The organism is Sphingobacterium sp. E70 (genome assembly GCF_019285695.1).
GTDB lineage: Bacteria > Bacteroidota > Bacteroidia > Sphingobacteriales > Sphingobacteriaceae > Sphingobacterium > Sphingobacterium detergens.
Genome location: NZ_CP079104.1, coordinates 5,734,486 through 5,788,386, shown reverse-complemented (window position 1 = coordinate 5,788,386; position 53,901 = coordinate 5,734,486). Strand labels below are relative to the sequence as shown.

85 protein-coding genes and 3 pseudogenes (1 of these 88 only partly in view) are annotated in these 53,901 nt (G+C 38.5%); 26 read left to right on the top strand and 62 right to left on the bottom strand.

What is annotated here, in order from left to right; all coding sequences use genetic code 11:
• Positions 1-269 precede the first annotated feature (269 nt).
• Positions 270-521, top strand: coding sequence for a hypothetical protein (locus KUH03_RS41335; RefSeq protein ID WP_257090404.1), 252 nt, complete (start codon positions 270-272; stop codon positions 519-521).
• A 288-nt stretch (positions 522-809) separates the two neighbouring features.
• Complete coding sequence (locus tag KUH03_RS49985; protein ID WP_373564904.1) at positions 810-1,049, top strand: helix-turn-helix domain-containing protein; 240 nt, start codon at positions 810-812, stop codon at positions 1,047-1,049.
• Between the two features lie 65 nt (positions 1,050-1,114).
• Here KUH03_RS49985 and KUH03_RS41330 read toward each other — a convergent pair whose 3' ends face one another.
• From KUH03_RS41330 to KUH03_RS41310, 6 genes and pseudogenes are all read right to left on the bottom strand, one after another.
• The gene (locus tag KUH03_RS41330) at positions 1,115-1,303 is read right to left on the bottom strand and encodes an SDR family oxidoreductase (protein ID WP_257090402.1); all 189 of its coding nucleotides are present in this window, start codon (positions 1,301-1,303) and stop codon (positions 1,115-1,117) included.
• 120 nt (positions 1,304-1,423) lie between these two features.
• Positions 1,424-1,774 (bottom strand): transporter, encoded by a 351-nt coding sequence (locus tag KUH03_RS41325; RefSeq protein ID WP_373564903.1) that lies wholly within the window; start codon positions 1,772-1,774, stop codon positions 1,424-1,426.
• A complete protein-coding gene (locus KUH03_RS49980) occupies positions 1,765-2,187 on the bottom strand; it encodes a transporter (protein ID WP_373564583.1) in 423 nt (140 codons plus the stop codon). The genes KUH03_RS41325 and KUH03_RS49980 overlap by 10 nt, the downstream gene beginning before the upstream one ends.
• Positions 2,184-2,375, bottom strand: coding sequence for a hypothetical protein (locus KUH03_RS41320; RefSeq protein WP_257090400.1), 192 nt, complete (start codon positions 2,373-2,375; stop codon positions 2,184-2,186). The genes KUH03_RS49980 and KUH03_RS41320 overlap by 4 nt, the downstream gene beginning before the upstream one ends.
• An 8-nt stretch (positions 2,376-2,383) precedes the next feature.
• Positions 2,384-3,702 (bottom strand): annotated as a pseudogene (locus tag KUH03_RS41315) (amidohydrolase).
• Positions 3,696-4,112: an amidohydrolase family protein gene (locus KUH03_RS41310; RefSeq protein ID WP_257090398.1), complete on the bottom strand. Its 417-nt coding sequence runs from the start codon at positions 4,110-4,112 to the stop codon at positions 3,696-3,698. The pseudogene KUH03_RS41315 and the gene KUH03_RS41310 overlap by 7 nt, the downstream one beginning before the upstream one ends.
• 54 nt (positions 4,113-4,166) lie before the next feature.
• Here KUH03_RS41310 and KUH03_RS41305 point away from each other — a divergent pair, with 54 nt between their 5' ends.
• Positions 4,167-4,418, top strand: coding sequence for a hypothetical protein (locus KUH03_RS41305; protein WP_257090397.1), 252 nt, complete (start codon positions 4,167-4,169; stop codon positions 4,416-4,418).
• Positions 4,419-4,695: 277 nt separating this feature from the next.
• Here the strand turns inward: KUH03_RS41305 and KUH03_RS41300 are convergent, their stop codons facing one another.
• On the bottom strand, positions 4,696-4,848 hold the full coding sequence (locus tag KUH03_RS41300) for a helix-turn-helix domain-containing protein (RefSeq protein ID WP_257097824.1): 153 nt from the start codon (positions 4,846-4,848) through the stop codon (positions 4,696-4,698).
• A gap of 46 nt (positions 4,849-4,894) precedes the next feature.
• On the bottom strand, positions 4,895-5,059 hold the full coding sequence (locus KUH03_RS41295) for a hypothetical protein (RefSeq protein WP_257090396.1): 165 nt from the start codon (positions 5,057-5,059) through the stop codon (positions 4,895-4,897).
• Between the two features lie 126 nt (positions 5,060-5,185).
• Between KUH03_RS41295 and KUH03_RS47545 the strand changes: the two genes are divergently transcribed.
• Genes KUH03_RS47545 through KUH03_RS41285 form a run of 4 tightly spaced genes read left to right on the top strand, consistent with a single transcriptional unit; the run spans position 5,186 to position 6,314 of the window.
• A complete protein-coding gene (locus KUH03_RS47545) occupies positions 5,186-5,488 on the top strand; it encodes an SDR family NAD(P)-dependent oxidoreductase (RefSeq protein WP_306429338.1) in 303 nt (100 codons plus the stop codon).
• A gap of 38 nt (positions 5,489-5,526) precedes the next feature.
• On the top strand, positions 5,527-5,703 hold the full coding sequence (locus tag KUH03_RS47540; RefSeq protein WP_306429337.1) for a hypothetical protein: 177 nt from the start codon (positions 5,527-5,529) through the stop codon (positions 5,701-5,703).
• A complete protein-coding gene (locus KUH03_RS47535) occupies positions 5,640-5,975 on the top strand; it encodes an SDR family oxidoreductase (protein ID WP_306429336.1) in 336 nt (111 codons plus the stop codon). The genes KUH03_RS47540 and KUH03_RS47535 overlap by 64 nt, the downstream gene beginning before the upstream one ends.
• A gap of 21 nt (positions 5,976-5,996) precedes the next feature.
• Positions 5,997-6,314 (top strand): nuclear transport factor 2 family protein, encoded by a 318-nt coding sequence (locus tag KUH03_RS41285; protein ID WP_257090394.1) that lies wholly within the window; start codon positions 5,997-5,999, stop codon positions 6,312-6,314.
• A 217-nt stretch (positions 6,315-6,531) separates the two neighbouring features.
• On the opposite strand, the pseudogene KUH03_RS49975 reads toward KUH03_RS41285, so the two are convergent.
• The 5 genes and pseudogenes from KUH03_RS49975 to KUH03_RS41260 form a co-directional block, all read right to left on the bottom strand.
• Positions 6,532-7,052, bottom strand: a pseudogene (locus KUH03_RS49975) (MBL fold metallo-hydrolase).
• Positions 7,053-7,268: 216 nt separating this feature from the next.
• The gene (locus KUH03_RS41275) at positions 7,269-7,706 is read right to left on the bottom strand and encodes a Crp/Fnr family transcriptional regulator (RefSeq protein WP_257097823.1); all 438 of its coding nucleotides are present in this window, start codon (positions 7,704-7,706) and stop codon (positions 7,269-7,271) included.
• Entirely contained in the window at positions 7,649-7,855 is a 207-nt protein-coding gene (locus tag KUH03_RS41270; protein WP_257090391.1) for a hypothetical protein, read from the bottom strand. The genes KUH03_RS41275 and KUH03_RS41270 overlap by 58 nt, the downstream gene beginning before the upstream one ends.
• A gap of 122 nt (positions 7,856-7,977) precedes the next feature.
• A complete protein-coding gene (locus KUH03_RS41265) occupies positions 7,978-8,166 on the bottom strand; it encodes a hypothetical protein (RefSeq protein ID WP_257090390.1) in 189 nt (62 codons plus the stop codon).
• Positions 8,163-8,723, bottom strand: a complete 561-nt coding sequence (locus KUH03_RS41260; protein ID WP_257090389.1) for a hypothetical protein — start codon at positions 8,721-8,723, stop codon at positions 8,163-8,165. The genes KUH03_RS41265 and KUH03_RS41260 overlap by 4 nt, the downstream gene beginning before the upstream one ends.
• Before the next feature lie 331 nt (positions 8,724-9,054).
• Here KUH03_RS41260 and KUH03_RS41255 point away from each other — a divergent pair, with 331 nt between their 5' ends.
• The 4 genes from KUH03_RS41255 (at position 9,055) to KUH03_RS41240 (ending at position 10,566) form a co-directional block, all read left to right on the top strand.
• Positions 9,055-9,483 carry a hypothetical protein gene (locus tag KUH03_RS41255; RefSeq protein WP_257090388.1) on the top strand — a complete coding sequence of 143 codons (429 nt, stop codon included), beginning with the start codon at positions 9,055-9,057 and terminating at the stop codon, positions 9,481-9,483.
• Positions 9,473-10,102 carry a tRNA(His) guanylyltransferase Thg1 family protein gene (locus KUH03_RS41250; protein WP_257090387.1) on the top strand — a complete coding sequence of 210 codons (630 nt, stop codon included), beginning with the start codon at positions 9,473-9,475 and terminating at the stop codon, positions 10,100-10,102. Before KUH03_RS41255 ends, KUH03_RS41250 begins: the two co-directional genes overlap by 11 nt.
• Positions 10,099-10,242 (top strand): hypothetical protein, encoded by a 144-nt coding sequence (locus KUH03_RS41245; RefSeq protein ID WP_257090385.1) that lies wholly within the window; start codon positions 10,099-10,101, stop codon positions 10,240-10,242. Before KUH03_RS41250 ends, KUH03_RS41245 begins: the two co-directional genes overlap by 4 nt.
• 105 nt (positions 10,243-10,347) lie before the next feature.
• Positions 10,348-10,566 carry a hypothetical protein gene (locus KUH03_RS41240; protein WP_257090384.1) on the top strand — a complete coding sequence of 73 codons (219 nt, stop codon included), beginning with the start codon at positions 10,348-10,350 and terminating at the stop codon, positions 10,564-10,566.
• A gap of 2 nt (positions 10,567-10,568) precedes the next feature.
• Here KUH03_RS41240 and KUH03_RS41235 read toward each other — a convergent pair whose 3' ends face one another.
• Positions 10,569-11,036, bottom strand: coding sequence for an HAD domain-containing protein (locus tag KUH03_RS41235; RefSeq protein ID WP_257090383.1), 468 nt, complete (start codon positions 11,034-11,036; stop codon positions 10,569-10,571).
• A 124-nt stretch (positions 11,037-11,160) separates the two neighbouring features.
• Here KUH03_RS41235 and KUH03_RS41230 point away from each other — a divergent pair, with 124 nt between their 5' ends.
• On the top strand, positions 11,161-11,484 hold the full coding sequence (locus KUH03_RS41230) for a hypothetical protein (protein WP_257090382.1): 324 nt from the start codon (positions 11,161-11,163) through the stop codon (positions 11,482-11,484).
• Positions 11,485-11,805: 321 nt separating this feature from the next.
• Here the strand turns inward: KUH03_RS41230 and KUH03_RS41225 are convergent, their stop codons facing one another.
• Positions 11,806-12,303: an Rpn family recombination-promoting nuclease/putative transposase gene (locus tag KUH03_RS41225; protein ID WP_257090381.1), complete on the bottom strand. Its 498-nt coding sequence runs from the start codon at positions 12,301-12,303 to the stop codon at positions 11,806-11,808.
• Between the two features lie 152 nt (positions 12,304-12,455).
• Here KUH03_RS41225 and KUH03_RS41220 point away from each other — a divergent pair, with 152 nt between their 5' ends.
• On the top strand, positions 12,456-12,995 hold the full coding sequence (locus KUH03_RS41220) for a ClbS/DfsB family four-helix bundle protein (RefSeq protein WP_257090380.1): 540 nt from the start codon (positions 12,456-12,458) through the stop codon (positions 12,993-12,995).
• Between the two features lie 136 nt (positions 12,996-13,131).
• On the opposite strand, the gene KUH03_RS41215 is transcribed toward KUH03_RS41220, so the two are convergent.
• The 4 genes from KUH03_RS41215 to KUH03_RS41200 form a co-directional block, all read right to left on the bottom strand.
• Positions 13,132-13,713 (bottom strand): S41 family peptidase, encoded by a 582-nt coding sequence (locus KUH03_RS41215; protein ID WP_257090379.1) that lies wholly within the window; start codon positions 13,711-13,713, stop codon positions 13,132-13,134.
• Between the two features lie 38 nt (positions 13,714-13,751).
• The gene (locus KUH03_RS41210; protein ID WP_257090378.1) at positions 13,752-14,213 is read right to left on the bottom strand and encodes a hypothetical protein; all 462 of its coding nucleotides are present in this window, start codon (positions 14,211-14,213) and stop codon (positions 13,752-13,754) included.
• Positions 14,214-14,297: 84 nt separating this feature from the next.
• On the bottom strand, positions 14,298-14,669 hold the full coding sequence (locus KUH03_RS41205) for a hypothetical protein (RefSeq protein ID WP_257090377.1): 372 nt from the start codon (positions 14,667-14,669) through the stop codon (positions 14,298-14,300).
• Positions 14,663-15,346, bottom strand: a complete 684-nt coding sequence (locus tag KUH03_RS41200; protein WP_257090376.1) for a hypothetical protein — start codon at positions 15,344-15,346, stop codon at positions 14,663-14,665. The genes KUH03_RS41205 and KUH03_RS41200 overlap by 7 nt, the downstream gene beginning before the upstream one ends.
• Before the next feature lie 104 nt (positions 15,347-15,450).
• On the opposite strand from KUH03_RS41200, the gene KUH03_RS41195 reads away from it, so the two are divergent.
• The 3 genes from KUH03_RS41195 (at position 15,451) to KUH03_RS41185 (ending at position 16,575) form a co-directional block, all read left to right on the top strand.
• Positions 15,451-15,690: a DUF3885 domain-containing protein gene (locus KUH03_RS41195; protein ID WP_257090375.1), complete on the top strand. Its 240-nt coding sequence runs from the start codon at positions 15,451-15,453 to the stop codon at positions 15,688-15,690.
• A 192-nt stretch (positions 15,691-15,882) separates the two neighbouring features.
• Entirely contained in the window at positions 15,883-16,308 is a 426-nt protein-coding gene (locus KUH03_RS41190) for a hypothetical protein (protein WP_257090374.1), read from the top strand.
• Positions 16,309-16,335: 27 nt separating this feature from the next.
• Positions 16,336-16,575, top strand: a complete 240-nt coding sequence (locus tag KUH03_RS41185; RefSeq protein WP_257090373.1) for a hypothetical protein — start codon at positions 16,336-16,338, stop codon at positions 16,573-16,575.
• Positions 16,576-16,790: 215 nt separating this feature from the next.
• Here the strand turns inward: KUH03_RS41185 and KUH03_RS41180 are convergent, their stop codons facing one another.
• Positions 16,791-17,645, bottom strand: coding sequence for a hypothetical protein (locus KUH03_RS41180; RefSeq protein WP_257090372.1), 855 nt, complete (start codon positions 17,643-17,645; stop codon positions 16,791-16,793).
• 418 nt (positions 17,646-18,063) lie between these two features.
• On the opposite strand from KUH03_RS41180, the gene KUH03_RS41175 reads away from it, so the two are divergent.
• The gene (locus tag KUH03_RS41175) at positions 18,064-18,291 is read left to right on the top strand and encodes a hypothetical protein (RefSeq protein ID WP_257090371.1); all 228 of its coding nucleotides are present in this window, start codon (positions 18,064-18,066) and stop codon (positions 18,289-18,291) included.
• Between the two features lie 453 nt (positions 18,292-18,744).
• On the opposite strand, the gene KUH03_RS41170 is transcribed toward KUH03_RS41175, so the two are convergent.
• The 8 genes from KUH03_RS41170 to KUH03_RS41140 all read right to left on the bottom strand — a co-directional run bounded on the left by KUH03_RS41170 (position 18,745) and on the right by KUH03_RS41140 (position 25,574).
• Entirely contained in the window at positions 18,745-19,137 is a 393-nt protein-coding gene (locus KUH03_RS41170) for a hypothetical protein (RefSeq protein WP_257090370.1), read from the bottom strand.
• Between the two features lie 555 nt (positions 19,138-19,692).
• A complete protein-coding gene (locus KUH03_RS49970; RefSeq protein WP_373564902.1) occupies positions 19,693-19,773 on the bottom strand; it encodes a hypothetical protein in 81 nt (26 codons plus the stop codon).
• Between the two features lie 141 nt (positions 19,774-19,914).
• Positions 19,915-20,532, bottom strand: a complete 618-nt coding sequence (locus tag KUH03_RS41165) for a phytase (RefSeq protein WP_257090369.1) — start codon at positions 20,530-20,532, stop codon at positions 19,915-19,917.
• A complete protein-coding gene (locus KUH03_RS41160; RefSeq protein WP_257090368.1) occupies positions 20,430-20,981 on the bottom strand; it encodes a phytase in 552 nt (183 codons plus the stop codon). The genes KUH03_RS41165 and KUH03_RS41160 overlap by 103 nt, the downstream gene beginning before the upstream one ends.
• Before the next feature lie 258 nt (positions 20,982-21,239).
• Positions 21,240-22,724, bottom strand: coding sequence for a tetratricopeptide repeat protein (locus tag KUH03_RS41155; protein ID WP_257090367.1), 1,485 nt, complete (start codon positions 22,722-22,724; stop codon positions 21,240-21,242).
• Positions 22,725-22,756: 32 nt separating this feature from the next.
• A complete protein-coding gene (locus tag KUH03_RS41150; protein WP_257090366.1) occupies positions 22,757-23,947 on the bottom strand; it encodes a TonB-dependent receptor domain-containing protein in 1,191 nt (396 codons plus the stop codon).
• A 74-nt stretch (positions 23,948-24,021) separates the two neighbouring features.
• Entirely contained in the window at positions 24,022-25,125 is a 1,104-nt protein-coding gene (locus KUH03_RS41145) for a TonB-dependent receptor plug domain-containing protein (RefSeq protein ID WP_257097821.1), read from the bottom strand.
• A complete protein-coding gene (locus KUH03_RS41140) occupies positions 25,041-25,574 on the bottom strand; it encodes a carboxypeptidase-like regulatory domain-containing protein (protein ID WP_257090365.1) in 534 nt (177 codons plus the stop codon). Before KUH03_RS41140 ends, KUH03_RS41145 begins: the two co-directional genes overlap by 85 nt.
• A 508-nt stretch (positions 25,575-26,082) precedes the next feature.
• Here KUH03_RS41140 and KUH03_RS41135 point away from each other — a divergent pair.
• Positions 26,083-27,093, top strand: coding sequence for an AraC family transcriptional regulator (locus KUH03_RS41135; RefSeq protein ID WP_257090364.1), 1,011 nt, complete (start codon positions 26,083-26,085; stop codon positions 27,091-27,093).
• Positions 27,094-27,400: 307 nt separating this feature from the next.
• Positions 27,401-27,664 (top strand): DUF2306 domain-containing protein, encoded by a 264-nt coding sequence (locus KUH03_RS49965; RefSeq protein WP_373564901.1) that lies wholly within the window; start codon positions 27,401-27,403, stop codon positions 27,662-27,664.
• Between the two features lie 346 nt (positions 27,665-28,010).
• Here KUH03_RS49965 and KUH03_RS41130 read toward each other — a convergent pair.
• The 28 genes and pseudogenes from KUH03_RS41130 to KUH03_RS41005 all read right to left on the bottom strand — a co-directional run bounded on the left by KUH03_RS41130 (position 28,011) and on the right by KUH03_RS41005 (position 46,733).
• Positions 28,011-28,645 (bottom strand): annotated as a pseudogene (locus KUH03_RS41130) (hypothetical protein).
• A 279-nt stretch (positions 28,646-28,924) separates the two neighbouring features.
• Positions 28,925-29,776 (bottom strand): non-homologous end-joining DNA ligase, encoded by an 852-nt coding sequence (ligD, locus tag KUH03_RS41125; protein ID WP_257090362.1) that lies wholly within the window; start codon positions 29,774-29,776, stop codon positions 28,925-28,927.
• 82 nt (positions 29,777-29,858) lie between these two features.
• Positions 29,859-30,452, bottom strand: a complete 594-nt coding sequence (locus KUH03_RS41120; RefSeq protein WP_257090361.1) for a DNA polymerase ligase N-terminal domain-containing protein — start codon at positions 30,450-30,452, stop codon at positions 29,859-29,861.
• A 20-nt stretch (positions 30,453-30,472) separates the two neighbouring features.
• Positions 30,473-31,129: a Ku protein gene (locus tag KUH03_RS41115; protein WP_257097819.1), complete on the bottom strand. Its 657-nt coding sequence runs from the start codon at positions 31,127-31,129 to the stop codon at positions 30,473-30,475.
• On the bottom strand, positions 31,111-31,251 hold the full coding sequence (locus tag KUH03_RS41110) for a hypothetical protein (protein WP_257090360.1): 141 nt from the start codon (positions 31,249-31,251) through the stop codon (positions 31,111-31,113). The genes KUH03_RS41115 and KUH03_RS41110 overlap by 19 nt, the downstream gene beginning before the upstream one ends.
• A 788-nt stretch (positions 31,252-32,039) precedes the next feature.
• Positions 32,040-32,252, bottom strand: coding sequence for a hypothetical protein (locus KUH03_RS41105; RefSeq protein WP_257090359.1), 213 nt, complete (start codon positions 32,250-32,252; stop codon positions 32,040-32,042).
• Between the two features lie 26 nt (positions 32,253-32,278).
• Entirely contained in the window at positions 32,279-32,782 is a 504-nt protein-coding gene (locus KUH03_RS41100) for an alpha-L-fucosidase (RefSeq protein ID WP_257097817.1), read from the bottom strand.
• Between the two features lie 20 nt (positions 32,783-32,802).
• Entirely contained in the window at positions 32,803-33,150 is a 348-nt protein-coding gene (locus tag KUH03_RS41095; RefSeq protein ID WP_257097815.1) for an alpha-L-fucosidase, read from the bottom strand.
• Positions 33,129-33,524: a hypothetical protein gene (locus KUH03_RS41090; protein WP_257090358.1), complete on the bottom strand. Its 396-nt coding sequence runs from the start codon at positions 33,522-33,524 to the stop codon at positions 33,129-33,131. The genes KUH03_RS41095 and KUH03_RS41090 overlap by 22 nt, the downstream gene beginning before the upstream one ends.
• Positions 33,525-33,912: 388 nt before the next feature.
• Positions 33,913-34,122 (bottom strand): hypothetical protein, encoded by a 210-nt coding sequence (locus tag KUH03_RS41085; RefSeq protein WP_257090357.1) that lies wholly within the window; start codon positions 34,120-34,122, stop codon positions 33,913-33,915.
• 139 nt (positions 34,123-34,261) lie between these two features.
• The gene (locus tag KUH03_RS41080) at positions 34,262-35,320 is read right to left on the bottom strand and encodes an alpha-L-fucosidase (RefSeq protein ID WP_257090356.1); all 1,059 of its coding nucleotides are present in this window, start codon (positions 35,318-35,320) and stop codon (positions 34,262-34,264) included.
• A 387-nt stretch (positions 35,321-35,707) separates the two neighbouring features.
• Complete coding sequence (locus tag KUH03_RS41075) at positions 35,708-36,805, bottom strand: alpha-L-fucosidase (RefSeq protein WP_257090355.1); 1,098 nt, start codon at positions 36,803-36,805, stop codon at positions 35,708-35,710.
• Positions 36,784-37,362 (bottom strand): alpha-L-fucosidase, encoded by a 579-nt coding sequence (locus KUH03_RS41070; RefSeq protein WP_257090354.1) that lies wholly within the window; start codon positions 37,360-37,362, stop codon positions 36,784-36,786. Before KUH03_RS41070 ends, KUH03_RS41075 begins: the two co-directional genes overlap by 22 nt.
• Positions 37,245-37,529, bottom strand: a complete 285-nt coding sequence (locus KUH03_RS41065) for an alpha-L-fucosidase (protein ID WP_257090353.1) — start codon at positions 37,527-37,529, stop codon at positions 37,245-37,247. Before KUH03_RS41065 ends, KUH03_RS41070 begins: the two co-directional genes overlap by 118 nt.
• 127 nt (positions 37,530-37,656) lie before the next feature.
• Positions 37,657-37,863, bottom strand: coding sequence for a RagB/SusD family nutrient uptake outer membrane protein (locus KUH03_RS41060; protein ID WP_257090352.1), 207 nt, complete (start codon positions 37,861-37,863; stop codon positions 37,657-37,659).
• 61 nt (positions 37,864-37,924) lie between these two features.
• Positions 37,925-38,158 carry a RagB/SusD family nutrient uptake outer membrane protein gene (locus KUH03_RS49960; protein ID WP_373564900.1) on the bottom strand — a complete coding sequence of 78 codons (234 nt, stop codon included), beginning with the start codon at positions 38,156-38,158 and terminating at the stop codon, positions 37,925-37,927.
• Positions 38,065-38,520 (bottom strand): RagB/SusD family nutrient uptake outer membrane protein, encoded by a 456-nt coding sequence (locus tag KUH03_RS41055; RefSeq protein ID WP_257090351.1) that lies wholly within the window; start codon positions 38,518-38,520, stop codon positions 38,065-38,067. Before KUH03_RS41055 ends, KUH03_RS49960 begins: the two co-directional genes overlap by 94 nt.
• Positions 38,521-38,552: 32 nt before the next feature.
• Positions 38,553-39,311 (bottom strand): RagB/SusD family nutrient uptake outer membrane protein, encoded by a 759-nt coding sequence (locus tag KUH03_RS41050; RefSeq protein WP_257090350.1) that lies wholly within the window; start codon positions 39,309-39,311, stop codon positions 38,553-38,555.
• Positions 39,312-39,314: 3 nt separating this feature from the next.
• Positions 39,315-40,526 (bottom strand): TonB-dependent receptor domain-containing protein, encoded by a 1,212-nt coding sequence (locus KUH03_RS41045; protein WP_257090348.1) that lies wholly within the window; start codon positions 40,524-40,526, stop codon positions 39,315-39,317.
• 160 nt (positions 40,527-40,686) lie between these two features.
• A complete protein-coding gene (locus KUH03_RS41040; RefSeq protein WP_257090347.1) occupies positions 40,687-41,439 on the bottom strand; it encodes a hypothetical protein in 753 nt (250 codons plus the stop codon).
• Positions 41,394-41,921, bottom strand: coding sequence for a TonB-dependent receptor plug domain-containing protein (locus KUH03_RS41035; protein ID WP_257097814.1), 528 nt, complete (start codon positions 41,919-41,921; stop codon positions 41,394-41,396). Before KUH03_RS41035 ends, KUH03_RS41040 begins: the two co-directional genes overlap by 46 nt.
• A complete protein-coding gene (locus KUH03_RS41030; RefSeq protein ID WP_257090346.1) occupies positions 41,851-42,642 on the bottom strand; it encodes an STN domain-containing protein in 792 nt (263 codons plus the stop codon). The genes KUH03_RS41035 and KUH03_RS41030 overlap by 71 nt, the downstream gene beginning before the upstream one ends.
• Positions 42,643-42,825: 183 nt before the next feature.
• Positions 42,826-43,263: a DUF4974 domain-containing protein gene (locus tag KUH03_RS41025; protein WP_257097812.1), complete on the bottom strand. Its 438-nt coding sequence runs from the start codon at positions 43,261-43,263 to the stop codon at positions 42,826-42,828.
• Between the two features lie 35 nt (positions 43,264-43,298).
• The gene (locus tag KUH03_RS49955; protein ID WP_373564582.1) at positions 43,299-43,610 is read right to left on the bottom strand and encodes a FecR domain-containing protein; all 312 of its coding nucleotides are present in this window, start codon (positions 43,608-43,610) and stop codon (positions 43,299-43,301) included.
• Positions 43,553-43,888, bottom strand: a complete 336-nt coding sequence (locus KUH03_RS41020) for a hypothetical protein (RefSeq protein ID WP_257090345.1) — start codon at positions 43,886-43,888, stop codon at positions 43,553-43,555. Before KUH03_RS41020 ends, KUH03_RS49955 begins: the two co-directional genes overlap by 58 nt.
• Before the next feature lie 174 nt (positions 43,889-44,062).
• Positions 44,063-44,680, bottom strand: coding sequence for an RNA polymerase sigma factor (locus tag KUH03_RS41015; protein WP_257090344.1), 618 nt, complete (start codon positions 44,678-44,680; stop codon positions 44,063-44,065).
• A 528-nt stretch (positions 44,681-45,208) separates the two neighbouring features.
• Positions 45,209-45,742 (bottom strand): hypothetical protein, encoded by a 534-nt coding sequence (locus KUH03_RS41010; RefSeq protein ID WP_257090343.1) that lies wholly within the window; start codon positions 45,740-45,742, stop codon positions 45,209-45,211.
• A gap of 316 nt (positions 45,743-46,058) precedes the next feature.
• Positions 46,059-46,733, bottom strand: coding sequence for a hypothetical protein (locus tag KUH03_RS41005; protein ID WP_257090342.1), 675 nt, complete (start codon positions 46,731-46,733; stop codon positions 46,059-46,061).
• A gap of 554 nt (positions 46,734-47,287) precedes the next feature.
• On the opposite strand from KUH03_RS41005, the gene KUH03_RS41000 reads away from it, so the two are divergent.
• From KUH03_RS41000 to KUH03_RS40970, 7 genes are all read left to right on the top strand, one after another.
• A complete protein-coding gene (locus tag KUH03_RS41000; protein WP_257090340.1) occupies positions 47,288-47,686 on the top strand; it encodes a hypothetical protein in 399 nt (132 codons plus the stop codon).
• A 197-nt stretch (positions 47,687-47,883) separates the two neighbouring features.
• A complete protein-coding gene (locus KUH03_RS40995) occupies positions 47,884-48,498 on the top strand; it encodes a GNAT family N-acetyltransferase (protein ID WP_257090338.1) in 615 nt (204 codons plus the stop codon).
• A 14-nt stretch (positions 48,499-48,512) separates the two neighbouring features.
• Positions 48,513-48,647 (top strand): hypothetical protein, encoded by a 135-nt coding sequence (locus tag KUH03_RS40990; RefSeq protein ID WP_257090336.1) that lies wholly within the window; start codon positions 48,513-48,515, stop codon positions 48,645-48,647.
• A 23-nt stretch (positions 48,648-48,670) separates the two neighbouring features.
• The gene (locus tag KUH03_RS40985; RefSeq protein ID WP_257097810.1) at positions 48,671-48,934 is read left to right on the top strand and encodes a hypothetical protein; all 264 of its coding nucleotides are present in this window, start codon (positions 48,671-48,673) and stop codon (positions 48,932-48,934) included.
• Positions 48,935-49,465: 531 nt separating this feature from the next.
• On the top strand, positions 49,466-50,062 hold the full coding sequence (locus KUH03_RS40980; RefSeq protein ID WP_257090335.1) for a hypothetical protein: 597 nt from the start codon (positions 49,466-49,468) through the stop codon (positions 50,060-50,062).
• A 358-nt stretch (positions 50,063-50,420) separates the two neighbouring features.
• Complete coding sequence (locus KUH03_RS40975; protein ID WP_257090334.1) at positions 50,421-50,852, top strand: hypothetical protein; 432 nt, start codon at positions 50,421-50,423, stop codon at positions 50,850-50,852.
• Positions 50,853-51,050: 198 nt separating this feature from the next.
• Positions 51,051-51,650: a hypothetical protein gene (locus KUH03_RS40970; protein ID WP_257090333.1), complete on the top strand. Its 600-nt coding sequence runs from the start codon at positions 51,051-51,053 to the stop codon at positions 51,648-51,650.
• Positions 51,651-51,995: 345 nt separating this feature from the next.
• On the opposite strand, the gene KUH03_RS40965 is transcribed toward KUH03_RS40970, so the two are convergent.
• The 6 genes from KUH03_RS40965 to KUH03_RS40940 all read right to left on the bottom strand — a co-directional run.
• Positions 51,996-52,136 carry a redoxin domain-containing protein gene (locus KUH03_RS40965; protein ID WP_257090332.1) on the bottom strand — a complete coding sequence of 47 codons (141 nt, stop codon included), beginning with the start codon at positions 52,134-52,136 and terminating at the stop codon, positions 51,996-51,998.
• A 174-nt stretch (positions 52,137-52,310) separates the two neighbouring features.
• Positions 52,311-52,499 (bottom strand): AraC family transcriptional regulator, encoded by a 189-nt coding sequence (locus KUH03_RS40960; RefSeq protein WP_257090331.1) that lies wholly within the window; start codon positions 52,497-52,499, stop codon positions 52,311-52,313.
• Complete coding sequence (locus KUH03_RS40955; RefSeq protein WP_257090330.1) at positions 52,496-52,912, bottom strand: hypothetical protein; 417 nt, start codon at positions 52,910-52,912, stop codon at positions 52,496-52,498. Before KUH03_RS40955 ends, KUH03_RS40960 begins: the two co-directional genes overlap by 4 nt.
• Positions 52,852-53,142 carry a hypothetical protein gene (locus KUH03_RS40950; RefSeq protein WP_257090329.1) on the bottom strand — a complete coding sequence of 97 codons (291 nt, stop codon included), beginning with the start codon at positions 53,140-53,142 and terminating at the stop codon, positions 52,852-52,854. Before KUH03_RS40950 ends, KUH03_RS40955 begins: the two co-directional genes overlap by 61 nt.
• Before the next feature lie 112 nt (positions 53,143-53,254).
• Positions 53,255-53,665 (bottom strand): spondin domain-containing protein, encoded by a 411-nt coding sequence (locus KUH03_RS40945; RefSeq protein ID WP_257097807.1) that lies wholly within the window; start codon positions 53,663-53,665, stop codon positions 53,255-53,257.
• 56 nt (positions 53,666-53,721) lie between these two features.
• Positions 53,722-53,901, bottom strand: the 3' portion of a protein-coding gene (locus tag KUH03_RS40940) for a hypothetical protein (protein ID WP_257090328.1). The gene runs 162 nt beyond the window's last position; only the last 180 of its 342 coding nucleotides appear in the window; the start codon falls outside the window, past its right edge — the gene reads right to left on this strand; the stop codon is at positions 53,722-53,724.

The window sequence follows — 53,901 nt, the reverse complement described above, 5'->3', positions numbered from 1 at the left end:
TATCTCGCTTGACAAAAGTACCGCGCGATCAAAAAATGCGCTTGCAAAAATGGAGTTAAACTGGTAAATTAGGGCACAATGGGATTTGAACTGAAAAATGATAAAAAGCTTTTAAAATAGCCTTTGATGAGAATGATTTTGGTAGTCATGGTTTTAAAGAAAATACCTTTAAAACGAATATTCCCTTTGGACAATTAACTGCTAAACAATGGCTTTTCGATGGTATTAAGATCTTATATTCCGAAACTGATCTTGATAAACCGACAGAATTGGATTGGAAAGGAGATTCAGAACTGGTAACCATGCACTTTAATTTGCAAGGAAGAACTTCAATAGTACAGAACGGAATGAGCAATTGCTTTGAATTAAATGGTAATCAGCACAATTTATTCTATGGAACCAAGGCTAAAGGTACAATGAAATTTGATGGTTTGCAGATGAAATCATTTATGGTGCAATTTCAAAAGATTCTTTTTAACCATTTCAAAAGATGGAAACGAATCCTTAAAGCGGTTTGCTGATAAAATAGTTTCAGGAACTCCTGTTGCTTTCTCCAATTCTAGTCTAAATATTGATCTGCCAATACAAACCTGTATCAGTTCGATTTTGAGGTGTGATTATTCTGGTGGGTTAAAGAGATTGTTTCTTCTTTCGAAAACCATCGAGTTGCTTGTCTTGCAAGCAGAGTCTTTAAATCATCATCAAGGTTCAACCTCAAAATACATAAAACATGATTATGATAAAGAACGAATTGTATACGCCCGTGATTATCTGGTTAAGAATATCGAGTCGCCCCCAACGTTGATAGAATTGGCGAGAATAGCGGGGTTAATGAATATAAGCTAAAACGAGGGTTTAAGGAAATATTTAATCAAACTGCTTTTTCCTATTTATCTGACCTACGTTTAGATCTGGCAAAGAACGATCTATTGGAAGGCAAAAAGCAAGCCACTGAAATAGCGTTTGAACTGGGTTACTGTTCCTTACAGCACTTTAGTAAAGCATTCAAGAAAAAGTTCGGCATGGCGCCAAGTAAAGTCGGACGGTAAGGTAGTGTTCGTTTGTACTCTTATCGATTATGTAGCTCTTTTTATCCTAGGAGAGCACGACGCAATTATAAAACCATTCCGCCGTCGATAAGGATTTCCGTTCCGGTCATGAAGCTTGCCACATTGTTATCTGACAGGTAAATAACAGCTTTGGCAACATCTTCCGCAGTTCCCATTTTCTGTAAAGGGATTCCGCTAATTAACCATTCATCAAGACCTTCCAATGTTTTTTTGTCCAATCCTGGTTTGGTCATAATCTCGGAAATGATTAACTGGGGTAGAGAACATCGAAGAATAATTGTGGAGGGTAAGATTTAGTAATCAGACCATTTTACTATATACAAGGAGAACGCCCACGGGTACAAAAACTTGAGTTACTTTGCTGGTATCAGGAAATTTACGCCCGTTTGAAAGGCAACCCCACCAAATCTATTTTCCGTCGCAAAATTCTGCGTTATTCGAGCCATTATACCAATTTTATGAGGTACAAGCCAATAGGATCCGAACGCACCTATTCCCGCATTCTGGTCAGAAAGAAAACTGCCTTCCGTCCCCTTGTCATCGGACACTTGTTTGGAATAATTGCCAAATAGTCCCACTTCGTCTCCCCGGGAATTCAGTACATAGGAACCACCTAAATCAAACGTAAGATGACTTCCTTCCTTAAAATCAGTATTTTTTTGCCACTGATTGATTTCTAATGTCGGAGCAATACTTAAATTAATCTTGGAGGTTGGCTTATATTTAAGAGCACCGCGTATATTATGTGACCAATAACCATGCCCCCATTGTCTAAACTACCATGCTCATATTTGCCAGTCGGAGCCCATAGGCCATAATTTAATGCATATTGAAACTTCCCCTGCTTCCATGATAACCAGATTGGCTGCACATACATGTCGCCAAAGCCTAAACTCTTATTGGTAAAAACATATCTTCCGGGGCCTGTCTGCTGCGAATAGTAGTCCAAGGCAATATTGGCGGTAGGACTGTTTACTGTCGGGATAACCATCAGTCCCCAATTAGCGCCCAATATCTTTCCCTTTCCGCCGTATATTGCCATCAGGATAAAAGAATGAGTGATCACCTTTTGTTCGATTTGCAAAGCCGTGGGATTGCCAGGAACCGGATTAATCAATTGATCTGTCTTTTGCCCTGACCGTTGAAATAATTCATATTGGCATAACCATACCAGACTGGTATAATAAACCCTTCATGCGGAGCAAAATAATCGTTGGGATTAAACGATGAACCGTTATAATGCCCCTGACCATAAACTTCCACCCCTGACAATATAAATAGAAGCACATAAAAAATCTTTTTCATATCACGAATCATTTATCTCTTTTAAATACTGTTTTCCCCTCTTTGATGGTTTCAATGACTTTGATATCGCGCAGATTCTGAGGCGCGATTGTTAGCGGATTTTCATTTAAAATTACTAAATCGCCTAATTTTCCTTCTTTCAAAGATCCCTTTTCATTCTCTTCTTGATACTGATAGGCAGCATTGATCGTAATTGCTCTCAATGCATCCATTACATCTATCCGTTCGTCTGGCCCCAATACCATCCCCGAACGCGTTGTCCGATTGACCGCGGCATAAACTCCTGTCAATAGATCCGGTGGGGTGACCGGACTATCATGATGAATTGTAAACAAAATACCAGCTTTTTTGCCGATGCAGCAGGACTAATGAATGCTGCCCTTTGGACCAAAGACACTTTGGTAATGCCAGTCTCCCCATAAATAGACATGTGAAGAGAAATAGGATGGTATTACACCGATTTCCTTTATTTTGGCGATATGATCTGGTCTACTATTCTGGACATGAATTAACGTCGCCCTCATCTCGGGTTTATAAAGTCCTTCTTCTTTCAGTCTACCAATTACCCGAAGTGCCTGATCTATTGCCGCATCGCCATTAACATGAAGCTGCGCTGTAATATGGTTTGTAAAAACTGTTTTCAGATCGTTATATAAATTTTCGTCTGAAAAAATCGGAAAACCTCTGTAGTCTGCAGATTGTCCTTCGGGTGGGATCAGGTATGGTACTGTTAACCAAGCGGTCTTTCCTTGTGGTGAACCGTCATCTGAAAATTTGAATCCGCCGAATTTTAGCCGTTTTATGTATTTCATGTAGTTCGGTTTAAAGGATTCCCACATGGCTTTGTTAGCTTCAAAATCGGGAAAATAAACTACATCTGCCTTTAAGAGGTTCTTTTCGGCCGCTTCTTTCAACATTCCTACACTAACGCCCATTGAGCGTCCATCACAAATAGTCGTCTGACCGTAACTAAGCCACTCATCCTGCGCTTTGATAAAATCTTTCATGGATTGTGATAACTCACTGTCAACCGACTTGGGTTTGGGCATCATTTCGGTTAATTTTACTAATGCCGCAAAGGAGGCATTTTCCTCTAGTTTGCCATTCAGCCGATTATCATGCGGATCTCTGCCATAATGCCCCCTTCGGGATCTTGGACGTTTTCGGCAATACCTAATAATTCCAACATCGGGCTATTGACTACGCTGGCGTGCCCTGAGGCATGAATGACAATGATAGGGATTTTCATACTGACGGCATCCAACTCCTTACGGGTCGGGTGGCGATGCTCGCTCATAATAGCATCATCGTATCCATTTCCTAAAATGGGAACGGAAGAATCAAGCGTTTTACGCTGAATAGAAGCTTTAAGGTCTTCTGAAGGTCGGGAATGGAATTCACTGTGCCATATGGACTTGGTGAGAGATCTATAGCTTGTTCCATGCCTGCGCGCGAAGTAATATGACCATGCACATCAATAAAGCCTGGAAGCAATGTTTTTCCTTTTAAATCTACCTTCTCGGTATTTCCTCCAACATAAGCATCCGCTTTGTTTCTAGGGCCAACGAAAATGATCTTTCCACCTTTAAGTACCAAAGCCTCGACCTGTGGGAACTTATCTTCCATGGTAATGATATTGCCACCGAAATAGATGACATCACCATTATCCTTATTGCTTTTACATCCTAAAATAAAAATAGGTAAAAGAAAAAATAGATATTTTGAAATTGATTTCATTTTAAATGGTTAATATTTAATAATATAACCTTTAAAGTAGTTAATTGTTTTTACTTGATATCACAACCAGTGCTCCTCCATTTTCCATTAAGAAGCCTGATCGACGTCTATTCACTCTTGAAACCTGATGAAGCAAAATATGCAAGCCATCGTTTGACACATCTGGATTTTCTAATCTTCAACAGACTTGGCATGAGTGCCGTCCTTGCCATTGAAGTGGACAGTTACACTTATCATGCTATCGCAGGAGGACAATTTTTCCTTTGCCAGCCCAATATCCCTGAAGGTCTTTCCTTCTTTTCTTAGCTTCAGAAAAATGGCTCCCAAACAAACAAGAGATAAGGCCAAGAATTTATATTGGATTCAATGCACGAATAAGAGTCAGTTTAACACAGAGAGTAGATATCGGCCTGCCGACCCTGATCTGCAGTATATTTCTTTAATTCCGAACGGATTTGACAAAAGCAGCAATAAATATTTAAAAACAATGTTATTACGCTCGATCCTACTTACTTCTGGAGATCTCCAGAAATAAATGCAACACTATAAATATAGTATTGGCAGGCAGCTGACTGGAATATGATCAACTTTCCGACTTTAAACGATTTAAAATCAGCGAACGTAGAAGTTCCTCATGTTCATCTCCCCAGCGTCCCAATGCTGAAATAATCGGAATCAATGTCTTGCCGAAATCCGTAAGACTATATTCAACTTTTGGCGGTACAACGGGATATATTTTTTTGTAATCAATCCGTGGTCTTCCAACTCCTTTAACTGGATATTTAAAACCCTACGCGAAGCGTCCGAATCTTACGCTGCAATTCGCTTGGTCGTTTATATCCCTGTTCAATAAACCAGAGCAAACGTATTTTCCATTTACCGTAAAGAACTTCACCGATCAGATCAAGACCGCAGTTCAGATTCGGAATTATTTTTCTCTCATACATATTCCAAAATTAGGGTATGTTCCGAATTGCACAATAGGGGAAAATTTATCCCTATATGAATCGTAATTCCGTACTTGTGCCAACTGTTTTTATACCCCAATTTTGTCCTATAAACAATTCGTAAAAATGGGACAATTTAATTTTAATAATGAATTATCAGGCAAGATTGCCTTGGTGACCGGGGGCACAAAAGGTACCGGAAGAGCAATTGCAGAAAGACTGCTACAGGCTGGAGCAACAGTGATTATAACCGCAAGAAATGCACCTGAAAGAGAAAACGTTAATCTGTATTTCATTGCCTCCGATCTGAGTAAAGTAGAAGGTGCCCAAAAAGTAATCAGCGAGATCCTTACGAACTATGGGAGACTGGATATTTTGATAAACAATCTTGAGGCTCATCAACCCCTGCAGGCGGGTTTGCAGCGCTAAGCGATGAGGATTGGGAATCTACGCTACAGGCTAATCTTTTGGCTCCGATTCGTCTAGATAGAGGATTTTTACCGCAAATGATCGATCGGAAAACAGGCGTTATCATCCATATAGCTTCAATTCAGGGAGATTGCCGCTATATGATTCAACTTTGCCGTATGCTGCTGCAAAGGCAGGACTGCGAAACTACAGTAAAAGTTTATCGAATGAGGTGACACCGAAAGGGGTTCGTGTACTTACTGTTTCGCCCGGATGGATCAATACCACAGCATCGGAAGCATGGCTGGGCGAAATTGCAAGAAACGCTAACAGTACAGTGGAGCAAGCGCAACAAGGTGTAATGGACGCATTGGGTGGAATCCCTTTCGGAAGACCCGCTGAACCTGAAGAGGTGGCTGAACTCGTTGGTTTCCTTGTTTCACCGAGAGCCAGCTATCTAACAGGAACCGAATATATAATCGATGGTGGAACAGTACCAACAATTTAATATTATTTAAAAATAGAACATATGAACTTACCAAAAGTAATCGCCGAGTTAGTAAAAAGGCAAAACAATTTCGATAGTGCTGCTTATACACAATGTTTTACGGAATCCGCGGTAGTCTTTGACGAAGGCAAAACCCATAACGGAAGAGTAGAAATTGAACAATGGATTGACAAATCCAATAAGGAATATAGTGCTACAATGGAGCCATTGGATTATGACGAAAAAGAAAATATGCTATCCGCGGAAATTTCTGGATCTTTTCCTGGAAGTCCAGTCATTTTAAAATTTCATTTTCAGCTTTCTAATGGGCTTATTCAATCACTGAAAATTACTGAATAGAATCTAAAACAATTAGATTCAAAAAAGCTGAAGTATTTACTCCAGCTTTTTTGATATCCAAAGCCTTGAAGATACCATTAGCAAGAAACCCTACTTCACCATCAAAATCAACAGAAATGATCTCATTCTTTTACCCTACGTGGCTTTTAATTCAATAGGATGAATACGCGAAAATGTTCGAATACCAGCTGAACGATGAATCCTTGTACGCATACTTTTAATATAGATAACTACAATTAGCGACAAACTGCTCAAATTTTCGTTCTGAATTGCGCATCATTGGTCCATGCCCGAAGCAGATAATTGAAGGGTGGAGTTTTGCTAACTTCTGAAGTGATTGGATGTTGTTCTGTTGATCAGAGGTGAAGACATTTGGTGGTAACCGCAGTCCTGGGAGTGTCGTGAGCAGATTCATATTTGTTGCCGCATCGCCGATGATAAGTACACCATCATGCTCTCGGAATAAAGAAATATGTCCGGGGAATGCCCTGGGGTTTCAATTACCCTAAAGTTTCCAACCCAGTCATTTTCAGCAATCGTGCGATCTACCTGATGTCCCTGCCCCGCCCAATATCGCTGTTGAAGTTTTGCTATCCAATGTTGCGGCCGTGGATAGTCCTTTGTAACCAGGCCCGTTTGGGTCTTAAAAATTTCACGGGGATGACAGCATAAAGGTAGCTCAAATTCTGAGCATATCTGATCGCTACAGCCTTGATGGTCTGCGTGCGCATGTGTCAATACATGTTGATGAACCGGGATGTTCAATAGTGCTTTTTTATGGTACTATAAGAACTTCGGATTCCAGAGTCTACCAGCACACCTTCAATAATATAGCAGTTGATACTATTTCTTGGCATGAGAGAGATTTGAAACACCTCAGGTGCAATTTGACGTGACATAGTTTTTTGCGTACAAATCTAGCCCATCGTCCCCTACAGCAAAAGGACATTTGTCCTATAATACTTTGATTTTTGAGATTTGTCCTTTCGCCCGTGTAAGTGACCGTTGTGTGATGCCAAGGTAAGATGCCAGATCCTGCACCGATATACGTTGGACCAGCTCAGGGTCGGAAGAAAGAACCTGACGGTATCTGTCCAAAGCCGACCTATTGTTGTAGTTTAGCAGATAATGTTCCTTTTGTTTATACTCCTGTTCCATCACTGATTTTACAACACCATTCAGGGTGGTCACCTGAGCAAGCAGATTTTGATAATCAAGATAACTGATTTTATAGATTACGCTATCTTCAACAGCCCGGATACTTCTTCTGGATTTTTCCTGCATGACAAACTCCGTAAAAGAGCCTGTAAATTCTTTTTCAAATTTGAAGCAAGTTATATTTTCTTTTCCTTCCTGGTCAATAGCGTAGGCTTTGACAGCACCACTAGCGATAAATCCAATATGATTGCAGTATTCATTTTCATGAATAAAAAACTCACCTTTTTTAGGTGAATTGGTTTAAAGAACTGTATTGAAAAGCTGATCTCCTCATCTGAGAACGCTCCTGTTGAGGAAAGGTAATTTATTAATATGTCAGTCATTACATCTTCTATCTGTCCTTTTTATTTTTCTCAAACCACTTATAGCTTACTTACTCCACCTGTGTACAAATTTAACATTATCATACCTCCTATTCTTTCTCTTGTTGTTCTTCCAAAATCAATTATTCAACACCTCTAAACGACATAATAACTCCAGAATATGTATCGTGGCCTTCACCAATATATAATAAATCTATGCCTGATAAGTTTTTATTGCGGGCAGCTTCTTTAAATAAAGGATAATTCATTTTTTCGATCTGATCATTCCAGTCTGCATCGGATGTGGGTTTGATTGATTCTAAATCTTTCATTTCAAACATAACACGATCTGACATTTTTTAGAACGTTGCACAAAAACAGTATCGCCTTCTATCCTTATAATTTTGACCCAACCAGCTGGTAATCCTTGGATGCTATTTCCCTCTACATCGGTAAAAAAACTAGCGCCATAAAGCTGTCCTGTTTGCAATTGCTGTGCTGCTTTAGCAAGATTTTCTTTTTCGTTGCGGTATTTTTTGCCATCTGAATTGAGTTTAATACCATAAATAATAGATCCAGCAATTGCTATTGAGGCAATAATCAAATATCCCTTCCATAGTTTGAAATATGGAATTTTTAGCGTCTTCTTAAATGTTTTTACCTCTTCTTTTATCTCAGGCGAATAGTTTCTAGCGTGGATAACCTGTCCTTGTGGATTTACTAATCGGGACATTTTTACTAAACCACCTCCAACTGGAAATCCTAAAAATTTAGTCGCAGGCGTAATGATATGGAGATTGAAACGCTGCGGTTTCGTCTCGTTTTTTAGTGTTGCAATGATTTCTTTACTTCCTAGAATGTATTCGTAACGCGTATAAATGAAAAGCATAAATTGAAGAAATTATAAATTTTAAAGCCACAAATTAAAGAAAATTTCAACTTGCAACAATCCTGTGTAAATTAATTGCTTAATACAGAATCAAATAAATTTATCTTCCATTTAACTGAGTCAAGTTTAATCATACTCAATCAAGATACAAAATGGATACGTATATTATAGCTTCTGAGTTATATATTTTGTCTTTTAAATCCTGTTTTGTAAATTCAAAATAGGAAGCCATATTTCATGGAAGGCGAAAAGATAACCTTTAAAAATTACTATTAGTGGACGCGTCATTATGGGAAAAGTTTAGTTATTATTAGATGGAAATGATCATTTATTGCGGATCCAAGCGAGCGGAAAGAGTTCTTTCTACCAAGAAAATCATTTTAATAGCCATGTTCGAATTTCAATGGATCTCCTCAATACGCGCAATAAAGAAAATAGATTCATCAAAACGTGTTTGGAAACCCAGCAAGCCTTTGTAGTAGATAATACTAACCCGACCAGGCTAGATCGCTTAAAGTATATTGAAATAGCTAAAGCATATAAATACAAAGTTATCGGCTACTACTTTTGCTCTAGCCTGCAGTCCTCGCTGGAAAGAAATAGTACGAGGATAAATAAAGAAAGGATTCCTGATATCGGCATTCGCGGTACGCATAAGAAGTTACAAATACCTGATCTCGATGAAGGTTTTGACAAATTATATTATGTGTCATTAGATGCAGAAGGATTTATAATAAAAGACTGGCAAAATGAAGTTTGATGATCTAGATAAGAAATTACGTATTTATGAGACTTATCAGGACAGGCAGGTCCTCCCTGGAATGTATATGATCGCACGGATCGATGGTAGGAATTTTACGAAACTGACAAAAGAAAAACATCCTTTCCAAGCGCCATTCGATGAGAGATTTAGGGATATGATGGTCGAAACAGTCAAACACCTCATGTGCTGCGGGTTTAATATCATATATGGATTTACTGAAAGCGATGAAATCTCGTTGTTATTCCACTTGCATGAGAATACTTTTGGGCGAAAAACCAGAAAACTGATTTCTATCTTGGCGGGCGAAGCAAGTGCCAAATTCTCCTCAATGCTGGGCGATGTCGCTGCTTTCGATTGTAGAATTTCCGAACTGCCCAATTCGCTGCTTGTGGAAGACTATTTCAGATGGCGGAATGAAGATGCACACAGAAATGCGTTAAATGCACATTGTTACTGGAATCTAAGGCGAGATGGGCTTAATAAAAATGAAGCTACCAAACGAATTGAAGGTTTTAGTGTTTCGATGAAAAACGAATTGCTGCATACGTATGGCATAAATTTCAATGATCTACCGCACTGGCAAAAAGAGGAATCGGAATATATTGGGAGAATGTGAAGTCAACAGGCATCAATCCGCTATCAAACGAAACAGTTGAGGTTACCCGGAGAGAATTGACCGCCGATATGGAACTGCCCATGGGCGACGCTTATAATCGTTATATCGCTGAGCTGATTCAAAAGTACGAAATTCTATAAATCAGGAATATGATTGTGCAAATTACAAAGTGGTTATTTGTTACTAATACGATGAAAATTTCCTGGATTCGTAAGATACTATTTCTATTAATTGTATCAATACCGATGTTATCTGAGGCAGTGGGCCAATCCGCTATTTTGGATTCCATACGTAATAACTTAATTGTGATCAATCATCAATCATTGATTAACTTCTTACAAGCTGATCCAAAGACTAATTTTGTCATTGATGCGATGGAATATTCAGTAAATGAAAAAGACAAACTCAATCAAAAACTGGCTCTAATTGACGATGTAATGAATAAAGAAATTATTTTTTTCTGAAACTATCGGTTGAGTATATTCTTCAAATTGGGCAAATCCGTTTCCGCCAATCCGATATAAGAAGTTGTCAATACTAGCCTTGACTTTAGTACTTGCGGCAAATCATTTAGTGATTTGTCATCATCTATAATGATCATTTGCTCCGGTCGGATATTTTGACACGCAATATGACCTAGTATTTCATCCTTACGCGTATAGCGATGGTCGATTTTCTGTACAACACCTTCCAACAAGGTAAGTGAATCTATTCGAATTCCCCGAGCGGCGAAAAGCTTTTTCCATTCTTCTAAACTATATTTAAATCGATGCGAGGTAGAGAGGATTACCCGATCTTCTTTAGGGATGAACACAGCATTAAATGTTTCAACAGCTGCGCTACTGAATACATAAAAACCATCGGTCGCATGCTCTACTTGCCGATGTGGATTGGCATGTACCATGACACCGTCTATATCTAAAAAGAAAATCATATTGCACTAAGCTAATAATTAATTTGGCACTTCCACTCCACCGGCTTGCGATTTAATAATAAAAATATTAGCCATAGATTGATAGTTCAGCCTAATTTTGTAAATTCAAAACACAAGCCATAGCATGAAACAGGTCATAAAACTATTCTACATTTCGGCCCTCACTATCCTCGTTGTTGGGTGCAAAGATCCATCTCGCACAAAGACAATGGATTTTGGTCTATTTACGCTTGAAGTTCCTTATAAATGGCAGCAGGACAAACAAAATGGAATCGACAGTTATGTTGGCGCAATTGCTGTGGACAACACGGATAAACTTTACTATGATTTGGGCATGTATTCAAATACGTTGACAGAACCTAACATTGAAGTCATCACCAGACAGATGATGGAGGAAAATAACTTGACTCCTCCGATTTCATTGTTGTTAAAGATATCATGTCAATGAATATTGATGCCGATCTGTACAGAAAACAAAATGTATCCTGGGATACCATTGATAACAGAAGAGCCAAAATCGTATTTCCTTCTTTTTGGCTTATTGGGATCATATAACAGTTTGGCAGAATGATAGGAAATTATTCTCAAAAGATTTTGGGGTCTCTAGCTTTGCCTTTGCGTTAGTTCCTGAAGAATTGCAGTGGCATCTGAAAGAAGTCAGAAAACACTAAAGAAATGGAAAATCTAAACCAAAAAGTTTGGTATGCTTGTTACGGTTCCAATCTACTGCAAGTAAAGTTTCATTGATAGGCATGCCAGCCCTGATGTACTAGAGTTTTTCGATCTCTTCGACAGAAAGCCCTGTACCCTTAGCAATATCAGCTGTGGGTAGCCCCATTTCCTTAAATGCTTTAGCAGTCTCAAGTGCTTTTCTACGCTCCCCTTCCGCTAAACCCTTAGCTTTACCTTCTGCCAAACCTTTAGCGTGGCCTAATGCTTCTCCGGATTTTTTAGCCGAATTGAATACGCTCTCAGCATCACGCTTATGTTTTAAACTTGCTTCGTATGACATGAGTTCCTCCTCCGTTAATTTACCTATCTCTCCTATCTCAAAGATAAGACCAAATATTCTTTTATCCAAAAATGATGGCAATCTATCCATGGTGCTCAAGTGTTTAAGTAAATACAACCACTGATCCATAACTGTCTTTAGCTCCTCTGGCTGTTTATTAAACAATGGAAGCGAAATCATCTTATATCCTAATTTATCATAAAATATTTCTTTGGTCAATTTGTCACAGAGCGCAACAGATAATTGGGGTTTCATTTGCAATGCCCAATATTTTACATTTGTACAATTGGAATAACGTTCGCCAACACGTCTTAAAATGGTATATATGCGAAAGCAAATCATTTCTTATTTTAAGTAAACTCTTTAATAGCTTTTGTAAATTTGGTAAAAATCTATTTCGCCCGATTATGGCTGTACCAGTTAACAAAGAAGAATTACGAAAAGCTATTGAAACGAATTACAACAAGCTGAAAAATGAATTATCGACCATACCTGTTGAATTAACTAACATCGCAGATTTAGAAGGACATGCAAAAGATACTACAATGAGTATCAATAATCTTGTTTCTTATTTGATTGGATGGGGAGAATTGGTGCTTAAATGGAATCGCAAAAAAGATATTAATGAGCCAATAGATTTTCCTGAAACAGGCTATAAGTGGAATGAACTCGGCAAGTTGGCTCAGAAGTTTTACAAAGATTATGAAGGCATTGACTTCAATACATTGTGTAGTAAATCAGATGAAACGGTTTCTAAAATTCTTTATCTAATTGAGCAAAAATCTAATACTGAATTATATGAGGTTTCCTGGTATGAGAAATGGACTTTGGGGAGAATGATCCAATTTAACACGTCTTCGCCTTATACCAATGCAAGAGGTAGGATTCGTAAGTGGAAAAAGTACATAACATCAAATAAAAATCCTGCCCAAATGGGCAGGATTTAAAAACTTGAAAATCAATCCTGATTACTTCGGATTGCATAAAGATTAATTATCCCTATTTCCATTTTCATAATGATCTTGACTTGCGGAAGTAAATTGCTTTGTTGTATGTGCGATCGGATGGGATGAGAACTTTTGCCTATTGTTTTATTATCAAATCAATACCTGCCTGTAGTACCTCGTCCTGATGCTTCCGTATCCCCTCAATAGTGGAATATACAATCTTATCGGGTACAATACCTATCCCCTGTGTTTCGCTTTTATCAGGATAATATACTCCTATACCCGAAAAAGCTGTTGAATAGCCCAGTGGAAGTGGAATCCAACTGATATTGCCGTCCGCTCCCGCTGTCTGAGAGCCAACAACCATAGATCCGGGTATAGTACGAAATGCCATCACCTGAAATTCAGATGCGCTCTGAGCGCGCTCGTTAATTAAGATAACGACTTTACCGGTAAAAGCTTTCGGATTTACCGCTCCGGCCTTGACTGGATCCGTGTATTTAAACTGTCCGGGAGGCATACCTTTACTCGTTGAAAATATTACAAAGTCTTTTTCTAATGGAAAGATCATATTACGCAATTCGTCATGCATGCTCGCCGAAGGATAATTACGATAGTCCAAGATAAGTCCACGTTGTCCTTTCAGGCTATCTTTTAGCCGTTGGGTATCTGAATCCTTAAAGACACCGATATCGACCACCAAAATGCCGTCTTTCATTTTCCGGATCGCGGGCTTGGGTTCTGCATCCGTATATTTTATTGATTCGATAGTACGTGTGGGGATATAAAAACCGATTCCCTACCCTCGCGGTGAATCTTCAACATTAATAGGGAATCTGCAGTTCTTAACATCCGACTCGGAAGGTCACGCATTAGTGCACTTTCATTGGAAGCAGCGACGTATGGTCTCAATGAATCAATCATACCTGAAACGGGCTTTCCAGCAATCTCCATAATAATATCGCCGAGCTGTAACTCCTGCCCAGTTTTGAACTGATCATCTGACAGCCCTGTGACCACCAACTGGTTCTGAATAAAACCGCTCTTAAATCCTACAGCACGTGGACCAAATATATCTTTATGATAGTAGTCTGAAAGGTAAGAAAATGCGTGGGTATCATTGATTTTTGAAAAAGCTTGAGATAAGTTCCATCCAGCGATGCTTTGGTTTTCGCTCCGACAAATAGCGGTATAAAATCTGTCAATACTTGATCCCATGGTTGTGCGGAGAGCTTTTGGTTAGGGTTAAAATATTGCATGGCATTCCAATATCGGAATAACCCCAAAAGTCGAAAACCTACGTCAGAAAGCTGAACAGAGTTTTATAGCTGTATTCATGAAACTGGGGTTGCCGACACCTTCAAAATAGTCTATATATTGGTCCGGCACTACTGGTATCACACGGGACAGCGCTGTAAGCTTTTCTTTGAGCTTATTGGAATAGGGCAATTTATCTATCCATTCATTGTTGGCTGCTGCTGCAATTTTTTCTGCAGCAATGGTCGATTGCTCCACAGATGGTTGAAAGGGACCAAAATGCTGGATCCATTCACTCAAAAGGTGTTCGGTAGCAGCCTGATCCTTACTTGCCAACAGGTTCGGAATAAATTTGAAAAGCTCCGTATCCATATCCCATTTCCCCGAAGTAACGGCAGGATGAAAATATTTTAACATCCCCAGATCTGAGCTGTATGGGCTAACTTAGCAATATTATCATTCGTTAATGAAATTTCCTTCAACTGTGAATTGAAATTATAAATAGTATCTGCTTTGTTTATGCTTGGGTATTGCAGCGCCTTCGTATAATCCTTACCATCTATTTTAAGGGTAAGATCGGCGAACCAAGCTGTCCCTTTACCAACGATAAAGGTCCCAATGGCAATGCTCCGTGTCTCCTTTGGTTTTAACTTAAGCCTGACACCAAATGTTTCCCAGTCATGTGTTCCATTCAATTTCTGGGACTCCATATTCTCGACGTCTACTTTGGGTTTTAATTGGAGAAATAATCCGGCGAATCCATCAGGAGCTATATGCTCTGTCTTGATTTTTCCTTCAAAAGCAATTTCCTTCCCTTCTAGGTTTTCAGGGATATTCAGCATCAAAACACCTGAATACCCATTGCTATCGCGTACACTGCTAATTTTTAACTGTGTTTTATCGGCGTCCTTGCTATGTCTTTCAATGGTGAAAGAATAGCCTCGGGATTCCGCTAAGAACCAACCTGCCGGCAGCCCATTTTTAATAATCTGCTGATCAACGTTATAGGATTTGATCTGTTGCGCATAGGTAAAAACTGAAAGTAAAATAGTCAAAACAAAGGTCAACAGAAAAGACAATATTATTTTCTTCATAATACAGGTTTATTATCGAATACAATATAGACAATATACTTATGTTGTAACGTTAAATAATATTAAATTAGAAGTCAAAGGTTCTGAATTAATATAGCGTATTATTGGCAATTGCAAATCAGGACTTTCCTTCAAGATTCCCGAGGTTAGCATATAATCATATAATTTCAAACAAAGAGATTTACTTTCTAAACATCAATAAAAAACTTCTTTTTAATAGGTACAATGACAGAGATCTTGATCTTGTCGCTACTAATATTGAAATACTGAAACCAATTGACGAAAACCACAAAAACTGGATTCTTGACTATGACAGGGCACAAATAGAAAAGCTCTTCTTATAAAATCAGATTACAATTTTGTTTGTGTAAATTGGTACGAAGGAAAAATGGATCGGTATTGAGGAACTTAAATCTAAAAATAGGTGTATGCAAATTATCAGAATAGCTATGACATCGCTTTGCTGCATTTTGGCAAGCATAATTTTTTTAGTTTGCATTAAATGGGACTGGTCACTTATCCTTATCCCCATATTAATGTCATTAGCCGTGTCATTAAGTAATTTTGATAAGATCAGTTTTCCAAAAAAATTGACCGGTATATTGCTACATTGTTTTTTGAGTATTGTCATCTTTGTCATCACAGTTGGCACCACTGTATCTATCCTTTTCCCAATGGGATTGTATACCATGTATATTGGTTCGGCGCTAGCTGCAATACTATTTACACTAAGTACAAATGTCATCCTGACTTTTCCAAAGCTTTGGCTTTCAATGGCGATAATAACTGGGCTATCTTTACTGGTGTGGCCAATAGCAGATTATTTACACGCCCATCCCCTATCTAAACTCACATTCCTAAACGGCCGTGAAAGTATTGTCATCATATGGTCCACACTTGTTGGATTTGGAGTTGCAATAGGTATACATCATAGGAAGTACAATCCCGATGACAACTCATGACTGCGATAAATTGATTGGTTTGCCGGAATGAGCAAAGATATCATCGTGAATGGTTTGGCCCGTTATACAAAAAGGTTGATTACTATTGTAATCCGGGCCGAATGGGTTGAAAACCTGCGAGTCAAGTTTTGCTACAATCCTAAAGTTTGCTCAAATATAAAGGCTTACTTTGACAAGGAAGAAGCCGGGATGCAGCGATATACAGAACAATTTATAAACGAGATGTTTATCGGCATCCCACAATGGAATACACCTGAATCAAGGTAATGTACATCAAAAGCTACATCGAGTATATTCGAAAATAAAATTTGCATTAAATCTCAGATTTGGACTTGTCTTGAGATTTTATTCGTTGAGATCGGTCAGTTTTTTGTGATTGATGCCTACCCCCAGTAAGATAGAAATGAAAACGCAAAGCCATACACAAACGATAGTGTACAATGCTGTTTTAGTCATAAGAAGTAGGCATAACAAAGGAAAAGTTAGTAAAGAAACGAGAAGAAGTGTTCCCCTAAAACAGCAAAAGATACGTTGAGATATCCAATTCCTCTTTTGCCTATAATACCAAATATCAACCCTAAAATAGGCACCCCAAAGAAGCCAAATACCACTAAGGCATCATTCTGCGGCCAGTGTTTTACTGGAGCAAAAAACACAAAATAGTTGACCGAAAAGTACATCAGCAAAATGTAAGGCAATAGATACTTGAAAACCTTGAATGATTTTCGGCTATTATTTTCGAAAGCAGCATTGCTGATCACCACAGGGTTATTGAGCTGCTCAATTATTTCGAAACTTTCATCTGCACTTTTCTGTGCATAGCCCATTACCGAAATTGTATCCCCTTTTTTTAGCGTTCTTTCGCTGTGTTTTATATCATCCTCTCCATATTTGATGTTATGAACTGTGTCTGTTTTAACTGGTAAAAATGAGAGGTTAAATTGCTGTGAAGTCACCTTGATTGTTCCTGTACTATCCCTGATAACAAAGTCCTGAAATTCTTCTTCAATGGTTGCATTGTTTTCATGTTCTGTACCTGTTTCACTGTCGTAAGTTACGTTTGCCTTTTTATAATGGTAGCCAATACATTCTTGCTTAAAGTATGGCGTGGTAAAGGTTTCGGGAGCGGTGATCGTACCGCGTAACTTAACTAAGCCCTCCTTAACGGCATTGATCGGTGTCACCGTAGTCTTAATAAGCTTGATAGAAGTTTTGCAGGCAAACCAAACTATAATTGCACCGATAATCGGTACAATGGCAACCATTAAGTGGCTGAAAAGAAGAACGACAATAAGCAGCACAAAGAGCGCGAATATGATCAAATATAATTTCTTCATCAGAGTTTCATAATATGTCTATTAGTTCTTTGACAGTATTCAATCGCGTCTTCCATAGTGCAAAAAAATGATCCCAATCTGCAGGACTGTCCTGTAAGCTCAATTATTACCTATAATATTTTGACTTCCTTATAGCTAGATTATTCATGTGCTATCAAGGTACAAAATAGGTATGGAAATTATAGTTACTGAGTTATATATTTTGTCTATTTAAATCCTCTTTTGTAAATTCAATGGTCTTATTATTAAAATAAAATCGATTATGTATAAATTATCTCTAATTATTTTACTTACTATCTGTTGCCTAAGTAGTAGCTTCGCCCAATCCACTACCAACTCTGCAAATAATGAAATACATAACACTTTCTCGTATGCCTATATACGTGTAGAAGGAAAATTCCTATCAAAAAAACTAAAGGTGAAAGTTGACTTAGGTGACTCAGATGAACAGATCGCGGAAGGTGAAAAGCTTTCCGAAATATTGACCAATAAAAAGTCGTATGCCTCTATATTGAACTATATGTCTAAAATTGGCTATGAATTAGTAAATACATTCGATCTAACTGATAACTATAACGGCTCCGGCGGAACTTCTGGAATTATTTATATTATGAAAAAGCTGAGGAGAATTAACGATCGCTCTTGAAATACAATTTAGTAAACTTATTATTGCCGCAATTATAACTATAGCAGCTGGGCTATATATAGTTATTACATCCAAATTATCCTTATGAATTTCATCTCCCCATAAGGATGCAAAATCAAATTCACAAATAGTTTTTTTCATTTACTGATTTTGAATATATTTAGCAGTGGAGGGAACCTAGTAGAATGAAGAACTATGCCAACACCTTATAAGCTTTTCTAGCAGCTCTTCAAGGTCATAAAAAGACTATGAAGATCAAGCTTTTGGTAAAGCCATACGAGAGCATACGGTATTTTCGCTAAACTTATTCTATTTTGATTTGATCTTTTCCCGCTTAAACATTTGCCTCCGTCGCTGCCAATGGCATTGCAAACGTGAACAATGATTTTATTCGCTGATGCTTGTTAAGATATTAGGGCAATCGGTTTGGCCCGAGGTGTGAGATCATAAAGTTTATTTATTAAAGCTCATTAAAAGTGACATTGATATATTTTTTTGATAGATGGAAATATCGAAGATATCTTGATTTTTTATAATATTCAGTATTTCCAATTGAAAGATAATTTCTTTTTCCACCAAATTATTCCAATATTCAGGATTATCTGAAAAATTTTCATAGCAATCCAATGCGTCAATAATTCCATAAAATAATCTTTCTAAACTTTTTACATCATCTAAATCAGAAGTGGCGTCGGCAAAGGCTTCCAATATAAAAACTTCAATAGGTTCGGCCTCTTCAAAATCATCTGCATATTCGTCAGTTTCAGCGTTGCTTTTTTCAATCGCTTTTCGATAATCTGCTACATTTTTATTTTTAATGTCAACAATTAACTTTTTTTTTATCAATATCGATTTGGATATACTTTTTAATAACCTCTTCAAAATTGGGTAAGAGAAAGTAAAAACCAAATACTGCCAGCTTCAAATTCGCTATTTGTTCGATCGAAAGTTTTCTAAGCTCTACGCCTAGATTATCATAATGTTGTTGAATGTGTTTTACTATGTCCATTGGAATGTATTTAAATTTCGGTAGCTACTCCATCATGTTAAAAAATAGCTTCGGCAACTATATTTGGGGCAGCTTTAAGTATTGCTCCGCAGGTACGGTTTTTTTGAAATAATTTCTTGAACATTTTTAAAGCCGTCCTAATAGCTGCTGTGAAGTTTCAGCAAGAAATTCAAACAAATTCTTACTTTTTGATCCTTTATTAGTTGAACCTATAATAAATAGCAGTTATACAAATCTGATCTTTAAGTATCCTTATTTTTTCGGTCTCTAATACTCCATAAAACAGTAATTCTCTTAATTCTATAAAGATTTGCTATTCAAGTTTACACAAAATAAAAATGATAGGGTTATTTCATTTACAATCCGCGGGATTTCTTTTCAAATCCGCGTATTCAAACATTATACGTGTGAGAAGCATTCAAAATTTCTTTGCGATAACTTCTATTGAACCGTTCAATATAAGTGTTTTGCATAGGCTGCCAGGTTATCGCTCAGAAAGTCCGTGATGGTATTCAGCTGTGAAATAAAAAAAAGGATCAGTTTACCTCAAATAAGATAAGACAGATCCTTCCTAAAAGTGAAGATGTTAGCAAGGTTAGGTAAAACCTATAATATTATTTTTTGCTTGCCGCCAAGATCTTTTTGTGCAGTAATCGCCAATCATATAGGTGAAAGGTTCGATCCGTACTCATGGCAACAAAAATTCCCTGTGGAAAATTGGGACCTAGATTAACATTTGTTGCATCTGCTCCATCCGTCTCCATCGCACTTACCGGAATCTCTGCTAACAGCTCATAGCGGTCCGGATCACTGTTGCTCCCCTCGCGAGGGTAAACCATAAAACTTTGGGATCCTTGGTTGGAAACCAAAATATAGCCTGTGGTTGCGCCTGTTTTATAAATGGCAATCCCCTCGTGATCGGCAGAAAAGCCTTCCTGTGCAAATACAGTAAGTTCGCCGTCGTCCTTTGCTGCTGGATCGGCCACATACTTTCGCACACCAAATTGTTCATCGGAATAGTAGATAAACCCTAGTTCATTATCCACGGCAATGGCTTCGACTTCCTTCTTACCGCTGTATTTTCCAAACTTGCGTACCACAGTCCCTGTAATCGCTCCATTGACAGCCTTTAGCTCATATTGCCATAAATACCCGTCCTGTGGTCCAGACTTACGACCGACAACGGCAAAAATGGCTTGATCCGAAGGCCGCGTGTACAGGGCAATACCCATTGAGCGCGATCTTGCTCGTTCACAAAAACGTCAATTCCACCATTATCGATGGCTTGGAGATCGGGCAAAGTAAAGATCCGGATTTTATTAGCTTCACGTTCTGTGGTGACTGCAATATCAATTTTTTTACTATTCAGGGTCATGCCATAAGCAATATCCACATTATTAGGTCGCTGGATATTGCCCACACGCTTCACGATTTTGCCTGAAAGATCAAAGGCGTATAGGGCACCATCCTTGTCTTTATCTGTACCGATAATAAGACTTTTACTTGCATCAACTGGATTGATCCAGATAGCAGGATCATCTGTGTCGTGCTGTACTTTGTCAGTGATCACGGTCGTCTGTAAGGTATCCGGATTACCCGCATTTTTGGACTGTTGTTTATTCTTGCATGCAGCCAGTGATAAGACTAGTAGTGTGAAAAATAATGTTCTCAAATTGTTCATATTTCTTTTACTTTAGTGTAGGCCAAAATGCCACTTTTATATTGAATTACACCTAGATATACCGTTACAAATAGTGAACAACGGACCTTTTGCTAGCAACAAAAAGCAACATTACCTATTAAATGGATTGAATAAAGGCTGTTAGACTGCAGCCCTGCTCCAGTTTTAATTTTTTTCGGAGGCGATATCGTGACACGCGGAGGCTATCACTCGAAACCCCTAGAAGGGCTGCAATATCCTTCCCATTCATATTGAGTTTTATAAGGAGATAAATTTGATCTCGGTCGCCGAAAGGCCAGGATTAATTTGTTGGAGTTTATCAAAAAAATCGTGATTGATTTCCTCGAAAATCCGTCTAAAATCTTCCCAATAGTTATCTTTGTGAAAATTCTGATTGATCTTATTCAATAAACTACGTAATTCTTTTTTGTAACTACGCCCATCGCTTTTGATCATCTCTTTCAAGGTCACACCGATATCTTCCAACAACTGGTTCTTCTGAATAGACTGTAGTGTATGTACCGTAATCTCACGGGCTTTGTTATGTACACTTTCCTTCAGTTGTTCCGCCTGTAATTTTTTGTTGTTTAGATCAATTTCCAGAAGTTCTTGCTGTGTTTTCAGGATTGCTTCTTCACGCAAACGCGTTTGGCTCTCCTGTCGCATCCGGTGCCGTTGGTTTCGGATAATAATGCCTGCAGCCAGAATAAAAAATGTTGCAACAATGCCCGAAACAAGGTAGATCGCCCAGGAGATCTTCTCCTGCTGCTCCATCTCAGCGAGCTGCAGTTCTTTTCGATCCAGGCCATAGATTACCTTTAATAGGGCTTCCTGATTTTTGCTCTCTTCTGAATAGGATTTGAGAAAATAAACCCGGCTCAGTTCCAGGTAAGAAAAAGTACTATCGCTCTGTTTTAAAAAATTATAGGTTTTTCCAAGATCCCGATAAGCGCTACTCAGTCTACTGTACGAATTGGTATTTTTGGCCAAGACTTCAGCCTGTCGTGTATAGTATAAAGCCTGCTTGTAGTTGCCTTTCTTGCGGTATACATCGCCTAGATTATTAAACACATCAATGCGCATCTCGGTATTGCTCCCTTGCTCAAACCAGACTAAGGCTTTGGAAAAATGAAAATAGGCTTTATCTAACTCCAATTTGTCTTCATAAATGCTCCCGAGGTTTTCATGTACCAAGGCTACTCCTTCGGCATCACCAATACGATCAAACACTTCCATTGCTTTTTCTTGGTAGAAATAGGCACTATCATAATTGACTATTTTCTCATAAAAATGCCCTATGTTGGCGTAGGTTCGTGCTATACCCTTCTCGTTGCGCAGGCGCTGAAAGGTTGTCAAAGCTTTAAAATAGCTTTGCCGGGCATCGTTTTCCTGTTTAGTTAAAAGAAAAAGTAGTGCCAGATCATTGAGGTTGTCCGCGGTCTGTTGTTCATTTTTATCAGACTTAAAGATCTCATCAGCTTTGAGATGATAGTGTAATGACTGTGTGAATAAGCCCATCTGATAACAAATCTGGCCCATGCGCTGCAATGCTCGGGCCTCCTGTAGCAAATCTCCATTGGCTCGGGCCTGCTTAAAAAGCTCGTCTTGTCGTATAAATAGCGCATCTGAGCGTTGTGGTTCCCGTTCTTCTAGTAAGTCCTCTGCAATCTCATGGATGGAGGCTGTATTTTGTGCAAAGGAAGTCTCCCTTGCACAAAATATTATCACGAATAAGCCAATCAACTTTTTATCATACTGCGCTATTCATTATTTATTTAAAAGTCAAACTTCACCCCGAAATTATACCTTGGACGATAGTATTCCATCTGCCGTGTCTGGCTCGACACACCCTGATAATAACGCAGGGGCTGGTTGGTTAAATTGGTTGCTTCCGCAAAAAAGCGGGCGACTTTAGACACCTTAAAGGATGCATTTGCATCAAGAAAAAATTGCTTATCATAGAACGCGTCTCCAAAGGCATCCCCACCTAATTCATCGATGTAAGCGGCGGTATAATTTGCCGAGATCCGTGCAGCAAAACGTTTATCTTCCCAGGAAAGGGAGGCATTCAACATATGAGGTGCTGTACCAGGCAGGGTCATGTCCTCACGCAACTCGCCATCACTGTTCGCTACGCCTTTTGCTTTAGATTTGGTGAACGTATAGTTAGCATAAACACCGAAGCCGCTCAAGAATCTACCTGGCAGAAAATCCAGTTGTCGCTGTACGGCGACCTCGAAACCATAGACATTGACACTTTCACCGTTGCGGCTCTGTGTAAATGCCCACTGCTCACCTGCGGGAATCGGATTGGCCAGATCAGAAAAATCATTGGCAAACTTTTCAGTCGTATAGGCGCGGTCGGCATAGGTATAGATGAAGTTATTCAGCCGCTTGTAGAACAACCCTCCAGACAAAAGTCCTACGGACTTGAAATACTGCTCCGCCATGAAGTCCAAATTGTACGCATTGGTGGCATCGAGATTAGGGTTACCAGCCGTGATCTGTTCATCCCCTGCCACTATACCCACGAAAGGCGTTAGTGCATAATAGTTGGGACGAGCCAAGGCGGTCGTAAAAGCTCCCCGCAAAACCAGATCTTCTTTGGCCTGATATTTCACAGCGACGCTAGGTAGTAGGTCGGTATAGCTATTTTTTGAGCTACGTGTGCCGGCTAGATCTTCTTCGTTTTCGATGATATTACCCGTGTATTTAATCTTGGTATGCTCCAGACGTAAACCGGTAATAACAGACAATTTATCGTTTATATCTTGGTCCCAGCGAAGGTAGCCAGCATAGATATTTTCTTTGGCGGAATAGTTTAGGGCTAAGAATTCTGTCGGATCTTCTTCGCCTGTAAATACTTTACCATTTGTCAAATTTAAGCTGGCCAAATAAGCTCTGCTGGCAAACAATCCGGGAACATATTGTTCGCCAGCCTGGAAATTTTTACCATCAAAAAACACATTAGAATAGATCCTAAATTTGGAATCAGCGCGCTGTTGATGGGGAATATGTTGTAAACATATTATTTCTGTCCTTATCTTTCACGCGTAGGCGCCCCAAAACGCAAGCGACCTTTTTGGCCGGCAACAACGGAAAGTGGTAATCTAAAATTTAATTTGGCACCCAATTCACTTTCTTCGGTCAGGTCATTATTTTCGGAAATGGTATTCAAACCGACGGCATTGGCATCAAAGTTCACCGCATTAAATACCGGAAACTCACTCGAACCCGCGAAATCAAAGGTCCGACCGCTCTGGCGGAATAACATGTAGCGTTCATTTGGGCGGTATTCACGTGCTTTGGAATAGCTCACGGTCCAGTCCATATCCAGATTTGAAGCAAGTAGATGCTCGCCGCGCAAGGAATAATTCTGTACACGTTGGTCCTCTAAGCGTGCCATCTTGTTACGGTCATTATCAATCCCGCCTTTGGTCTGGAATCCGATCCGGCCTTTGTAACCAGTAATCTGATTACCTTCATCGTACTGCGGTTCAATATCGTCAATACGCATACGATATCTATTTTCACGATCATCCCGCCAATTGTACATGGCATTGGCAAAAATGGTATGGTTCTGACCAAGCTTGAAATCAAAAGCCGCTGCCACACTACGGCGAATCCGCTGCACGTCATATTTCCGAATATCCGTCTCCTCGATAAAAGCGTTACCAAACTCATCCTTTGCCCAGACTGCTTCAACATTGTCGGAACCGTATATATTGTTATTATAAGAACCACTCAATACCATACCGATCGTGCTTTTAGCAAAACGGTTGCCATAGACAAATCCACCTGTATAAAGCGCCTTATCGCGAATCGGGTTATACCCTGAAGACAGGGTAGCTGAAATCCGTTCACCATTGGGTGAGGCGCGGGTAATCAGATTGACAGATCCTCCAATCGCATCGGCATCCATATCAGAAGTTAAGGTTTTGTTGACCTCAATGCTGGAGATCATGTCTGAAGGAATTAAATCCATTTGTACGCGTCGGTTATCACCTTCGGCTGAAGGAATACGATCTCCGTTCAGCATCACGGAGTTAAGTTCAGGTGCTAGGCCGCGAATAATAATATTACGGGCTTCACCCTGATCATTCTGCATGGTAATGCCTGGTACACGTCGTAAAGCTTCGCCGATATTGGCATCGGGAAAACGTCCGACCTGATCGGAAGAAATAATATTGGTAATATTGATTTATTTTTCTGTTGATTTAGTGCTCGAGCTTGTCCCCGCACTCGATCACTCATCACCTCTACCTGATCCATCCTGTGTGAGGCATCCTCCAGCGAAAAATTGATCGTTGCATTCTCACCTCTGGCTACAGTAACCGTTTGACGCTGTAGCTGGTAGCCCATATAGACGACTTCAACTGTATAAGTTCCTACCGGTACTTTTAAAAATTCATAATCTCCGGTCTGATCGGAGATCGTATATCTATTGCCAATATTTAATCTTACAGTAGCTCCGGGCAAAGAAACTTTTGTGATCTTCTCCATAACCTTGCCTGTAATGACACCGCTACCCTGCTGCGCTTGGCACAATAGCATAGTGAAAAAGACAAGTACTGATGTAAAAAGTGTTTTCATAGTTGCTCTTAATTGTTTAGAATTTCGCGATCCTTATGGACTGATACGAAATTGGAAATTATGCCAATCAACCTTGCTAAAAATGGCGTTACAAAAGGAACCACCCATAAACAAGCCGTTAACAAAACAGAAGCAACAGTACCGGTTCTTGATATAAATAACTAACTAACAGTTGGTTATAAATATTCAAAAAATCCATTAACATTGTATTGTCTTAATAATAAGAAAAAGTTAAATTCAACGAACAATAAACTCCCTAAGCGCGGAGGTGAATATGAAACTGTGATTCAAGTGTTTGGAGAGGCTCATATCAACTGGCATGTAAAATCGTCGAAAAAAACGTTATAAGCAATATTACATATAAAAAATAAATGGTTCACATTATAGGAATAGTTATTTCATCTTTTCTCGCCTCGCTTCTTTTTACAAAAAGGGCAAATCAGTTGCTGATTTTATTTTAGGGCTATGGCTGATTGTAATTGCCTTTCATTTAGTTTGCTATTATTTATTGGTTTCAGGTATTTATCTCGATTTCCCTTATTTTCTGGGAATGGAAATCCCGTTGCCACTTGTTCATAGTCCATTTTTTTATTTATACGTTGCTACTTTAACTAATCAAAGAAGTAGAAAGTTACATTGGTCTATCCATTTCATTCCTGTATCTGTGGCATTTCTTTTATTGTCAGGTTTTCTTATCCTTCCATTTGAGCAAAAGATCATAGTATATCAAAATCATGGCTTTGGATATGAAAATCTTGTTTCAGCCATACAGATCCCGATCATACCTTCAGGCATAATTTATATATCTTTTTCGCTATTACTACTAAAAAGACACCATATCAATATCCAACGACAATTTTCCTATTCTGAAAGAATAAATCTGGACTGGTTGGTATATCTCACTATTGGAATGACTGTTATTTGGATATCGGTTATATTCGGAAACGATATTTCCACTTTTTTTCTAGTTGATTTATTCGTTTTATTCATCGGTTATTTCGGGGTAAAACAGGTTGGCATTTTCAATAATCAATTAATAACGATTAGTACTGATACAATAGAAGCCGAAAACACAGAGGAAATGTCTGATCCTCAGATTAAAAATCCTGATGGCAATGAAAAAATTAAATATCAGAAAACACCTATTAGCGATGAATTGATGTTAAAGATTCACCAAGAATTAACCCTGTTAATGCTAACAGAAAGACTTTTTAGAGAACCCGAACTAAACCTGAGTGAAGTAGCAAAACGACTAAATATTCATAGTAATACCTTATCGCAGGTAATTAATTCAATGGAACAAAGAAACTTCTATGACTACATCAATGATTTTCGTGTCAAAGAGTTTCAACGTATTGTTATATTGCCCGAAAATAACAAATATACACTCCTCTCTTTGGCATTCGAAGTAGGATTTAATTCTAAAACATCATTCAACCGAAATTTTAAGAAGGCAACTGGACTTTCTCCAACACAATTTTGTCAACAAGAAAAAATACAATTAAGTAATCGGATATAAAAAAGTATCACCTTACCTTTTGGAGCGATTGAGAGATGGATTATTACTTCTTTTGAAGCTCAAATTGCACATAAATGCTAAGAAAAATATTATGGTTATTGATGGCTGTATTAGCACTCATAATTGGTCTTTATCCAAGTTTATACTTTATAGGAGAAAGTAAAACAGGTGTATTGAAAACTAAACCTGAGGAGGTTTTTCTTAATCCGTTTTGGAATCTGAGTTTCTATACGCACATCATTCTTGGGGGCTTGCCTTGCTTATTGGATGGCTTCAATTCAACCACAAAATCAGAAACAAAAATGTCATGCTTCACAGGCAAATCGGTAAAGTATACATAACCGCTGTTTTATTGAGTTCGGTTGCAGGATTTCATATTGCTTTTTATACAACAGCAGGACTGTATGCGGCTTTTGGTTTTATGACCCTTAGCGTTATTTGGTTCTATACAACTTTAATGGCATTTCTATCTATCAAGAGGCGTCAATTGCTACCACACAGGAATATGATAATTTATAGTTATGCTTGTTGTTTTGCAGCTGTTACACTAAGACTTTGGCTCCCTTCCTAAATGCAATACTAGGTGATTTTGAAACCGCATATATTGTTGTAGCATGGTGGTGCTGGATTCCAAATTTGGCTGTTGCTTATTTTTTGATTCAGAAGTCTAGCAAAGTAATATAAGATAGGAATATGGATATGACCCTTTAGGATTATACATCCCCATTATAATGAGTCTAAATTTATTTTCGAACCAGCGAAAATCACACATCTCATTAGCTTACTAGCAATATTTCACAATAATTTGGAAATCTATAAATCGGATTGATTTTCAAAATTGCTCAGCGCCTTCAGAAGGTCAATTCCATTTCCTAATACGGGCTTGAATAAATCTCCTTTTTCCTTCAACCGTTCTGCTATATTGAAGATATTGAAATCAGTTGGGCGAAGACCTTTTTGACTTCAGTCCATTCCAGAGGAGCAGAAACTGGCGCTCCTGCTTTTGGACGTATGCTGTACACACTTGCCAAAGTCTGTGCTCTTCTATTTTGGAGATAGTCCAGGTAGATTTTCTTTTTGTGCCTTTTTTGAAGGCTTCTTTCTAATGTGGTAAGATCGGGAAGTTTCTCCTGAACCAGCTGCATGAGTAAATGCCCAAAATCTTTTACCTGATCATAGGTGTATTTTCCTCCCATAGGTATGTAGACGTGAATACCAGAGCTTCCTGAAGTTTTTGGATATCCTGAAATCCCCACCCCATCCAATACTTCCTTTACGGATAACGCTGTTTCTATAACATCCTCGAATGTGTTTTTTTCGGAAGGATCAAGATCGAGTACCAGATAATCGGGAAATTCAGCTTTTGTACTCGGCTGGTCCATATATTAAGCTCAATACAGCCTAAATTATTGAGGTAAGCCAGTGTTTCTTTATCATTACAAATGATATAATCGAGGTATTTATCATTGCTTTCAGAAAACACTTTCTGTAAGGTGACCCAATCAGGTGTATGTTCGTCCGCATCTTTCTGATAAAAACTTAATCCTCCAATGCCATTTGGAAAACGATTGAGTGACTGGGGCGGTTTCTAAGATGTGGCAGAATAAACTTGGAAATACGCTGATAATAATCAACAACATCCCCTTTAGTAATTCCATCTTCGGGAAAATACAGCTTGTTCTGATTGGTAAGGGTGACCTGTTGTTTGCCGATCTTCTTTACTTGATCTTTTTCAGGGCCTTTTTCGGTGTTTTAGATTCCATTTTAGTTTTTTTATCAGGTAGGTCTGTCGCAAATTTTACATCTAATGGATCAATATCTTCTCTTAATCTTAAAAAACAGGATGTCGGTAAATATGATCTGCTGTAAGCTCGCTAAACTTGATCTCAGCCACCAACTCAGGATCGAGCCAGGTAGCTTTGGAATTGGTCTTAGGCGTTACTTTAAATGCCGATTCTTTCACAATCAGTGGTTGCATTTTCTGATATAAATCTAGGAGGAGTTTATCCGTAAAGCCTGTGCCGGTATGCCCACAGAAAACCAGTTCATCCTCCAGGTACTTTCCCAAAATAAGTGATCCGAAATGTTTCCTTGATCCCCTCGGTTCTGTAAACCCAGAGATCACCGCTTCGTCGCTTTTATGAATCTTTATTTTCAGCCATTCCGAACTTCTCATATTTTCTTTATATGTACTGTCCAGTTTTTTAGCGATAATACCCTCCAGTCCCATATCTTTAGCAGCCCGAAAGAAATCTTTCCCTTTATGTAGAATATGATCATGATACTGGATAATTTCATTTTGCACTAAGGCTTCTTTTAGCAATTCTTTTCGCTGCAGATAAGAAAGGTTTTCCGTAGAATGCCCGTTCAGCCATAATAGATCAAAAACCTGATATATCAGCACCAGATCTATGTGTTGTTCCCCTATGCGCTGTAACCATTGGAAATTGGGCTTTCCTTTATCATCGTAGGCAACGATTTCACCATCGAGTATCATCTCATGCGTTTGAATTTTGAGCGCACCAGCAATTTTTTTAAAGGATGTCGAAAAATCCAGTCCGTTTCTGGAATATAGCTGAATGTTGACATTCCGAATATCTGCGATAGCTCGGTATCCATCCCATTTTATTTCAAAAGCCCAATCTTTGTCATCAAAAGGCTTTTCGGTCGTTTTGCATAGCATGGGTTTGATGAAACCGGGCAGTTTCTTTTCTTGAGAAAGTGCCTGCGCATAATTTTTATAATGCTTCAGACTTTCGGTATTTTCATTTTTTTTTGCTGGTCTTCTTCTGAAGATAAGCTGTGACTTTAGAATTTTTTGAGATATGTTCTTCGGCATCATAATCTTCGGAAACAGAATATTTGTCTTTATGCTTAATGAGCAACCATGCATTTTCTTCTGCGGCATTTTTTATTTTTACCAGCGCGAATTCGCCTTTCAGCTTCTTACCATGTAAGACAACTTTTAGAGATTGTTTGTGCAGTTCAGCACGCATGATCAAATCGTCGGTTTTTCCTGCTATTTTCTCTAATGGTTCATAAGTTCCTTCGTCCCAAATTTCAACTTCTCCGGCTCCGTAATTTCCTTGGGGAATGCTTCCTTCAAATGTCCTATATTCGTAGGGATGATCTTCCACCATCATGGCCAATCTCTTGTCCGATGGATTAAGGGAAGGGCCTTTGGGAACGGCCCAGCTTTTAAGAACCCCTTCCATTTCCAACCGGAAATCGTAATGCAGACGTGTTGCAGCGTGGCGTTGAACGACAAACTTTAATTTTGTGGCATTTTCATTCTGTTTACCTTCCGGTTCGGAAGTAGCCTTAAAGTCTCTCTTTTTATGATATTCTTCTAATGGCATATTGAAAAACTTAAATTAATCTATCCCACTTTTCTTTTTCCAGATTCGAGGCTAGCTTTTAGCATTGCCATAAGATCCGCCGCTTTTCCAGCTGGCTCTTTGATCTCCTTAGGTTTTGTCTTTTTACCTTTTGCTTTCTGTTGGATAATTTTCAACAGGTCTTCATTGTAGGTGTCTCGGTACTTTGAGGGATCAAAAGTTTCTGCTAATGATTTGATTAAGGTTTCTGCCATCTTCAGTTCTTCGGGTTTTGGTGCTTTACCTGATGGAATATTCAATTCACTATAATTTCTCATTTCTTCAGGATACCGCATTCTGTTCACCATCAGGACCTCTTTTTCGTAAGGACGAATCATACATAGGATTTCCCTTTCTCTAAGAATGAATGAACCTATTCCCGCCATTTTGGTTTTCATTAATGCTTCCAGTAATAATCTATAGGCCGCTTCGCCATTTTTTTGAGGCTCCAGAAAATAGGGCGTTTCGAAAAGTGCCGGATCCACTTCTTCTTCTTTTACAAACTGAATAATACTCAATATTTTAGATTTTTCGGGACTTACTGCCTCAAAATCCGCGTTCTCCAATACGATATATTTGTCTTCTATTTTGTAGCCTTTTACGATATTTTCCCAAGCTACTTCTTTATTGGTATTTTCATTTACCCTTTTGTATTTGATATTGCTGAAATCTTTTTGTCCAGCATATCTAAATCCAAGGTACTCGATTCACTGGCCGAGTACAGCTTGATCGGTATATTTACCAAGCCAAAACCTATTGCTCCATTCCAGATCGCTCTCATATATTCTGTTTTTAAGGTACAACATCAATCCTCATCACCCCTCCTATCTGTCCATTGCCCCCACTCCGTTTACCATTGATAACTAGATATGAAACAAGTCCTTCTAGGGAAAAGTTTTATTGTGTTACATTTTTATATAATATCTCGCAGTGTTCATTGTCTCAGATGCATCAGAAGATTTCATGATGAAATAAATTGACTAATTTTAGAGAAAGGTCTTTATACTTAATCATCTTTAGTGTAGGATACAGAAGATCGCAGTTCTTTAAGGCAATAATAATTATTGCTATGAATCAAAATTATATGAGACTGAGCACCTAAACTCCTATATGATAAAAGTACTGATGAATTTCTGAATTATGCTAAAGATTTGTATCCGAAAAATTGGGGATTTTTGAAGATAAACTTTCAACAAAAGGGCTTGTGCGATCCCCACTTGTTAATTTTTTTTCAATTCAATCTGCAGAGGTATCAATAAGAGATAATTGAAAGAGTACAACTTAAACGCAGACAAATTATTGCGAAAAGATCTTTATATTCACCTCCGGGTTTGGTTTACCATATATACGCAGATAGCGTATTTCCTTACCCGAACCTGCATCCCAGCCATAAAGCTATTCAGACTCAATTCTTGTTGACTCAAACCTTGCTTTACAGAAAGTTTTTCCCAATCCTGATTGTTGATGCTATATTCTACTATTAAATTTTCAATATTCCCATAGAGTCCAATACCTGTTACTTTACTGATTTTTTTAAATCAACGGTAATTCTCCTGCGAGGCACTTTATTCAGCTTTTTTCATAGATCAACTTACCATATGTTGGGGAATCAAAAATAGAGTAAGTCCTGTCCCCGACAGTTTCTTGAATTGGGCTATCGAATTCAAGTTCAAAAATCTGTACAATAGGGTCAGTCGTTTTGATGTCTGTAAACACGTAATTGTTATTTGCCTCTTTCCAGTTCAACGCCTTATCATCACCTACACGATGAAACCGGCGCAAACGATTATGTTTTAAGATGGGAAGTTTTATCGTTTCCATGGCCTGATCAAAAGATAGAGATATACTTTATTTGCTTTATGAACGGCACCATATTCCTTTGTTGGCATCCAGGGACCACCTCTGGTGCCATAGTAATAATCTCCATATTGTTTTAACCAATGACCTATTGCCAACAAGCTGTCAATTTGCGGACTGTCAAAGGCCCCATCAAATTTTGCACCCCAACTTATCAATACATTGCCATTGCCTGCCGCAGCAGTCAGCATTTCACGAACCAGATTTTTAACCGGTTTTATTTTATGCTCCGGATCATAACCCCAACTGCCATTTAAGGTCATTGCGCTCTCCCAGGGTCGTTCTTGATACATGCCAATGCGCTGCTCTGGTGTATCAAAATCTCCGGGAAGACTTGCCCGATTGTTGATAACAATCCCAGGCTGTAATTCTCGGATCATGCGCGTCAACCGCTCGGAATCCCACATCTCCGCGGTAAACATCCCACCCCAACTGACTGCATCAAACCAGAAAATATCAATTTTACCATATTTAGTCAGTAATTCTCGAATCGCTTTGAACTGATAGTCAATATATTTTTATGTTTTGCCCCTGCTGTTACACGTTTGCCCGGTAGGGACTCATAATACGGCGGATCGGAAATAGAATGGACTGTATTGGTATCTATAGGTTCATAATCCGGATGATACCAGTCACGCTGCGAATAATAGAGCCCAACCGGCAAACCTGCGGCATGGCAGGCATCAATTAATTCTTTTAAATAGTCTCGGCCAAAAGGTGTAATTGTAATTTTAAAATCAGAGAATTGGGTATCCCATAGATGAAAACCATCATGATGCTTAACGACAATTGTCATATACTTCATTCCCGAGCGCTGTGCGATATTGACCCATTCCTTTGCATTAAATTTTTCAAGTTTGAATTTGGAAGGCCACTCAACCTGCCAGGCTTGGTCAGGATAGGCTCCTGTCCATGATCTGGCATTTTGCGGTTACGGACTATCGGCCAACTCATATCTTTATTCACGTAGGAATTGAGACCAAAATGAACAAACATACCGTAGCGTGCGTCCAAAAACCATTTCATATCTTCCGGCTTGGCAAAATTGCTTGCATCCCATTCTTTCTGCGTAAAACGTTGGTAGAGGAAAAATTCCGTTTCATTATACTTTTTATCATCCATCAAAACAGACCACTGCGCCCAGGAGGAATGATACATGGCTATAAAAACCAGGACCAATAACCGTATTTTTTTCATTGTTTATATAATATCAAATGCAGAACTATTTAGTTACCTATTTACTTCATAGGATGAATTTAACTAGCTAATTTTTTGGAAGCTATATAATCCATATTAAAATCGTATCGGAGAGAACCGTAAGCCACTTAAACTTGTAGATTTTTGTTTTCCTTCCACTAACGAAACTGCAATCTCATAAGTTCCGGGTTTGGCAAAGTACATCCAACCCATAGGCTGCCAGGTATAGATATTTGATGAATTTTGTTGATTCTGTACAGCTTGTCCGCCTTTCTGATCTATGCGCCAAACAAGCCTTCCTCACCACTATATTCCAATTCGGTTTGATAATAACCCGGCTTAAGTACATTTATCGTCCACGTAGCTGTACCTTGGTCTGTCCATTCTGTCACTTGGGTAACATGTTTCCATTCCCGAATTTTTCCATCCAGCCCTTTCGGAATTTTTTCACAGCACTGGTTTCTGCGAATTCAGCGGCGAAGGTAGAAACGCCCTGCGGATCGAGCGCTAAACTTGGGTCTACCCTAGCTTCGCCAGAAAGTTCCAATTCGATAATAGAAACCAATGGATCGCCGGGAGCAAATGGTATATCCAGCACTGTCCAGCCCTGCTCAGTATAATGCTTTAAAGGAATCGTATTTTTCCCTGTTAGGAGTCTCGAAGTCTTTATAGCCGTTTGTAACCCTGGGATATATAATTTACCCGTGTTTGGCCAATTGTAAACACTTAGCGATAGCTTATTCTTCTTTTTGTGATATCGCCCCAGGGCAATGCATGCTTCCAGGAGATGCCTCAGCCTGATAGATTGCATCTGGATAGCGTTTCAGCCACTCGCCAACGGCCAGCAATGTTTTCTGCTGCTGGTGAGGAACATTTCCCCTGCCATCTGGCCCAATGTTTAGCATGTACGTACCGCCACGGGCTACCGTTGAAATAAGACGTCTAAGAATTTCTTTGGGATCCTTCCAATTGTTGTCGTACCAGGCATAACCCCATGCATCGTTGCTGACGTCAACGGCTTCCCATAAACCATCTACATTACTTAATGGTATCTCCATATCACCAAGCGTATTATAATCCCCCAGTCCATGACCAGCCCGGCCCGAAACAAAAGCATTCGGCTGATTTTTGCGAACCACAGCAACCAATTCTTCGATATACTCCTTTTTCATATCGCCGGGTGTATCAAACCAGACCAATTCAATGGGACCATAATTCGAGGTTATTTCTTCCACCTGAGGTAAACATTTATGTCTAAAATAACTCTCAAATGATTTGGGATCCAAGTTGTCCTTCGTATTGAAGACTGTCCCATAGGGTGTTGTCCAGTCTTGATTGTGGGAGTAATAAAATCCAAACCCCATTCCCGCTTCCGCACAAGCTTTAGCGAGTTCCTTCATGGGATCCCTTTTGAAGGGTGTGGCTTTGACAATGTTAAAATCACTGGCCTTTGAATCATACATCGCAAATCCGTCATGATGCTTAGCAGTAACAATGATGTATTTCATTCCCGCATTTTTAGCCAGCTGAACAATGGCTTTGGCATTAAAGTCCACAGGATTGAATTCCTTTGCAATCGGCGCATACTCCGCCGTTGTCAGATTGGCCATATTTTTATCCATCATCCATTCGCCAATACCATAATAGGTCTTCCCGTTCCACTTATTCGCAAATTGCGAAAACAACCCCCAATGAATAAACATGGCATATTTCCCCTCACGGAAGCGCTTTCCTTTATCTGAGTCTGCTTGTGATTTTTTTGTGGTGACGGCTTTATCTCCCCACATTTTGTCCATTTCTTGCGCAAATAACGTCCTAGGTTGTAAACATATACTTGATGCAAGTAACACGTAGACCGTTAAACGATTTATCATTGACTTCATTTTTAATTAGTTATTATAGATAGTATTATATGATTAAAGGAATGGATTTGCTAGCTTTCTCCATAACATAAAATCACAAACTGCATTATCTCAAAAATAGATGGTTACTCCAGTATAGCTTGCAACGATATTAGCAAATACTAACACTTTTTAACGCGGCTGTAATTGAGCCTAAATCTATCTTAATTTTGCAATGGCCAAAAGTAAACATCATTTAGAGCTGGTGCTTAATCAAGGCGTTTCACTATTGATTGTGTTTTACCGAATCGTTATTAGGCCATTAAGCTATTGAATTGACCACTAGTTTCTAGGTACAAGAATAATTGAACTTATTTCTGGCAATTGATCACCGTTAACTTCGGCTAATGAAAGCTTAAGTTTTACATTGGTTTCACCCAATAGTCGCTGGTCTATTTCTAAAACACCGATTTCTTTTTCTATAAACTTATTTTCATCTCCTGATGGAATCTTATGGCTTATTTTTTGGTCGCCAAGAGCTATTTCTATTGTTCCAGCCATTTTTTTGTTTGGAAGATAGCTGATCACAAGATTATAGCTGCCTGGACGTTGAACCTTAATATCCCAGTAGGCCTGGTCTGTTGCCAAAGACCAATTGCCAATGGCATTCGGTCGGTTAGGATCATGCGTTGTGGCACCTATCAATTTGATTCCACCACTACCTTGTAATTTCGCATTGTTCGCAGTAAGCACTATCCGCCCATCCGCTGAGGTTTGAACAGCGTTTTCAGCCACTTTAAGTGGTCCAATTAGTTTAGCTACAATAACCTGTGGCCACTGTATTGCCTTATTTTCAGGTATGTTAATGATTTTAGTCCCCTGCCCTTCCTGTATCGATAGTTTGTGCCGGGGTGATTGAAGAAGGTAAGCCTCCTTTAGTGGGCTTGCTAATGGCACGGAAATCTGACCATCTTTAGGACGATCGAACACATGGAAATACAACTTATCATTTTTCTGGGTACAATATCCCCAATCCAAAGTCTGAAAGGGGCTCGCAGTCGTCCCATAGATAGATTCGCCATTGATTTTCATCCAATCTCCGATGCTATGCAACAATTTAACTGCTGGCTCTGGGATAGTACCCGCCGCGTCTGGTCCAACGTTCAATAGGAAATTACCGCCTTTACTTACAGTTTCCAGAAATAAGCGCATGATTTGATCATAGGATTTCCACTTACTGTCATGGTTGCTAAAACCATAGCTTTCGTTCATGGTATGGCTCACTTCCCAGTCCATGCCTGGAAGCCCTGTGGGTGGAATGTATTTTTCAGGTGTACCAATATCACCATTTTTATTCTCTAAACCATTCCAAAAACGATTGTTAACAATAATATCCGGCTGCCATTTGAGAAGATCTTTCAGGATACGCTTGGTTCCCAAGTCTCACCTTGTCGGTTCTTAGAACTAAAATCCAACCATAATATATCCAATTTTCCATAATTGGTTGCTAATTCTTTAATCTGTTGGTAAAGGTATTCCTTATAAACCTTACGATCGGGTATATGATCTTTCAATTCGCTATTGAACTGTTTTCCCTCGTAGGAATCAGGATGCTGCCAGTCCAATAGTGAATAATATGCACCAACTTTAAGCCCCTTCTTGTGAAAGGCTTGTACGATATCCCCGTAAAGATCTCTCCCTTTGGGTGATATATTTGTTCCACCGGTGATGGTATTCGAAACTGAAAATGGCTGTTTGCTATTGAAAAGACTGAATCCTTCATGGTGGCGGGAAGTCAAAACCACATACTGCATTCCCGCATTTTTTGCAAGTGTTGCCCATTCATTCGCATTCAATTTGGCTGCTGTAAATTTTGGTTTCAATTCTGTTGCATAACTTTTACTCGGTACCGTCGCCCATGTCTGTATCCATTCTGCATAATGCTGCGGGTATTGCTTACCTTGCCAGCTCCCACCGGCCGCGCTGTAAAGCCCCAATGAATAAACATGCCAAAGCGTGCTTTACGAAACCATTCCATTCGATGGTCTTTTGTCTTGGACCACTCATCCAGCCCCTCGTAAGGTTGACTATCGACTTGTCCATAACCTTTTATAACAAAGAAAAATAAGATCGATAATACCTTATATTTTAAAACTTTATACATATCACATATATTAATTATCAGAACAGCTCCTAATGTCCCTATTTATAGAGCGGTTATTTTTATACACTAATGTTATCCCCATTTGCTTCGCATCTGGGGATTAACAAAAGCTCCCTACAGAAATAACTTATTGCCAACCGGGATTATTGGGTAGCAGATTTGCATTTTTGCTGGTTTCAGAAAAAGGAATTGGAATCAAATACATTTTCTCCGTAAATACGATTGGATTGGGATCAATAGCCAAATATTGGTAAGTAAAGGTACCGTCTGCATTCTTAGTAATAAATACGCCTGTGCCTTTTTTCCATGTAATACTGAACCAGCAACCTTCCAACGTCTCAGGTCAAAGTACCTCTTTTCCTCAAAACAGAGCTCTACGTAACGCTCATTGCGAATCAGTTCGCGCATTTGCTCTTTGTCAGGCTGCCTTGTGGAATATTGGAGCTGATACCTGCACGATTGCGTATCGTGTTGATCGCTGTATATACGGAGGCATCGGGATTTGAAAGCGCCTCATTCTGAGCCTCAGCGAAGTTTAGCAGGACCTCCGCGTATCGAAGCTCGATCCAGGGCTGCGTGCTTCCATAACCATAGGAATAGAGGGTGTTTTCCTGATTAACTGATTTAATCCTATAGTATCCCGTGATGGTATTATAAATTTTTGTTGCAGGATTTGCATCGAAATCTTGTCCCCTTTATAGGTTTCTACCGTAATTTCCTGTAGCGGTGGACCAGAAGTTGTCCCTTTCATCTTGCTACCATTGTAAGCAATAGCAGCATAAAACCGTTGATCTCTTCCGACATAGGGATTTTGGGCATTATAGCCGGATCCAGCTTCCGTTATTTGTTTTCCATTTGCCATTGGGAATGCATCGACAAGTTCCTGTGTTGGTGAACATTGGCCTGCGTCATTATTTGCCAGTCGCAGCGGTTTTACCAGTGCATCCAACCCATGATGTTTATCGGGCATCTTGTATTGAACCTCAAACAAGGATTCCTTATTGGCGACCTGCCAAAGTGTTTTTAGATTTTGATGTAAGGTAAACTTCCCGCTTTCGATAACAAGTTTGCTAGCCGCTGCTGACTTTGACCATAATGTGGGATCGTTGGATGTGTTGAACAATGGGCTTGCCGCAAACAATAAAGCGCGTGCCTGTAACCCTTTGCAGCCCATTTTGAAGCTTTGCTTGGTGAAACATCAGTAGGCAGCATGGCATAGGCGTTTTCCAGATCTTCAACAATAAAATCAAATGTTTCTTTAATGGAATTTCTCTTTACAAGTAAATCATCGGATAATGTCTGCGCTTGCCTAATAATCGGAACTCCACCATAACGCTTGGCTAGTCCAAAATAATGCAATGCTCGCAAAAAATAGGCTTCACCCTTGATGCTACTTTTGCGATCTGCAGGTACTGGACTACCGTCGATACGTGCTAATAGTTCATTGATTCGACGAATGCGCTGATAGCTACCTGCCCAGTTATCCATAGGACAATTTGTTTCATCCCACTCGCCTACCAAAACATTGTTTGGAGCTTGCCCAGGATAATTGCTGCGCGCTTCATCCGTAATGTTGTTATACAGATTATAATCCCAGCCTGGGACATCTTGGTACATTCCAGCCACATAAGCTTCGATTAACTTGGTATCTTTCCAAACATCGTCTGAAGTGATAGCACCGGGATTAGCGGGGTCCAACATACCGCTCTTGCAGGAATGGAACAACAATATCGTCCATGCGACAAAAATAAATTTGAATATTTTAGATTGAAATAGTCCCATTTTTTAAAGTGTAAGGTTAATGCCAAGATTGAAGTTCTGTTGTTGTGGATAATAGAGTCCATTGCTCGCTGATACCTCTGGGTCAAATTGTTTTATTTGACTCCAGGTCAGGAGGTTGAAACCTGACAAATAGACTCTTATTTTGCTAATGCCATTTTTGTGCAACCAGGTATTATCTAATGTATAGCCAAGGCTAGCACTTTTAAGTCGGACATACCCTGCACCTTTAAGCCAGAAAGTCGAATTTCTATTATTGATCGATCTTGCATCCGTCCAAGCTATTGGGTATTCAGCATTGATATTATCTGGGGTCCATGAGTCTTCCAAATAGGCAAAGTTGCCTGAGGATCCTCCGCCAGCATACAACACACGGCCTGTGCCCTGAATCATCAGATTACGCTGTGCGGCGCCTTGAACCAAAAAGTTAAGATCAAACTGCTCCCAGCTTAAGGTACTCGACAGTCCGAACATCATACGGGGTGTATTGTTGTAGTTGGAAATCACCTTTTGATCCTGGATATCAATTTGTCCATTGCCATTGATATCAACATATCTGAGATCCCCGGCCAAAGACTTTTGTCCAAATTGTTGACCTCCAAACCATTGATCGGCCTCTTCTTGAGTCCGGAAAATGCCATCGGTCTCGTAGCCGGATCTAAATCCATAAACTCGTCCCAATTGGCGCTGATAGTCCAAAGCTGTGACTGGATCATCAATTTTCGTTACTTTATTTACAACATGGCTAATATTGAAATTAAAGTTCGCATTGACAGCACCTATTTTCTCGCGATATCCCAGTGATGCTTCCCAGCCACGGTTTCTCATTTTACCATAGTTTTCAGTGGGCAAATCTCTTCCGAATGTAGCGGGCACAGACAAGGCTCTCGCCATAAGGATATCTTTGGTATTCCGAATAAAGTATTCAAAATTTAAATTGACTTTTGAATTCAATAAAGCTGCGTTAATCCCAAAATTGGTACTCTGCTGTTTTTCCCAAGTTATCGCTGCATTTGGATAGACTCCATAATTTAATCTCGGTGTAGAGCTGCCATCTAAAATAGGACCAGAAGCAGAAACAATACTATAATTATCCAGAAATTGAAACGCTTGAACACGGTCATTACCCGTCAAACCTGTTGAACCAAAAAACTTAAGATAAGACACTACATTATTTATTGGGCTATCCTTAAAAACGGTTCCTCTGACATTACCCAACCCGCAGAAATGGCTGGAAAAAATCCCCAGCGGCTTCTTACGGGGAAACGATAAGAGCCGTCCGAACGGAATACTCCTTCCAGTAAATAGCGATCAGCAAAATTGTAATTGACCCGACCGATCACGCTGCGACGTGCATCAGTAATTATTCCGTTTCCACCTAAGTTCTGATTTTCAGTCCCAGATGCAAATAGTTCATCTTTGATGTTGGAAAGAAACTGCTGCCTGTAAGCGAAAAATGTATTCCCGGTAGAGTTATACTCTTCGTAAACCAAAACTCCCTAACTTCATGTTTGCCAAATTTGCGGTCATAGTTGACAGAAAGGTTATAAAACTGTTGGTCGCTTTCCTGGTACCTTTGATTAAGGGAAGTTTGATTTCCAACGAGCTTAGTCCCCGTCACCTGACCCGCAGGATTAACATCGTACATCGTATAAGGGGTAAAGAAGGTTTTATTGAATAGACGGTCTTTATAAATAGAATATAGGCCGTTTAGACTCAAACCTTCTGTTATAAAAGACAGCTTATGCTCAAAGGATAGTGAACCCTGAAATACATTCCATACATTGCGATTATATCCTGTTGACTCATACATTGCTACAGGATGTTCTCCTGTGGTATTAAAATATGAACCATCCGAATTGAGAATAGAATAAGTCGGATTTTGCCTTAAGACTGCTGCAAAAATAGATCCGGCATCAAATCCAGGATTATTGCTATTTTCCTGGCGGCCTTCAAGCCCCAGTTTTACTACCAAATTTTTGTTTATGCGTGCATCGGTATTACTTCGGAAATTATAGCGTTTAAAATTGATATTATCATACATACCATCCTGATCAAAAATACCAACTGACGCAAAATACTTGATTACCTCTGTGCCGCCATTGACTGAAACATTTTGATCATGCTGCATGCTATTTTTTTGAATGTAGCATCATACCAAACATTTTCATCTCCTCTTGACTGAAAGTCAGTAAGCTGATCTTCTGAGTAAAATAGACCTGCGTGATTTGGATTAGCGGGATCATAACTCATATTTTTCAAGGCCTTGTTCCTTAAGGATGCAAATTGATAGGCTGACATTAATTTGGGATAATTGGTAGGCTGCTGTTTACCGATCATGCCAGAATATGTAATGACAGGTTTCCCCATTTTACCTCTTTTCGTCGTGATCAGAAAGACCCCATTTGCTGCTCTGGCACCATACACACTTGCTGCTGATGCATCTTTAAGTACGGTAATACTCTCTATTTCGTCAGAGCCAATGTTGCCAAATCCATCATAACGCACGACACCATCTATAACAACTAATGGTGAATTGTCATTAAGGGTGGTGATACCGCGAATCTGAAGATTTGACCCAGAACCCGGCGTTCCATTTGGTGTAGTGGATATGACTCCCGGGATATTGCCTGCTATGGCGTTGGTAATATTGGGTTGGGATCTGCCGCAATACATCTCCTGAAACGCTGGAAATAGACCCTGTTACAGTAGATTTCTTTTGAGATCCATAACCTACCACAACAACTTCTTCTAAGGCATTATCTGAAACCTTAAGACGGACCTGCATAGTCGATCGGTCTACTACAACGGTTTGTTGTTCGTACCCGATAGCCGAAACGATCAATGTAGCTCCTATTTCAACGTCCAATTTAAAACTACCATCAGTAGAAGTAGAAGTGGCCGTTTTAGGATTCTTTTTATCTGAAACTGTTGCTCCGGCTATTGGTTCGCCCTTTTCATTAATGATAACCCCTTGAATTAATTGTAAAGAATAGATTGCATTTGTATTTGTGGCTAGCCTATTAAGGATAATCTGATTCCCAAAGATCTCGTACTTGAGATCAAGTGGCTTCAATAGTTCATCTAAAAGTTCCTGTAAACTTTGGTCTTTGACATCGACAGAAGTTTTTGATTTGTTATCTACTAGAGATGACAGGTAACTAAATTTCACCCCACCAAGGGATTCAATCCGTCTTAAGATAACAGATAGACTTTCTTGCCGTGCCGTAAAGTTTACTTTTTTGTTCAATACCTCTTGTCCGAGGAGTGTGTTTGTTGCTCCTTCGGCAATGAGTGCACTGACTAAAAACGCATTTACAAAAGATAGTCTCATAAATAGTCTTTGTAATTGGTTATTTATCTTTTGTTCATAAATTAGTGGTTGAAGTAAATACAATAGAAAGCCTGTACACATGCCTTGAATGTGTATAGATCTTTTTCGGACGACGATGTTCCCGCATCGTCGTCTTATTTCGTAAGTAGGTTGAAATTTTACATAGGCTTATATATTTGGTTATTATCTTATTTCTTCTCTACTCCCACTACAAGTGCCATCCACAACAATAGTCTGTTCTTCTATCTTGTAGCGCAATCCTGTTGTTCTGGAAATAATAAATAATTTATCATAGATAGAACCTTTTGGTAATGGTAAGGTTGCTTTGCACTGATTTAATTGATCCCTATCAAATCGAATTTTGATATCATACATATTGGAGAGACTATCTAATACGTAACTAAGTGATACATTTCTGAATACCAGTATATCATCGGCCATTTGTGGTGTAGTATAGGTAGATTCGTTTTCAAATTTGTCTTTTACAAATTGCCCGGTGCTGGAATTAAGTGTCAGCCTTTCTGAAGGCAATAACGTATACGGTTTACTTTCAGCTTCTTGAATACGGCCGACCTCCACCTTTCCACTCTTTACCGCCACTTGTTGTTTCTCCGTATACACATCTGCCAATACCCAAAAACTAGTCCCTACTACTTTTACATTAAAAACGGTGTTTCAACGACAAACCTTCTTGTACTATCTTTAGCCACATCAAAAAATATGCGGCCACTAATGGATACTTCCCTTATTTTATCATTAAATAATGTTTTGCGTTTTAGTACTGCTCCTGGTTCTAGGCTTGCTTTTGTACCATCAGGTAAAAAAATAATTTTGGGAATCTTGCTCCTATTGACATAAACGTTATAGCCACGCTCCGATGCTAGATTAATAGATTTATGATCTTTATTGTTTACATAAAGTAGACTCCCATAAAACAATATAAAAAAGCTATTGCAGCAGCTGTCCATTTATACCAAAGACTCGAAATGAATCTTTTGGGATGATGGGATTGAGATGATACCGTAAATTCGATCTGCTCCCAGATCTGATCCTTCATTTCTATAATCTGTTTGGTTGGTTGATGGATCTTGTTTAGGCGTTCAACTATAGCCTTAGCACGTAGCATATTGTCCTCGTCTTGTGGATTATTAGCTAGCCATTCGGACCAATAGCGGCTTCGATCTTCATTCGGTTCATTTACCCATTTAATAAATTGGTTGTCTTTCAAGTAATCTTCTACTTCCATTCTTAATATTTAAGCATAAATTCGTTGGTCTATATACTATAGTGTATCATTGTATGCTTTTATACTCACCTATTTCTGCTTTTTTTTTTTTTTTTATGTGGGTATCCTCATTCATTGGTTTTTTATGCAAAAAAACAATGAATATTTTAGACGTACACAGTTAAAAAAATGCATTTACAAAAAGGAAGTATATATATTGCCAGGATCGCTTGCTTTATATGTGCAAACGGGATATAAAAAGCCAGACAGACTTAGTAAAATATGGAGTAGACTACGTAGACGTATGAGTGCGCGTTGCAGCAGATTTGAAACCGACTGGTAATTTACACTCAATAAAGTAGATATTTCTGTAATAGAGTAAGAGAGGTAAAAATAGAGATAAATGACCTCCCGCTGCCTCGGAGCCAATTGATGAAGAGTATCTTCTAATTTGTTCAGTTTATTCTCTTTATCATTGATAAGTTCTAGCAGGTCCTGATCAACTAATTCTTCATTAAATTCATATTTAATAATTCGCTTCTCATTCCTCTTTAATGTAGCTAATAACTTGTAACGAAAAGACTTAAAGAGGTAAAACTTAACGGATCCTACATTGGCCAAACGCTCCCGTGTACTCCAAAGTTCAACAAATAAATCGTGCATCACGTCACGTATAAGATCCTCATCATGGTGGATTTTAAATCCGTAGGCTATAATATCGGTCGCAAATAAATGGTAGATTTCGGAAAATGCGTCATAGCTTCCTCCTTTGAATTCCGTCCATAATTTTTGCTCCCCAACAGTATTGCTCACGCCTAATCGCCTTTTAATTTATTAATTAACACTCAAACCACTATTAACCAAGTGCATATAAATAAATATTCCACTCACAAAATCAAACAAGTGTTATATTTGTAGGAACAAAATATTTATAAATATTATCATTTTCAAATTTAAATAATACGCAAACGTTTGCGTTGTTTTTACTATAGTAAAAAACCTACTCCAAGGTTGTTAGTTACAATAAGTAGAATTCGTTAAGGGGCGTAGATTAGGTTTTGTAGCTTGAATAGATAGTAAATCATGTCAAGACTATTATTGCAGCAGCATTATTAACAGATTTCTCAATCGTATTGTATTTTCAGACGAATGATTCTTTAGTTTACAGGAGAGACGATTTTGACTACTGATAATTTCTCTTTAAGAAGGGCGCAATATTTTCAAAGCAATTATCACGAATATTACTGAACAACAGATAGGTGATAAGTATATCTTTTCATTATTTTTCTAATTTCTATATGTTGTATCATCTTCATTCGTTTACAATTCCTGAATTTTCGTTTATTGTTGGAGCAATTCATAAGTCCAGCTTAATTCGGCTAAGGTTTCGTCGTCTAAGCTTTTATTTTCTATAATCTGCTTTTCTATTTTTACAGAAAATGCTCGTCTTGTTGCTTTATTGGCTAACCAATTTATTACCTCCCCATCAATAGCTGGATTGGAAAAAGCATTTGTCAATCTATACGGACTTTGAGCATTGTACTCTATATCGTTCAAAACAAAATCTTTAAAATGTAGCAGACCTTCAATACTGTCTGTATTTTCCCATTCGTTCAGAAGCGGTTTTAGGTTGAAATTTGCAACACCAAACATGACCAAATAAGTACCCACTCTTTCTCTTTCTGGAGAAAAGGGATAAAAGGTCAAACACTTTCTAAAATATAGTACTGAAAATTCAGTGAGCAACTGCATTTCCTCTTTGGCCCATTTTTCGGGCTTGTCAAGGTCTAATCTGGCAAATACGATTTCTGTTGAGTGACAAGGAAAATCAAAGTTATTTGCAAGCTCCACTACTCTTGGTAAGAAATGTTTCATTTCCCACAATTCTCTATCCGAATAATTTCTTGCAGATCGGTAATAAGCAGCCTCCAATAATTCACTTGATACTGTTCATAATGGTGTATTTATCAATCTTGATTCCTCCTCAGCGGTTACACAACAAACTTTGCATACATGCAAAGTTTTCCCAATGACATATTTCTCAAATAGGCTGTATGATTTTTCTATAAGCTCGTGAAGGTTCATTTGGTTTTCAAAAATTTAACTTTGGGTAAGTCATGCATTTGAATGCTTCTATCCAGATAACTCTTTTCATTGCTACTCTAGCAACAAGTCTTGCAATAGTACTTTGTTAATTTCCTTTTGTCGGTGGAACATCAGATGCATCTGATTTTGAATAGTTTTCTAAATATTTTAAGATATCAAATTTAAAATTGTCACAAACATATATTTTTAGAATTGCATAGTTGAAATAGTTATCTATCTCTTTTGTAAAATTGGAAATAAAATTTTGCTTACTTTTCTCGTCAAATGAGTCAAAAATAAATGTCAGTTTTGTAGAATTTTCATCAATTCCTTCAATGTTAACTTTCCATTTAAGTATTCCTTTCTTGGAAAAAGACTCATGAATCATTGGTTTTATTGGATATTTAAGTGTTTCCTTATTATATTCACCCTTGTAAAGCATGATTATGTTAGATTCAAAAGATTTCTCTCGAATTGTTTTTTTGTATAAATTTAAATCGGTAAAGATGTTGGCTGAAACATAGTTTTTGTTCTCTGTAAGGTAAATAGTCGCAATATTTTCGTTTCGGCTTATAGAATCAACTTTCGTTTCTTTCAAACTATACTGAAGCATGGAAGAATCGTTGAAATTATCAAAATAGCGTACAACTTTCTTTAGTGGTAACTTTATCGTTTCTGTTTGACTGTTATTGACAATTTCTTGTCCATATAAACTTAAGTTTGAAATAGATAAAAAAATTGCGATAACTACTATAAAACTGAAATTTGTATTTTGTTTCATTTTTTTGTCGGTTTGTCAAACATGCTCCAACTCACTTAATTGATACATGTTTTTCAGTGCTTAATTGTTTATTTGCACTTCAAATTTAAAGTATCTCTTCTATAACACGCCAAAAGGATTTATGATTCGCTGGCTTTGGTTTACGATTTGCTACATGAGCAATTGTAGACGGATTTTTTATTCAGGCGAGTTTTCCGACGGGTATCCCCTGCTAGGCACAACATTTATAACCTCAGATTGGGAGAATGTGGGTATATGATCTAAATATAATATTGGAATTCGTCTTTTTGTTCTTTGACTTTTTGCATATTAGCAATCGGAAAAGCAAAACATTTAAGTTAGTAAAACTTAAAAATACCAATGAATATGGAAAGAACTTATAACGGCACCTCTATCCTTGATGAGACCCCAACCGGATATCATATCACAATACCCGTAAAAAAACATTTGCCTGTTATTATTTTCCTTACTTTGTGGCTGGTTGGTTGGCTGATGGCAATTAACTTTTTGGCTCTTCGTTCGGTAATGATTTTCATAATATTATAAATGGAAAATTGGGGTTTGATAGCTTGTTTACAATGGTTTGGCTCGTCTTTGGAGGAGCAGCTGGCTTGTTTGTGATTAAAACTTTGGTCTGGTATCTAATTGGACAGGAGATCATTATGATCGACCACCAACAAATAAGTATTGCTAGAAAAAATGATGTGTTCTTCAGGCCGAGAATATACGATCTAACAGAAGCAAAGAGATTCCATGTTAAGGAAGAGCATCTTGAGTTTTCCTTTTTGGGTCAGCGAAATGATCTGTCATTGTTTAGGAACAGGGGTTCTATTCGATTTGAATATGGTCTGAGAACGATAAAATTTGCGAATGATATGGATCAAGCTGAGGCAAACCATATCTTGGAAACCTTAAGATCGTCGGGGTATCTGACTGCCGCTAATTTTGATTAAATATTGATATTTAAATTGGAACTGTTTCCTTCGCCCATCTACTTTGATGTAACAGAGTGAAGAAAAATCGGAGGATCTAAACAAAATAGAGAACATACAGGGATCTATCAATAATCAATTTGCTAAAGTTGTGGTACTCGCAAATGGATTGTATCATCCAAAACTTAGTATTAGAAAAAACCGGATCCTAACACATCATGAAGCAACCAAACTTTTCAAATTTCCCGGTATTAGAGACCAATAAATTGGTTCTTCGTAGGCTTTTATTGAATGACGCAAAAGAAATCTATCAGCTGCGTTCGGACATTGAAGTCGCTGCGCTGACGGGAAGGACAGCATGTGCAAGCATCGACGAGGCTATTGCATATATCGATAAGATTGATAATATGATCAATAAAAATGAACGTATATTTTGGGCAGTGTCCTATCGGGGAAACCCGGCTTTGATTGGAGCAGCATGCCTTTGGAACTTTGATATTACAAAAGGTACAGTAGAAATCGGGTATGAACTGCTCGAAAAGTTTCATGGTAGAGGAATTATGGGAGAGGTTATTGAGCGGATACTCACATATGCATTCGACGTCATGGGCGTTGAAACAATAATCGCATTCCCTTCTGGTGACAACCCTTCTTCCCTGAGGCTGCTAAAAGACTTGGTTTTGAACAAGTTCCACTTCATTTTAAAAATACACACATCAATGTTCCAAATATGCTCACCTATATCCTATCCCGTCCAACATAAATGTTGGCTCAACAATTTTAACTATTTAAAAGATACATTATATTTATTTAAAAGTAATATCATCAGGTAAGCCCACCACAAGAAATGACAGAACTAGAAAAATACCTTGCAGACTTTAAAGAAGCTGTTGTAAACGTATATCCTATTTCGGATAAGGCATTTAATTTGTTGGCAGAAACGGTGTACATTCAGCAGTTTAAAAAAATGAAGTTTTACTAAGGGAAGGGCATGTCGCTAATGACATCTTCTTTGTTTGTAAAGGTGCACTAAACTCTTATTTTATAGATGAAAAAGGAGCTATCTGGAATAAATGGATTTATTTGGAGAGAGATTTTGCGAGCACCAGATTTTCGGCAATCATAAAAACACCAAATGAATTCACACTGCAAGCAATTGAAAACACCACGGTGGTATGTCTGCCCTATCATCAGACAAGAAAGGCTATTAATCAAAATGATGAATTAAAGAACCTGTACATTGCCTATCTGGAAAAAAAAAATGGATAGTCATTAATGAAGAAAGAGAAATTTCCTTACTTACCGAAAGTGCCACTGCAAGGTATCTAAAATTGTTGCAAGCACATCCGGGAATAGAGAACAGAATTCCACTACAATATATTGCTTCACACCTGAGCATTACCCCAACACAATTGAGCAGAATTCGGAAAGAACTAACCAGATAAAAAATCATTGTGCTCAACCTATTGAAAATGTGGGCTTAAAATCATGCTTTAATTTTGCCGTGAATATAATAGGTCAGGCAAAATTGGAATGTAAATATCGCATTCTTGATTTGTTGACAGTATCTATTAAGGGAAGTGAAGTATAGTGACCTGCATACCGGAGATGGAAACAAAAGATAAAAATAACCTTGTACTCAACCTATGTAAAGGGTATACTCGAAACCAAACTTTATTTTTGATTTTTATAAGCAATAAAAGAAGCAGATTATAGCATGTTAATTTGAAGTAGAGCACAGATTAATGCTAATTCAAGAGTCGAATATGAGCAAGTAATAACTAAAACTGATATTAAATTATGGAAACAATTTCTAAAACACTAAGAATATTTCTAACCGCACTTATTCTTGTAAATGTCGTTCTGATGGCCTGTGTAGCCTACTTTTTTTTAAACAACGAGCGCGGCTTAACCGCAGAAAGAATAGATATCAAGGACAGATCGGGGAAAAATCGTATCGTTATTGCAAACACAGATAACATTCCGCAACCCATTATCAAAGGGAAGACGTACAAAAGGGCTTACTCCCCTGCAGGTCTGATTTTCTATGATAAAAATGGCGACGAAAGAGGTGGTTTGGCGATTACTGATAATGAGGAGACTAATCTGAATGCACTAGCATTTGATTATCAGAATGCCGATGCCATCGGTATCTTGGCACAAGATAATAAACACGACAATTATTTCAGGGCTGGTCTATTGATTAATGACAAAGACCTATCCGGTAGGCCTGGACATAATATCAACCGTATTAACCTGCTAACTGAAAACGGGAATGCATCTTTGGTGATGAAAGATAATAATGAAGTACCGAGAATTATTTTAAAAGTTGACAGTCTAGGAAATCCTTCTATCGAAATGTTTGACAATAATGGAAAAATGAAATGGAAACAATAAGCTATAGTCCTTATCATAAATTGATAAGGACATGCTCGGGTTCAAAATTAGTCGCAGGAAGATAGCACTGCAACCTATCATGTCCATTTGTTTATAATGGTATTTTTTTTTGCATCGGTTTTCCTCACTCTTTCTATATTTTTAAACGGCCATTAACATTATCTATGGCTCCTATTAACATCCCTGTTGAACAAAAGTTCAAGAAACAAAGGATAAATTACGTCTCCAGAAAGTTAAAAATTGCCTTGCCGACCAATATTTATATTGAAATTCGTTTTTTATTCTTTGACTTTTCGCATATTAGCCATTAAAAAGGAAACTATTCAAGCAAGCACAATCTATTAAATACCAATAAATTATGGAGAGACCTTATAGGGGCATCGCAACTCTGCACGAAACCCCAAGTGGATATCATATCGCCGTCCCGGCAAAAAAACATTTACCTATTGTTATTATCTTTAGTTTGTGGCTGGTCGGTTGGATACTATCTATTATTTCTGTTAGCTCGTTGCTCGAAGATTTTTACGGCACCATAAATGGAAGTTTGGGCATCGAGGGTATGTTTATTATGGTATGGTTGGCCTTTTGGATAGCTGGTGGTTTATTTGTGATGAAAACTTTAATCTGGTACTTAATTGGACAGGAGATCATAATAATAGATCACGAACAAATAAGTATTGCTAGAAAAAATGATTTACTCTTCAGACAGAAGATATATGATCTACGGGAAGCAAAGAGATTTCACGTTGAGGAAGAACCTTTGAGTTTGTTTTTTGGGTCGACGCAATGATTTAGGCGTCTTTAGGAACAGAGGCACTATCCGATTTGATTATGGTTTGAAAACCATAAAATTTGCGAATGATATGGATGAAGCTGAAGCAAAACATATCCTGGAAAAACTAAGATCATCGGGGTATCTGACAGCCGCTAATTTTAATTAGATAGATATTCGAACAAAATCAATTTAAAAATCTAATCATTAAATTATATGGACTTAAGGGCGATAGAAAAAAACTATGAGAGAATGTCGGATAGCAAACTTATCGAAGTTATTACTACAAATGCACAGGGAATTCAGCCGGAGGTATTCGGAATCATAGAAAATGAAATTAGAAAGCGTAATCTCGACCCAAATCTTTTAAATGCAGTAATATCTCAAAATGAACACCATTCTCTAGAAGATATCTACCGTCATTCGGAACTACTGCGAGATTTGCCTTGCCCAATCTGTGACAATAGTCGAGATAAATTAAATGGAACGGTCTGCTACACTATCAAAAGCATTATAATTACCACATTTACCGCAACGAAGATAGTCATTGCTTGTCCGGATTGTTTGGATAAGCAAAATAGAAAAGCCATCATCTCATGTTCGCTCTTGGGCTGGTGGGGAATTCCTTTTGGCATACTGAAAACTCCAGTATACATTTACAGAAACTTAAAAGCAAAGGATGAAAATAGAACTAGCGATTCAAATGGCGCGCTCCTCTCATTTACGGCTGAGCATATCGGCCAAATAAAAGCTTTCGAAAATAATCCTGAAAAATTGAAGAACCTAATTAGAGATATGAAATATCTAGGCTTTTAACATATTTCAAAGCGAATCATAAAGTGCGCCCGCAGCTGCTTGAAGCAAATTTGGACTGATCCTTTCCTTAAAATTAGGCTCGATATATTCAAATCGTATCTCCCCTTTTTGTTCAAGATAAATACTGATGGAACAGGAAGTAACATATCGGTATTTTTCCCACCACTTGTCTCGGGCAAAAATTTATGGTAGGCTATCGGCGCCTTAAATACAATTCCCATTTTTTTCGCCAACGACAGATCTGCATCTGATAGCAAAGTATATGTCAAATGCGCTTTGTCAATACTGGATTGAAGATTCCCGGTTTATCCGTACTGACTGCAATAACCTGGTATCCTAATCCAATCAATTTTTTTCGATCTCCTGTAGGCCTGAAAGCTGCAGGTTGCAATACGGACACCATCCACCCCGGTAAAATACCAATATGGTTGGTTTTTGAGAAATTGCTTTTCCTATGTCGATGGCGCCACCCTTGACATCTGTCAATTCTTGGGTATCATTTCTCCGATCAGCAGAGGGCTGATATCTTCAGCTTTTGCAGGATATTCCTGTGGATCTTGCTTGTTGGGTTGCGCTTGAGCAGAATTAATCATAAAAAAGCTATCCCAAATAGAGTAATTATTATTTTTCGCATTGTTTGTTCATATTTTAATCTTGTTACTATTTATCCCTGAACGCAGAAATCGTATCTCCAGCATGCTGTTTGAAAAAGCGGCTGAAATGCGCTGGACTGATAAACCCCAATTGATAAGCTATCTCCTTGGCTGACCTATCCGTATAATTCAGGTAACGTTTGGCTTCTAGCATAATCCTCTTTTGTATAAGACTTGAAGGAGAAGGGAATTTCAATAAAGAAAAGACATTAGCAAGTGTCTTGGGCGATTTATTGAGCTCCCCTGCGTAAAAACGAACTTCATGTTCGGTTTTAAAATTACATTCAAAAGAAGATTGAATTTTCGTATCAGATCCAATTTTTCATCGGTAAGCAGTGCATTACCAGCGGTCTGTTTTCTGGCTAGACGGGTGACACTGATAATAACCCGCTTGAGCAGCGTACGCAACATCTCGTTTTGCATCCGATCCCTAACCTGCATATCCGTTTCGCAAAACTGTCCTGTCAGCTGTATATCATCAATGTCCTGTTGCGAGAGCCCTATAAACATGGGATTGCTGATACCGTAAAACAGAAAGCCCACACAACCTACCTCCGCATCATGGTCAACAATACAGTAGAATTCCCGATTAAACTGCCAGGCGACCAATTGTTCAGGTGTTCGAATCTAAAATTTTGGTTGGCCATCAATGGGAGTACAGTGTTCTTTGGAAAGGTATATTGTACCTCATCTATAAATGCCAGCTGATCTTCCTGAAAATTAAATACAATCGAATTTATCGTGCTGTCACGTAAAATTCCTGCATGGGTAAGTATTGACTTATCATTGCCAACCACAAAAGTTCCATTGGTCTTTTCGTTTACATATTCTAATTTCATCCTCTTCCTTTTGAACGTATCCAGTGGTATAAATTTAGTAAAGAATTATCCGGATTAAGCAATAAATGGACAGGCTTATCAATCTGAAAGAAACCCGTCCATTCAGTATATCTTAGTTAAGCGTAACCTTTACAATCTGCGGCAAAGTAGTAAATACATTTGGATTAGGTACCTCTTGAATGGATTTACTTTCCCCGAGGGACATACCTGAAAGATCAATCCGAATATTTGCCCCAGGATATTGGTCCCTTTTCGTCCCATTGTCATACAGAGATACCTCATCCGACACATCGCCCTTTCTTGTGGCATCGATACCATTACCCTTCGTAGCATAAAACCAGTCATTACTCAATCCGTACATGGTGGCGATCGCAATCCTATCCCCTTTTTCGATATCCAATTGCTGCATAACCTTACCTCCATTAGCATTGCCAATCTTTGGAAGAAGAACAGTACTCACTGACTCTTTTAGTACATAAACTTTCTTAACACCGGATTTGGACTGGAGTTTTGCTGCAAGTATGTCGGCATTGCCGGTCTGTGCCAGATCACTTAGTCCCTCCGCTCTGTCCTTCTCTCCTACTTTATAAAAGGGTTTTCATTACCCTTATAAACAACAACGAGTACTGGAGAAAGTGGCGTAAAAATCCCAGTCATTCCACGAAGGTGTGCAGACATCATAGCATTGTCACCCATCTCGGCAATATTCGTAAGTCCATTTGCTGTGGGTTTACCTTTGGTATAAATCGGCATTTTTTC

What these genes read in the sequence shown, in the direction of transcription:
- KUH03_RS41330 (WP_257090402.1), bottom strand. Translation starts at nt 1,303, where the DNA reads ATGACCAAACCAGGATTGGACAAAAAAACATTGGAAGGTCTTGATGAA.
- KUH03_RS41320 (WP_257090400.1), bottom strand. Translation starts at nt 2,375, where the DNA reads ATGAAAAAGATTTTTTATGTGCTTCTATTTATATTGTCAGGGGTGGAA.
- KUH03_RS41310 (WP_257090398.1), bottom strand. Translation starts at nt 4,112, where the DNA reads ATGAAATCAATTTCAAAATATCTATTTTTTCTTTTACCTATTTTTATT.
- KUH03_RS41295 (WP_257090396.1), bottom strand. Translation starts at nt 5,059, where the DNA reads ATGTATGAGAGAAAAATAATTCCGAATCTGAACTGCGGTCTTGATCTG.
- KUH03_RS47545 (WP_306429338.1), top strand. Translation starts at nt 5,186, where the DNA reads ATGGGACAATTTAATTTTAATAATGAATTATCAGGCAAGATTGCCTTG.
- KUH03_RS41285 (WP_257090394.1), top strand. Translation starts at nt 5,997, where the DNA reads ATGAACTTACCAAAAGTAATCGCCGAGTTAGTAAAAAGGCAAAACAAT.
- KUH03_RS41270 (WP_257090391.1), bottom strand. Translation starts at nt 7,855, where the DNA reads ATGACTGACATATTAATAAATTACCTTTCCTCAACAGGAGCGTTCTCA.
- KUH03_RS41265 (WP_257090390.1), bottom strand. Translation starts at nt 8,166, where the DNA reads ATGAAAGATTTAGAATCAATCAAACCCACATCCGATGCAGACTGGAAT.
- KUH03_RS41260 (WP_257090389.1), bottom strand. Translation starts at nt 8,723, where the DNA reads ATGCTTTTCATTTATACGCGTTACGAATACATTCTAGGAAGTAAAGAA.
- KUH03_RS41250 (WP_257090387.1), top strand. Translation starts at nt 9,473, where the DNA reads ATGAAGTTTGATGATCTAGATAAGAAATTACGTATTTATGAGACTTAT.
- KUH03_RS41240 (WP_257090384.1), top strand. Translation starts at nt 10,348, where the DNA reads ATGTTATCTGAGGCAGTGGGCCAATCCGCTATTTTGGATTCCATACGT.
- KUH03_RS41235 (WP_257090383.1), bottom strand. Translation starts at nt 11,036, where the DNA reads ATGATTTTCTTTTTAGATATAGACGGTGTCATGGTACATGCCAATCCA.
- KUH03_RS41230 (WP_257090382.1), top strand. Translation starts at nt 11,161, where the DNA reads ATGAAACAGGTCATAAAACTATTCTACATTTCGGCCCTCACTATCCTC.
- KUH03_RS41225 (WP_257090381.1), bottom strand. Translation starts at nt 12,303, where the DNA reads ATGAAACCCCAATTATCTGTTGCGCTCTGTGACAAATTGACCAAAGAA.
- KUH03_RS41220 (WP_257090380.1), top strand. Translation starts at nt 12,456, where the DNA reads ATGGCTGTACCAGTTAACAAAGAAGAATTACGAAAAGCTATTGAAACG.
- KUH03_RS41215 (WP_257090379.1), bottom strand. Translation starts at nt 13,713, where the DNA reads ATGAAAGACGGCATTTTGGTGGTCGATATCGGTGTCTTTAAGGATTCA.
- KUH03_RS41210 (WP_257090378.1), bottom strand. Translation starts at nt 14,213, where the DNA reads ATGGGATCAAGTATTGACAGATTTTATACCGCTATTTGTCGGAGCGAA.
- KUH03_RS41205 (WP_257090377.1), bottom strand. Translation starts at nt 14,669, where the DNA reads ATGTTAAAATATTTTCATCCTGCCGTTACTTCGGGGAAATGGGATATG.
- KUH03_RS41200 (WP_257090376.1), bottom strand. Translation starts at nt 15,346, where the DNA reads ATGAAGAAAATAATATTGTCTTTTCTGTTGACCTTTGTTTTGACTATT.
- KUH03_RS41190 (WP_257090374.1), top strand. Translation starts at nt 15,883, where the DNA reads ATGTCATTAGCCGTGTCATTAAGTAATTTTGATAAGATCAGTTTTCCA.
- KUH03_RS41185 (WP_257090373.1), top strand. Translation starts at nt 16,336, where the DNA reads ATGAGCAAAGATATCATCGTGAATGGTTTGGCCCGTTATACAAAAAGG.
- KUH03_RS41180 (WP_257090372.1), bottom strand. Translation starts at nt 17,645, where the DNA reads ATGAAGAAATTATATTTGATCATATTCGCGCTCTTTGTGCTGCTTATT.
- KUH03_RS49970 (WP_373564902.1), bottom strand. Translation starts at nt 19,773, where the DNA reads ATGCAAAACACTTATATTGAACGGTTCAATAGAAGTTATCGCAAAGAA.
- KUH03_RS41165 (WP_257090369.1), bottom strand. Translation starts at nt 20,532, where the DNA reads ATGGGTATTGCCCTGTACACGCGGCCTTCGGATCAAGCCATTTTTGCC.
- KUH03_RS41160 (WP_257090368.1), bottom strand. Translation starts at nt 20,981, where the DNA reads ATGAACAATTTGAGAACATTATTTTTCACACTACTAGTCTTATCACTG.
- KUH03_RS41140 (WP_257090365.1), bottom strand. Translation starts at nt 25,574, where the DNA reads ATGAAAACACTTTTTACATCAGTACTTGTCTTTTTCACTATGCTATTG.
- KUH03_RS49965 (WP_373564901.1), top strand. Translation starts at nt 27,401, where the DNA reads ATGCTTCACAGGCAAATCGGTAAAGTATACATAACCGCTGTTTTATTG.
- ligD (WP_257090362.1), bottom strand. Translation starts at nt 29,776, where the DNA reads ATGCTATGCAAAACGACCGAAAAGCCTTTTGATGACAAAGATTGGGCT.
- KUH03_RS41120 (WP_257090361.1), bottom strand. Translation starts at nt 30,452, where the DNA reads ATGCCATTAGAAGAATATCATAAAAAGAGAGACTTTAAGGCTACTTCC.
- KUH03_RS41110 (WP_257090360.1), bottom strand. Translation starts at nt 31,251, where the DNA reads ATGAGAGCGATCTGGAATGGAGCAATAGGTTTTGGCTTGGTAAATATA.
- KUH03_RS41090 (WP_257090358.1), bottom strand. Translation starts at nt 33,524, where the DNA reads ATGAAAAAAATACGGTTATTGGTCCTGGTTTTTATAGCCATGTATCAT.
- KUH03_RS41080 (WP_257090356.1), bottom strand. Translation starts at nt 35,320, where the DNA reads ATGGACAAAATGTGGGGAGATAAAGCCGTCACCACAAAAAAATCACAA.
- KUH03_RS41065 (WP_257090353.1), bottom strand. Translation starts at nt 37,529, where the DNA reads ATGTATAAAGTTTTAAAATATAAGGTATTATCGATCTTATTTTTCTTT.
- KUH03_RS41050 (WP_257090350.1), bottom strand. Translation starts at nt 39,311, where the DNA reads ATGGGACTATTTCAATCTAAAATATTCAAATTTATTTTTGTCGCATGG.
- KUH03_RS41040 (WP_257090347.1), bottom strand. Translation starts at nt 41,439, where the DNA reads ATGCAGCATGATCAAAATGTTTCAGTCAATGGCGGCACAGAGGTAATC.
- KUH03_RS41030 (WP_257090346.1), bottom strand. Translation starts at nt 42,642, where the DNA reads ATGAGACTATCTTTTGTAAATGCGTTTTTAGTCAGTGCACTCATTGCC.
- KUH03_RS49955 (WP_373564582.1), bottom strand. Translation starts at nt 43,610, where the DNA reads ATGGACAGCTGCTGCAATAGCTTTTTTATATTGTTTTATGGGAGTCTA.
- KUH03_RS41020 (WP_257090345.1), bottom strand. Translation starts at nt 43,888, where the DNA reads ATGGAAGTAGAAGATTACTTGAAAGACAACCAATTTATTAAATGGGTA.
- KUH03_RS41010 (WP_257090343.1), bottom strand. Translation starts at nt 45,742, where the DNA reads ATGAAACATTTCTTACCAAGAGTAGTGGAGCTTGCAAATAACTTTGAT.
- KUH03_RS41005 (WP_257090342.1), bottom strand. Translation starts at nt 46,733, where the DNA reads ATGAAACAAAATACAAATTTCAGTTTTATAGTAGTTATCGCAATTTTT.
- KUH03_RS40995 (WP_257090338.1), top strand. Translation starts at nt 47,884, where the DNA reads ATGAAGCAACCAAACTTTTCAAATTTCCCGGTATTAGAGACCAATAAA.
- KUH03_RS40990 (WP_257090336.1), top strand. Translation starts at nt 48,513, where the DNA reads ATGACAGAACTAGAAAAATACCTTGCAGACTTTAAAGAAGCTGTTGTA.
- KUH03_RS40980 (WP_257090335.1), top strand. Translation starts at nt 49,466, where the DNA reads ATGGAAACAATTTCTAAAACACTAAGAATATTTCTAACCGCACTTATT.
- KUH03_RS40975 (WP_257090334.1), top strand. Translation starts at nt 50,421, where the DNA reads ATGGAGAGACCTTATAGGGGCATCGCAACTCTGCACGAAACCCCAAGT.
- KUH03_RS40970 (WP_257090333.1), top strand. Translation starts at nt 51,051, where the DNA reads ATGGACTTAAGGGCGATAGAAAAAAACTATGAGAGAATGTCGGATAGC.
- KUH03_RS40950 (WP_257090329.1), bottom strand. Translation starts at nt 53,142, where the DNA reads ATGAAATTAGAATATGTAAACGAAAAGACCAATGGAACTTTTGTGGTT.